A 57,671-nucleotide genomic window follows, 5' to 3' on the forward strand; every position below is an offset into this window, starting at 1 on the left:
GCTCTATTTAGTTGAACTATGCATTTGACCCATTTATTAATTTTTCAACTCTAACCCTACTTTTCCATTTCTTCACTTCTAATTCACGTTTATAAGCCAGTGATTTGGTTTCAAATTCTTCAAAATAAATTACAATCCAATCCTTTGCTTTACCAGTGAATCCAGAATGATTTGATAGATGCTTACGTAATCGTTCTTGTAAACTTTCGGATGTATGACCAACATAATATTGATTTAATAAATTTGAATAAAGAATATAGAAAAAACTCATATCATTTTTTGTCTAAATTTTAAACAAAAAAAGCCACTCTATTTGAGTGGCTTTTTTTTTTGTAGTGAACGCAGAAGGATTCGAACCTTCGACCGCCTGCTTAGAAGGCAGGTGCTCTATCCAGCTGAGCTATGCGTCCATTTATTTTCTTTACTAACCTTCTGATCGTCCCGATTGGAAATCGGAATGCTCTATCCAGCTGAGCTATGCGTCCATTTATTTTCTTTACTAAACCTTCTGATCGTCCCGATTGAAAATCGGGATGCTCTATCCAGCTGAGCTATGCGTCCATTCATTTTCTTTACTAAACCTTCTGATCGTCCCGATTGAAAATCGGGATGCTCTATCCAGCTGAGCTATGCATCCATTTATTTTACTGTAACTAGACCTCGTTAATTAAAACAAAAAAGCCACTCTATTTGAATGGCTTCTTATGTGAACGCAGAAGGATTCGAACCTTCGACCGCCTGCTTAGAAGGCAGGTGCTCTATCCAGCTGAGCTATGCGTCCATTTGTTTTAAAACTTTATGGCAAAGTTTTCGTCGGGGTGGCAGGATTCGAACCTGCGGCCTCCTGCTCCCAAAGCAGGCGCGATAACCGGGCTACGCTACACCCCGAGGCAAAATTATTAAGCGGAGAGACAGGGACTCGAACCCTGGCGACGGTTACCCGTCGACAGATTAGCAATCTGCTCCATTACCGCTCTGGCACCTCTCCAAGCTCAAGAAACGTGTTCTGTTTTGCGGTTGCAAATGTAAGACAACATTCCATATCTCACAACTATTTCAGCGCTTTTTTTCATCTTTTTTCAATCTTTTTTTTAAAACACTTAACAATCAAACAAATAGAATTAACAAAAAATTGATATTAAATTTAAAATCCAATCGAATTGCCCCAAAATTTGAATTTATTCAAATAAAGAGTAAATTTGCTTGATTAACTAATATTAACAGAAAATGAACAAAAGAGTTGTTATCGTTTCTGCCGTTAGAACACCTATCGGAAGTTTCATGGGAGGTTTATCTACCGTACCCGCACCAAAATTAGGTGCTGCCGCTATAAAAGGAGCACTTCAAAAAATTAACCTTGACCCAAAATTAGTTGATGAAGTTTTCATGGGTAATGTGGTACAAGCAGGAGTTGGACAAGCGCCAGCACGCCAAGCTGCACTTTTCGCAGGTCTATCTGAAGAAGTTGCTGCAACAACAGTAAACAAAGTTTGTGCTTCAGGAATGAAAGCTGTTATGTTTGCTGCTCAGGCAATCGCTTGTGGCGATGCTGAGATTGTAGTAGCCGGTGGAATGGAAAACATGAGTTTGATTCCGCACTACGTACAAATGCGTAACGGAACTAAATTTGGTCCTGCAACTATGCTTGACGGAATGCAAAAAGATGGTTTGACAGATGCTTACGATAATAACGCAATGGGAGTTTGCGCTGACTTATGTGCATCTGAATATAACATTAGCCGTGAAGAACAAGATAATTTTGCCATTCAATCGTATGAAAGAAGTGCAAAAGCATGGGATGCCGGAAAATTTGATAACGAAATTGTTCCTGTAGAAGTTCCACAAAGACGCGGTGAACCAATCATTGTTTCAAAAGACGAAGAATACACCAACGTTAAACTAGATAAAATTCCTTCATTAGCAGCTGTTTTCACCAAAGACGGAACTGTTACTGCCGCAAATGCTTCAACAATTAATGATGGAGCTGCAGCTTTAGTTTTAATGTCTGAAGAAAAAGCAATCTCATTAGGATTAAAACCCCTAGCCTACATAAAAAGCTATGCAGATGCGGCGCAAGAGCCAAAATGGTTTACTACGAGTCCTGCAAAAGCACTACCAAAAGCTTTAAACAAAGCAGGAATTGCGATTGGCGATGTTGATTATTTCGAATTCAACGAAGCATTCGCCGTTGTTGGATTAGCCAATTCAAAAATCCTTGGTCTAGATAACGATAAAGTAAACGTAAATGGTGGAGCAGTTTCATTAGGTCATCCGCTTGGATGCTCGGGAGCAAGAATCATCGTAACTTTGCTAAATGTTTTAGAACAAAATAATGCCAAAACCGGAGCTGCAGCAATTTGCAACGGTGGTGGTGGCGCATCAGCAATTGTTATCGAAAGAGCTTAAAAATATTACATTAGGAGTTATTTCATTTGTAAATAACTCCTAATTTACAACTTATAAATTACCCTAAATGTTCGGAATTTGCAATCTAGCCATAGTACCCGTTCGATCTGAGCCAAGTGACAGAAGTGAAATCGTTACACAACTTTTGTTTGGCGAACACATCGAGATTTTAGAACGCCAAAATCAATGGGCTCGAATAAAAATACAGTACGATGACTACGAAGGTTGGGTAGATTCTAAACAATATCAGATTATTTCTGAGGCAAACTATAATCTATTAAGCAAAGAAGCGATAATTCTTAATGCCGATTTAATCGATTATATCACCGCACCAGATAATTTATTATTACCTATTCCGCTTGGAGCTTCGTTATCATTTTTGAATAATAGCGAAATCAACATTTCAAATTTCGATTTTGAAGGAACAAAAACTAGTGGAATAAAACCTAAAAGCGCTTTAATTAATACCGCTTTTATGTACTTAAACGCACCTTATCTTTGGGGCGGAAAAACTCCTTTTGGTATCGATTGTTCTGGTTTCACTCAAATGGTTTACAAACTAAACGGTTACAAATTACATCGCGATGCCTCGCAACAAGCACGTGAAGGCGAACCTTTGAGTTTTATTGAAGAAAGTGAAGTTGGAGACTTAGCCTTTTTTGATAATGATGAAGGAAACATCACTCACGTTGGTATTATCATGGACAACAATTATATCATTCATGCAAGTGGAAAAGTCCGTATTGATCGCTTAGACCACTTAGGAATTTACAATCCTGAAACCAACAAGCATACTCATAAATTGCGCGTAATCAAGAAGATTATTTAAACACAAATTAAAAATCCTTTTAATCTGCGTAATCTGTGGCTAAAAAATTCGTGCAAATTCGTGCGCCATTATTACGCACTTATACGAATCACTTTTCTAAACTCTGAAGGGCTATTGCCTCTTTGTTTTTTAAAGAATTTATTAAAGTGACTTTCATCGGTAAAACCAAATTCATATGCAATTTCGTTAATACGCTTATCGCTGAATTGCAAACGGTGTTCAATCAATTTCGTTTTATAATTACTAATATATTGCTGCATCGTTTCATTGGCATGTTTCTTAAAATAACGTCCTAAATACGTATTCGAAATCCCAAAATAATCACTAATAGATTCTGCTTTTATCTTTTCAGGATAATAGATATTATTCTGAATATATTGCAAAATATCCATCGCTTTAGCCTCACAACCAATATTCACTTGTTCTGGTAAATACTTCGCAATATTTCTTGCCACAATAATAATCAAGGTGTTTACCAATTGCTGAATCAATTCTTGATTGTAAACATCTTTATCCTGATGTTCACGACAAATAGCCTCAATCATTACCTTAACCAAACATTTATCAGAATCATTTTTTAAAATACAACCTGGCTGATGATTTGCATTTTGCAGAATATATTCTAAACGCTGAATATTCTCATTCTGTAAACTTGAATTTTTCAAATAAATATCATTGAACCTCAAAAAGAAAAACTTCGTTTTAGTCTCAATTGTAAAATTATGACAATCTTCTGGCGTCAATAAAAACATATGCCCGGCATCATATTCAAAAATATTTTTGTTGATGCATTGCGAACCTGTTCCCTCTAAAATATAGACTAATTCGAAGAAATTATGACGATCCCCAACATCCGGATATTCATCCAGAGTTTCAAAAGAAACCATAAAAGGCTCGTATAAATTTTCTTTTTTCATAATGATTTCTATTAATTCGGCTACAAATTTACATAAAAAAGACAAATATATACAACTTAACACTCTTAAAAATGGTATAATTTTGTCAAAAAATTTTTAAGCAATAAAATATAAGATCATGGAATATAGAAAATTAGGCAATACTGAACTTGAATTATCAACTATTACATACGGTGCATTTGCAATTGGCGGAAACATGTGGGGCGGAAACGAAAAAGCAGATTCAATTGCTTCGATTCACGCTTCGATCGATCACGGCGTTACCACAATTGACACCGCTCCTTTCTACGGATTTGGCTTAAGCGAAGAAATGATTGGCGAAGCTTTAAAAACCCAAGATCGTTCAAAAGTACAGTTGCTAACTAAATTTGGTTTAGTTTGGGACGGAAGTAACAATGGAAAGGGAGATTTCTTTTTTGATGCTGATGACAACGGTAAAAAAGTTCCTGTCTATAAATATTCATCAAAAGAAAGTGTAATTAAAGAAATCGAAGAAAGCTTAAAACGTCTTAAAACTGATTATATCGACTTATTACAAATTCACTGGCCAGATTCTACAACGCCAATTAACGAAACAATGGAGGCCGTTGAAACTTTAATTCAACAAGGAAAAATTAGAGCTTTTGGAGTAAGTAATTATAGCATTCCACAAATTCAGGAAGCCCAAAAAACAATTCAAATAGCTTCAAATCAAGTCGCTTACAGTATGCTAAACCGTAAAATTGAAACCGATCTTATTCCATTTACAGCTGAAGAAAACATCGGAATCATTGCTTACAGCCCCATGGAACGCGGTTTGCTAACCGGAAAATATTTCACCGATAGCAAACTAAAAGAAAACGACCATAGAAACGGATATTTTGGTCAGTTTGATCTTCAAAAAGTAAAAACTTTGGTCGAAGAATTGAGTTCACTGGCAAACGCAAAACACATTTCGATTTCACAATTGGTTTTACGCTGGACCACTTTACAAAAAGGAATCGCAATTGTTTTAGCTGGAGCAAGAAATGCTGAACAAGCCATTTCAAACGCAAAAACAATGGATTTTGATTTATCAGTTTCTGAATTGGATTTTATCAATCAGGCAATTTCAAAATTAAAATAAGAATAATAATTTAGGTGTGCCCCTTTGGGTCGGGCTTTCGGCTATATCTTTTGTTTCGTTCCACTTCACAAAAGGATACCGCCTCTATCCCTCACACAAAATCACGAATACATAAGAACATTACAGTTATGAAAAAAATATTTATTATCAACGGAAGTCAAAACTTCGCACATTCGGGCGGAAAATTCAACGAAACCGTTACAGATTGGACTTTAGAATATCTAAAAAGTAAAAATTACGAAATTAAAACCACAGATATCAAACAAGATTTTGATCTCGAAGAAGAAGTCGAAAAATTTGCTTGGGCAGATGTAGTTGTTTACCACACACCAGTTTGGTGGTTTCAATTACCAAATCTTTTCAAAAAATATATCGACGACGTTTTTACTGCCGGACACAACAAAGGAATTTACAAAAGCGACGGAAGATCCAGAACAAATCCAGATATTAATTACGGAACTGGTGGACAATTGCACGGACGTAAATATATGTTAACCACAAGCTGGAATGCTCCTGCAACTGCTTTTACGCTTCCTGGAGAATTCTTTGAAGAAACATCTGTAGATGATGGCGCTATGTTTGGCTTTCATAAAATGAATAAATTTGTTGGAATGGAAAAACTAGACGGATTTCATTTTCATGATGTCGAAAAAGGTGCTACTGCAGAAAATATTAGTATCTTTAAATATGAATACACCAATCATTTAGAACAAATTTTTAAAAACCTATAATTATGATTTCAATTACAGCAATCCTAAAAAGTAAAAAAGAAAACATAGAACAAATACAATCACTGCTAAACCATTTGGTTACCGAAACCAGAAAAGAAGCTGCGTGCGCGCGTTACGATCTTCACAACTCCGAAAATGTATTTATTATTTGGGAAGAATGGAAAGATCAAGAAGGTTTAGACATTCATAATAACCAATCGCACTTAAAAGATTTTATTGCTAAAAGCGAATCTTTAGTAGCTGCACCAATTCAGGTTTATAAAACAGTACAGATATTGTAATTTTATTTTGCCAGCAATTCCACAAATTAATATTTCTATAAAAATAGATTAGTGTTAATTTATGGAATTGGCTGCAAACTTTTTTACTATTTTATCCCGCCAAAAGCACCGAAACACATGTTTTTATGCAATATTTCAACGCTTTTGAAACCAACTTTCTTCATTAAATCCAACTGATAATTCATCGATCTAGGTGTATCCTCTTTTGCAATATAATCAAACACTTTTTCACGATACTCTGCACCACCAATACTTTCTAGATACTCACCATATATTTGCCACGTATAATCGTTAAGTAAATCAGTATCCTGCGTAATCAAATCCGAAATCATAAAACATCCACCCGGTTTTAATAACTTAAATATTTTAGCAAAAGTCGTTTCCCAATCTTCATCGTCTCGCAAATGATGCAAAACTGCTCCAGCCAAAATAATATCAAAATGATTTTCCGGCAATTCAACTTCTCGAATATCTCCCTGCTTTACCTCTACTTTTCCATTTGTTTCTATCGAAACTCTCTCAAAAGCTCTATCTAACATTGGCAAGCTCAAATCGACCAAAGTACAATTCAAATTTGGTACTTTAGACAACATTTTTAAAGTATAATTTCCTGCACCACAACCAATATCCAAAACATTCTCAGCATTTGGAACAATTCTTTTCGACGCTTCCGTAATTAATTCCAAAGAAATTGTCGCATCAATAGTTGCTACTTGTCCAGTTTCTAAGTTTGAAAATCGTTCGACATCATTGTCAAACCTTTCTTTAATCTCTTTAATAGTTGATTTTTTCATAGTTTTTTGTTTTTATTTACCCACGGATCTTAACGTATTGAACGGGTTTGCACTGATTTTTTGCCACAGATTAAAATGATTCAAATGATTTTAAAACTACAGAAATCTATGAAAATCCTTTAATCTGTGGCATAACTTTTTAACTCACAAAAAAAAAACCGCTTAAACCAGTTTAAATCCGTAAAATCTGCGGCCATTTATTTTTTTCAAAACTAGCACTTTGATACATATCTCAAAAATACTTATTTTAGCAATTATTAATACTTAATAGGTATTTATGGAATTACGTCATCTAAAATATTTTTTGGCTGTAGCCGAAGAATTAAACTTTACAAAAGCAGCCGAAAAACTCTTTATATCTCAACCGCCTTTAAGCAGGCAAATTATAGAACTCGAAGAAGAAGTTCAGGCGCGCCTATTCAACAGAAATAATAAAAAAGTAGAATTAACCGAGGCAGGAAAATATTTTGAAAAAGAAATAAAAGAACTATTTCAGAATCTCGAACGAATTACTGTAAAAACTAAAAAAATTGCCGAGAATGTTTCCGGGGAATTCAGAATCGCATATATAAGTTCAATTTACTCAAGCGTCATTTCAGAATTAATTAAATATCTAAAAGAACAATTTCCATACGTTAATTTTAAACTCTTTGAAATTTCTACAACCAAACAAATAGTAGCCTTAGAGCAAGGAAAAATAGATTTGGGCATTATTCGATCGCCCATAAAATCGCCCAAAATAAAGGCGCAATTATGGTTTCAGGATGGGTTTTCAGTTGTTTACAACAAAAACGTAATTCAAATTAATTCTGAGAAAGAAATTCCGAATCTAAAAGACGAAACTTTTGTGTTTTTCAACAAAGACTATGCGCCGCATTATCATGAAGTTTTACTGGAACTTTGTGCTTTTTATGGCTTTACGCCAAAGGTCGTTCATGAATCCAACAACATTAACTCTATAGTACAATTGGTTAAAAACGGATTAGGAATCTCGATTGTTCCGTCGAACATTGCTCAAAACAATCAAGATCCTGAAATTGGTTTTATCGAATTAAAAAAAGTCAATTTGCAAACCGATGTTTCTTTAATCACCTCAAAAGAAGATGCTTCAGAAATTACTCGAGTTGCAGTCGAGTTTTTATTGAAGAAAAGTAGTTTACACTAAGATTGCATAATAATTTAATCTCGCAAAGTCGCAGAGTTTTTTCTGTAACTATTTGAATTACCCTCATAGTTTGTCATTTCGAGCAACGAGAAATCACACTATCCCGAAGTCTCGGGACACATGAAAGTCATCGATCTTTGTCGATTCACAAGTGCGATTTCTCGTTGCTCGAAATGACACAAAAGGAGAAAAAATCATTTTAATCCTATAATCTGTGGCAACAAAAAAACGTTACAATTTATCACACCAATAACAATCATAAAAAGATAACTTTTAAATACCTTAGCAAATTATAATTCTACCTAATAAAATCAATAAAAATGGCTGAGCAGTCTTCAATTCAATGCCCAAATTGCGGAACTAATATCGATGTAAATGACATATTAAAACATCAATTAGAAGATAGTATTCGTAAAGAATTTCAACAAAAAGCCAACGCTCAAACGAAAGAATTAGAACTTAAAAACGAACAATTCGAAAAGGCCAAAACGGAATTTGAAGCTAAAAAGAAACATGAAAACGAACTTTTTGCTGAACGTTTAGAACGTGAAAAAAAGGTAGCCGAAAAAGAAATTACCGAGAAATTAAAAACAAAACTCGACGAAGAAAATAAAGACCGTTTGCTTTTGATGGAAAAAGAGCTTTCGGAGAAATCAGAAAAACTTCGGGAATTGAATAAAATGGAAGGTGAAATTGCCAAACTTCAACGTGAAAAACTGGAGATGAAAGACGCCATTCAGGCTGAAGCCGAAAAACAACTCAATGCAACCTTGGTTCTTGAACGTGATAAAATTCGCAAACAAGAAGAAGAAAAAAACGAGTTAAAAATCAAAGAATACCAAAAACAATCAGACGATCAAAAGAAATTGATTGAAGAAATGAAACGCAAGCAAGAACAAGGTTCTATGCAATTGCAAGGTGAAGTAATGGAGTTAGCGATTGAAGAATGGCTGGCAAATAATTTTCCTCTAGACACTATTGACGAAATTAAAAAAGGTGCAAATGGTGCCGATTGTCTTCAGATTGTAAATACTCGCGAATTGCAGAATTGCGGTTCTATTTATTACGAAAGTAAACGTACCAAAGCTTTTCAGCCAGCTTGGATTGAAAAGTTCAAGAATGATATTAGAACTAAAAGAGCTAATATTGGAGTTTTAGTAACCGAAGTTATGCCGGCGGGAATGGACCGAATGGGAATGCGAGACGGAATATGGATTTGTACTTATGAAGAATTTAAAGGTTTAAGCGCTGTTTTACGTCAATCTTTAATTCAGGTAAGTCACGCAGTTCAGGCACAGGAAAACAAAGGCGATAAAATGTCGATGCTGTACGATTTTTTAACCAGCAACGAATTCCGTTTACAAATTGAAGGAATTGTAGAAGGTTTTACCCAAATGCAAGGTGATCTTGATGCCGAAAAAAGAGCAATGCAACGTATTTGGAAACAACGTGAAAAACAGATCGAAAAGGTCGTTCATAATACTTTAGGAATGTACGGTTCTATTCGTGGTATTGCCGGAAATGCTGTTCAAACCGTTAGAGCTTTAGAACTGGATTTTATAGAAGACGAGCAAGAGGATCCTAAAGAATTATTGGAATAATAATGTGGAGATGGTACGCGGATTAAACGGATTCGCTAGCGCGAAGACGCGGATGTGCACGGATTTTTTTTGTATTTTTTACAATCAAAACAAACGTAATATTTGTCATCCTGACGAAGGAAGGATCACACTCGAAACTCGACAAAGATTGACGAATTTCTTTGCGGAATTACTCATGTGATCCTTCCTTCGTCAGGATGACAAAATTGTACAAAAAAAGGCTTCGAAATTAATCGAAGCCTTTTATTTTGAATTAACCCTTTTTAAAGGACATTGTTAGTCCAAACTGATTGGTAAGGAATAATTTATTATTCTCAATAGAATAACCCGATGTCGTTCTTAACAACTGCAAAAACTCGGCTTCTTTTTTCGCATCGCACTTTTTAGTTTCTGACGTGATGTTTAAAAACTGAAGTAGACCTGCATCTTTTGAAAGCAAATTCCCTTTAATAGCATTACATCCTGTAGAACCTGAAAATGTCGACGATGCAATTGAAATAGTTGGAAAAGTAGAAAAATCCTTTTGCGTAAGTACCTTTCCGTTTAAATTCTCCAAAATCCAAGTTTGTTGTAATTTCTTCTCAATTGATTTTTCAACTGTACTATTTCCAGTACTTGTACTTTTCGTAGACTTGCAGCTGTAAGTCAGTGAAACAGCAATAAATAACATTAAAATCCTTTTCATGTAAAATATACTTTGTAAGTTTTAGCTTGCGAAATTATTTTACTTTTACAACTCAAAAAGGCTCTAAAGGTTATTTTTCAATCAAATTAAGACATTTATAAAACTAAATTTTTAATCTACTTTCTTAAAAACCAAAAGTTTTCCTGACGGATTGGAAAGTGTTAATCTATTATTACCAACAGTATATGTAGTTGTACTTTGAAGCGCTTTTGTAAACTCATCTTCTTTATTACCAGGAGCACAAGCCATAAGCGTTGAAATCATATTCGAGAATCTCAATAAATCTTTTTCATAAAAGATACTTCCGCTAATAGAATTACATCCTCCAAAACCCATAAATCTATTTTCTGCTGCATGAATTTCAATTCTTGGTAATTCTCTTTGAAAATCAGTAAGAGAAACTTTTTTTCCATTTAATTCTTCCAAAACCCAAATATCATGCAAACGGTAATCTGTAATATATTTTCCGCAACCGTTTAAAATTTTACCATTAATTTCGACTTTAACAGTATAAGGTGATTTTTCGCCTGACATAGAATCCTGACAGTCGAATTGTTGAATGGTAACTGTGGCAGACGTTTTCCCGTTGTTAAGTTTATACATCTTCACATTGGCATCCATAGCTCTAATAGGCTCTACAGATTTAAAACTAATTGATTCCATTCCTTCAATCAATGATGTAAAAACAGTTTTGTCCTTCCCTATTTTCAATCCCCAAAATGGTTCATTTCCAGTAGCTTTAAAATAAACTGTTAGATCTTCTTCATCTGAAGTTGTTTTAGAAGTTGTTTCTTCCATGTTCGAATTTTTAACTGCGACCGACTTGCAGCTTAACGTCACAGCCGCTAAGACACATAGTAAAAGTACTTTTTTCATATTGTATATTTTTTATTATGCTTTCCCTCTAGAAAAAACTGAGCCAAAAATTACGAAGCCTTATTTTTTATGATTTTTTTAGGTGGAATTTCTTATAAAATTAAGAAAAATAACACATTTACAAAAAAAATCTAAAATTAAAAAACACTTCGAACCCGCGCTACTTAAAAGATCAAGATAAAATACGTAGAAAAAAGCAAATCACTACTTAAAAAAATCACACCAATACGTATTTTAATAAGTACAAATACTTATATTTGCGTAATAATACTTAATTAAAGAAATCATGATTAGAGTAATAGTAGTTGGAAACGGCATGGTTGGTTATAAATTTTGCGAAAAATTCATTGTAAAATCAGGACAAGAAAAGTATCAGATTACAGTATTTGGCGAAGAGCCAAGGCGCGCTTACGACAGAGTTCACTTAAGTGAATACTTTGGAGGTAAAACCGCTGATGATTTATCATTATCAACTAGCGAATGGTACTTAGAAAACAATATTACTCTAAATACTTCTGAATTAATTACAGATATTAATCGGGAAGAAAAAACGATACATACGCACTTAGAACAAACTCATAAGTACGACTACTTAGTTCTTGCAACAGGCTCATCTGCATTTGTTCCTCCTATTGATGGAGTCGAAAAAGAAGGTGTCTTTGTTTACAGAACCATCGAAGACTTAGACGCCATAATGGCTTATGCCAAAAAAATAAAGCAAAAAGGCGCGACCGAAGCTGCTGTTTTAGGCGGAGGATTATTAGGTCTTGAAGCTGCAAAAGCAGTACGTGATTTAGGATTAAACCCTCATATTGTAGAATTTGCGCCACGCTTGATGCCGAGACAATTGGACAAAGGCGGAAGTGATATGCTACAATCTAAAATTGAGGAATTAAATATCGGAATTCATCTTAACAAAACCACTCAATATATTGATGGAAAAGATAGCATAATGGGAATGATGTTTGCCAATGAAGAATTGTTAAAAGTTGACATGTTGGTTATATCTGCCGGAATTAAACCACGCGACGAACTGGCTCGGGTTTCAGGACTAGAAGTTGGTGTTCGAGGTGGCGTTGTGGTAAACAATCAGATGCAAACATCAGATCCTTCTATTTTTGCGATTGGCGAAGTGGCACTTTATAACCAAAATATTTATGGTCTTGTTGCTCCCGGTTACGAAATGGCCGATGTTGCAGCTGAGCAAATCTTAAATGGAACTAAAACCATGAGAGAATCCATCGATATGTCGACACAATTAAAATTAATTGGTGTTGAAGTTGCGAGTTTTGGTGATCCTTTTATCGAAAACAATGATGTAACCGCCATTATTTACGAAAATAAATTAACAGGTATTTACAAAAGAATTAATGTTACCAAAGACTCTAAAACTTTGTTGGGGGGAATTTTGGTTGGAGATTCCAGCGATTACAATTCGCTTTTTCAGATTTACAGTAATGCAATGGCTTTACCTAAAAATCCTGAAGATCTTATTTTAGGTTCGAGAGATGGCTCTGAAGGCTCTAGTTTAGGAAGCGTTTTAGACTTACCAGATACTGCCATAATTTGTTCTTGCGAAAACGTAACTAAGGGCTCTATTTGTTGCTCACTTCTGGACGAAACTTGTTCAAACTTCTCTGATGTTGTAAAACATACCAAAGCTACTTCTGGTTGCGGAGGTTGTAAACCAATGGTTGCAGATTTGGTAAAAGCTACTCAAAAATCACTAGGAAAAGAAGTTAAAGATGTTATATGCGAGCATTTTCAATATACCAGACAAGAGTTATACGATTTAGTAAAAATCAATAAATACGAGAATTTCTATGAAGTTGTCGATCATCACGGAAAAGGAGATGGTTGCGAAGTTTGCAAACCAGTTGTCGCTTCTATTTTCTCTAGTATCTACAATGACACTGCAAATAAACACGTTACTACACAAGATACAAACGACAGATTTTTAGCCAATATTCAGCGCAACGGAACTTATTCTGTAGTTCCAAGAGTTGCCGGAGGCGAAATTACTGCCGAGAAACTTATCGTAATTGGTGAAGTTGCCAAACAATTCGATTTATATACCAAAATTACGGGTGCACAACGCGTCGATTTATTTGGAGCACACTTAAGTGATTTACCAAAAATCTGGAAAATACTAATCGATAATGGTTTTGAAAGTGGTCACGCTTACGGAAAATCGCTTCGTGCTGTAAAAAGCTGTGTTGGAAATGCATGGTGCCGTTACGGAATGGATGATAGCGCGGGATTTGCAATCGAATTGGAAAACAGATACAAAGGAATTCGTTCTCCACATAAACTAAAAGGCGGTGTTTCGGCCTGTATTCGTGAATGCGCGGAAGCTCGCGGAAAAGATTTTGGATTAATTGCTGTCGAAGGCGGTTGGAATTTATACATAGCAGGAAATGGGGGCGCAAACCCAAAACACGCCGTTTTATTAGCTGAAAAAATTGATAAAGAAACCGTCATTAAATACCTAGATCGCTTTTTAATGTATTACATCCGTACAGCAGGTCCGCTAATTAGAACAGCTACTTGGTTAGATAAACTAGATGGAGGTTTAGAGTATCTAAAAGAAGTAATTATCGAAGACAGTTTAGGAATCTGCGAAACATTAGAAGTTGAAATGCAAGGCCTAGTTAACACTTTTGAATGTGAATGGAAACAAGTATTAGAAAAACCAAGATTATTAAAACGTTTCAACCATTTTGTAAACTCTGAAGACAAAGACGACAATGTTGTTTTTGTTCCGTTAAGAGATCAAAAAATGCCAAAAGCCTGGACTTAAAATATTTTTTTTTAAACACATAGAATCATAGATTTTGAAAAATCAAAAGGGCATTTCACTTGTATTAACAAACATAGATAGCTGTGTACTAGAAACGAGTTTCTTTTATTAATCTTTTTGTACAGAATAAAAACCTATATCTCTATGCGTTTAAATCAATGAGTTCCAAAAAAAGAAAAAGAAAATATCACAAAAACGTTTGCTGTCCTCTTACCCTCTTTTTTACTGCGCCGTCAAGTCTATTGATTGTAAAAAGAGGGATAAGAAACAGGAATTAAAATAAAATCAAAATGGAAGAAATTTTAAATCAATACAAAACCGTACATCCAAACGATGCTACAATTTGGTTCAAAGCTGGTCAAGTAACAGATTTTCCAACAAACCGCGGCGGATGCATCAAATACAAAAACAAACAAATAGCCATTTTTAATTTTGCACGTCGAAACGAATGGTACGCGTGTCAAAATGCATGTCCACATAAAATGGAAATGGTATTAGCAAGAGGAATGACAGGATCTACAGATGATATTCCGAAAATTGCGTGTCCAATGCACAAAAAAACATTCTCATTAGTTGATGGTTCAAATCTAAACGGAGAAGAATACAAAATTGCAACCTACCCCATTAAAGTCATTGAAAATGAGGTTTTTGTTGGTTTTTTAGAATAATCTGACATAATCTTGTCATTTCGACGGAGGAGAAATCACACAAGAAACTCCTCTCAGTTAGACGCCAATCTTTGTCGACTTACGAGTGTGATTTCTCGTTCCTCGAAATGACAAAAATAGCGTAATAGTGATTTGACTTCCGAAAAAAAGCTTAATACAAAATAAAAAGTAATTGTTCATCGCCACGAATTTCGCAAATTACACTAATTTAATTCGCGCAAATTCGTGAAATTAGCGGCGAAAAAAACTTAATTCCGTATATTTGAATTCTATTATTTGACTACACAAAATGACTACACCTTTTCAAAAAGCCAGTGAATGGATTGATGCCGAAAATGCTCAGGATCCAAATATCGAAATCGACCAAAACGTAGAATATCCTAAAGAATTATTATATTCAAACAGGATGTATAAAAAACTGATGCAATTTCAACCAGATGCTTCAGAAGAAGTTCAAATTGCCTCAAAAGCACAGCATATTTGTCGATGGAAAGTCGCTCGCGAATCTTACCCAATGGATCGTGTTGGTTATTTAAAATGGAGAGAAGATCTTAAAAAATTTCACGCCAAAACTGCTGCCGAAATTTTAGAAAAAGCAGGTTATAACCAGGAATTTATTACGAGAGTTTCTTTTTTAATCGAAAAGAAATTACTTAAAAAAGATGCCGAAACGCAATTACTTGAAGATGTAATTTGTCTTGTATTTCTAGAATATTATCTAGATCCATTCGTACACAAACACGATGAAGAAAAACTTAAAAACATCATCAAAAAAACCTGGGACAAAATGTCTGAAAAAGGACATCAGGAAGCTTTAAAAATTAATTACTCTGAAGAAAACTTAAATTTGATAAAAGCTTCTTTGGGGTTATAATCAGATCATCTGAAATGAGCTGAAAAAAGTTCAATTTCCCCATATAAAGACAAAAAGTATCTTCGAATGAAAAAAAGCAATCAGGAAGCAGCAGATAAAATCACCTTCAAAAATTTACGCCGTTGGTATTTTTTTGCACTCTGGACTATTGCATTAACCATTATTTTAAGTCAGATTCTCGTTCAATACAACTTAAAACAACAATTAAGCGATTCTAAAATCATCAATATTTCTGGTAAACAAAGGATGTTGAGTCAGAAAATTATCAAAGAAGTATTGATTTTAAACTATGTTGTTGACAATGCCAAAAAGCAAGAAATTGCACATTTAAAGACCGTTTTATCACTTTGGAAAAACAATCAAAATGCATTAGAAAACGGCAGCGATACATTGGCATTTCCAAAAGAAAAAAGCGAAACCTTATCTAAATTATATCGTGAAATTAAGCCTAGTTTCAACAATATTGCCGAAGCTACAAATACATTTCTCTCAAATTTAGAGCAACAAAATAGCTTCGAAAACAATCAGAAACTTGTACAAACAATTCTCAAAAACGAAAGTATTTTTCTTTCGAAAATGAATCAAATTGTAAGTCAGTACGATATCGAAGCGCACGAAAAAGTAACAGAACAACGCAAAATAGAATATTGGATTTTTGCTTTTACCCTATTTGTTCTTTTGATGGAATTTTTCTTTATTTTTAAACCAACGAATAAAAAAATAGAGAATCTCATTGCCAAACTTTTAGCATCTGAAAAGAAAGCACTAAAACTTGCTTACGACACTGAAATTATTAGTGAAATCAAGGAAAACTCTGTAAAAGAATTAAAATCGCTCAATCATGCCATGGAAAATACGTTGCTTTACTGCCGTATAGCCCCAGATGGTTCGATTATACATGTTGGCGAAAAATTTGCCAAACTTTTAAATTACACCAAGTTTTCATCCAATAAAAAATTCTCAGAAGTTTTAACTACCGATGAAAAAGAACAAATAAATATTGATCGTATCATTTTTGAGAAACAACGCAGCGGCTGGCAAGGCGAAATTAAAATTAGCAACAAGGAAAATCAGACAATTTGGTTAGATTTATCGATGGTTCCTGTAATGATCAAAAAAGATGAACTAGAACTATTAATTGTATGTTTTAACATTACTGAACGCAAAAAAGCACAACGCGAAGTCGAGCGTTTGAATCTGGAAAACAGTAACGAAAAAATCAATCAGCAAAAAATCATTTCGAGTAAAATTGTCGAAAATCAGGAAAACGAACAAAACCGAATTGCCAAAGAAATTCACGACGGAATTGGCCAGATGCTTACAGGTTTAAAGTTTAGTCTGGAAAGTATCAATCTGGAAGACAAAGAAAAATCAGCTCAAAAAATAGAATATTTAAAAAAACTTTCACTCGATATTATCAAAGGAGTTCGAACGGCAACTTTCAACTTAATGCCACCGGAATTAAGCGATCACGGCATAGTTTCTTCGCTTGCAAAACTTACTCAGGAACTTTCGAAACTAACCGGAAAAGAAATCCTATTTTACAATAAAACCGATTTTGACCAGCGTTTAGATTCGTTAATCGAAATCAACATTTATCGCCTAACGCAAGAAGCTATCAACAATGCTATAAAATACGCCGAATCGTCGCATATAATTGTACAACTTTCCCACAGCGAGACTTTGTTGAGCGTTATTATAGACGACAACGGAAAAGGCTTTGATATCAATGCGGTAGACAAAAAACGAAACAGCGAATCTGGAATGGGATTATTGTTTATGAAAGAAAGAATTCAATACATCAACGGACGCGTCTTCATCAAATCAATTCCCGGAGAAGGAACCAGGATTACTTTTAATATCCCTATTTAATTAGAAAATTTGGCAATTAGAAAATTAGAAAATTTTATAGACGCAAACCTTTGCTAAAGTTTTGAAATTTGGCAAAGGTTTGCGCAATCTTATCTGATCTCGAAACTCGTAATTAAGCTAAACCCGACAGGTTTTAAAAACCTGTCGGGTTTATAAAATGTAAAATCACCAATCTTTGTCAATATATTTTTGTGATCTCTCCTTCGTCGAGATGACAAAATAGAGCAAAAAAAATAACCGATTAACAACCTTCCTTTTACATTGTCAAATTATCCAATTTTCAAATTGCCACATTTTCTAATTTTCAAATTCAAAAATTACGTATATTAGCATCTTCTTTATAGATGAATATACGTAAAAATTCAGAATCAAAATTAAGTAAACCATGAGTAATAACATTCGAGTAGTTCTGGCAGATGACCATGTTTTTGTAAGAGATGGAATAAAATCATTACTGGAAAACGAAGCCAACATTGAAGTTGTAGGGGAAGCCATTGATGGTGCCGATGCTCTTGAAGTCGTTGCAACCAGCAAACCAGATTTACTTATAGTAGATATTCGCATGCCAAACTTAACGGGTATTGAAGTAGTAGAAAAACTTAGAAATGAAAATAATGCTGTAAAAATCATTATGCTTTCAATGCACGAATCTGAAGAATATGTATTAAAATCAATAAAAGCAGGAGCCGATGGTTATTTACTAAAAGGTTCAAGCAAAGAAGAATTTTTAAAAGCATTACACACTGTTGCCGCAGGTGGAAAATATTTTAGCGGAGACATATCTTCTATCTTAATAAGCCAATTAACAAATTCATCAGCATCAATAGAACCTAAGCAAAACTTAGGCGAAGAAATGATGATTACCAAAAGAGAAAAAGAAATCCTGACACTTTTGTTATCAGGAAAAGGAAATAAAGAAATTGCCGAAGCGCTTGAAATTAGTAAACGAACTGCCGAAGTGCACCGTTTTAACTTAATGAAAAAGCTAAAAGTAAAGAACCTTATGGAACTTTCGAATAAAGCTACGGAATATTCGTTACTATAAACAAATTACGTATTAATACGTAATTATTTTTCAAAAACTGCGTTTTAGCAGGTTTTAACTAAGTTATAGTACTTATTTTTATCAAAAATTATAAGTACTATGAAAACTACAAATTCATTATCGCAATCACACAAGATTTTATTTTTGAACACACTGGCATTTACCGTGTGTTTTGCCTGTTGGACATTAAACGGAGTTCTCGTAACCTTTTTGGTCGATAACGGAATTTTTCATTGGAGTGTCGTTCAGGTTGGTTGGCTTCTTGGAATCCCAATTTTAACGGGTTCAATCATGCGTCTACCAATTGGTATACTTACTGACAAATTTGGAGGAAAATATGTTTTCTCACTCCTACTTCTACTCTGCTCGATTCCGCTATTTTTATTGCCATTCGCTAATAGCTTTATTACGTTTGCCTTATTAAGTTTTTTATTCGGAATGGTAGGAACAAGTTTTGCAGTTGGCATTGGATATACTTCGATTTGGTATCCAAAAGAATGGCAAGGACGTGCTCTGGGAATTTTCGGAATGGGAAATGCAGGAGCTGCAATCACCACATTTTTAGCACCTTCATTATTAAACCATTTCTCTGTAGATGACCCTCAAAATGGATGGAAAATTCTTCCTGTTATTTATGCAATCGCATTGGTTATTATTGGAGTTGCCTTTTTAATTTTTGCTAAAAACAAAAAATTAGAAAATAATACCAAAACTGTTTCTCAAATGCTTCAATCTCTAAAATCAGCGCGTGTATGGCGTTTTGGAGCGTATTACTTTTTAGTATTTGGATGTTTTGTTGCGTACTCGCAATGGTTATTACCAAACTTTATGAACGTTTATCAAACCAGCTTGGTTATGGGCGGTTTATTTGCCACACTTTTCAGTTTGCCATCCGGAGTAATCAGAGCATTTGGAGGTTATTTATCAGATAAATACGGTGCCCGAAAAGTTATGTATTGGGTTTTGAGTTCATCTGTGGTTTTGAGTGCTTTATTAATGATTCCTAAAATGGAAATTACAACAACCGGACCAGGCGTTTTAGCTACTAAAAAGGGAACAATAACTGAAGTTTCAAACGAAAAAGTAAAAATTGGAGATACTGATTTTCCAGTTGCTCAGAAAAAAGAAACCGAATCTGAAAATGCGATTTTCCCAACCAAAACATCGTGGCAACAAGTTGTAGTAGAGCAAAATCAAACTGTAAAGAAAAAAGAACTTCTTGCTAAAGGAATTACTGTAATTAAATTTGATGCGAACATGTGGGTGTTCTTGATTCTAGTAATTTTAATTGGTATTTCATGGGGAATTGGTAAAGCAGCTGTATACAAACACATTCCTGAATATTTCCCGACAGAAGTGGGCGTCGTAGGCGGAATGGTTGGTATGATTGGCGGCTTAGGAGGTTTCTTTGGACCAATAATCTTTGGCTACTTATTAACTGCAACAGGAATTTGGTCAAGCTCATGGATCTTCATTTTACTGCTTTCGGCAATTTGTCTAATTTGGATGCATTATACAATTACCAAAATCATGAACGAAAAACAGCCAATTCTAGCAAAAGTAATTGACAGACAATAATTTATTTATCTTTAACTAATTATTAAATATGATTTTTATCATTAAAAAAGAAATCCTTTTCTTATAATTTTGTTTCAGTTTTAAACAATATAAGTTATGAAAAACCTAAAAATAATTCTTTTATTACTACTAGTAGCAATAAGTTATGATATTCAAGCACAGGAATTGGACGTTAATTTACAATTAAGACCTCGTTTTGAATATCGTAACGGATATAAAACTCTTATACCCGAAGGAACAGAAGCTACTTCTCAAATCTCACAACGTTCAAGATTAAACTTTAATTACAAACAGGATCAATTAACTGTTAAATTAACTTTTCAAAATGTAAGAACATGGGGAGATGTACCAACAACAGCAACTGCAGATAAAAATGGTGTAGCCGTTTTCGAAGCTTGGGCAAAATATGATATATCCGAAAAATGGAGCGCAAGAGCAGGTCGACAAGTACTTTCTTATGACAATCAGCGTATTATGGGAGAAATCGACTGGTTACAGCAAGGACAAAGCCATGACGCGTTAATGGTTTCATTTCATCCAAAAAACCATCAGCTAGATATGGGATTTGCCTATAACTCTGATGCCGAAAATACGTTTCAAACTCCTTATACTGTAGCCAATTATAAAGCGATGCAATATGCTTGGTATCACACTAATGCAGACAAATTAGGCGTAAGCTTACTATTTTTGAATACAGGTTATGAATATGCTAATCTCACAAAAAAACTATTGGTAGATTACAAGCAAACTTTTGGTACTTACCTGACTTACAAAAACAATAAAATTGATGGTAATTTAAGTTTCTACGGGCAAACCGGAAAAAGTGCAGACAAACAAGTTAGCGCCTGGGATGGAGCTGTAAACTTAGCATACAGCATAACGGAATCTTTTAAAGCTGGTATTGGTTACGAATATCTTTCAGGAAAAGATATGAATGATAAAAGCACAGTTATCAAATCATTCAACCCTATTTTTGGTACCAACCACGCTTTCAACGGTTATATGGATTATTTTTATGTTGGCGGAGGTCATCAAAACAGTGTTGGTTTACAAGATGCTAATTTAAAATTCACTTACAATGTAAAAAAATGGCAATTTGCATTAATGCCACACGTATTCTTATCTGCTGCTGATGTAGTTGTAGCAGACAAAAAAATGGATTCGTACTTGGGAACTGAGGTCGATTTTACAGCCGGATTCAATTTTAAAAAAGACATCACACTTACAGGAGGTTACTCTCAAATGTTTGGCACTACAACATTAGAAGTTTTAAAAGCTCCAGGATATGCCGGACACACCAACAACTGGGCATGGTTAATGATTTCTGTAAATCCAAGAATTTTTACTTGGAAAAAATAAGAGATTTTTCAAAATATAAATTTACAAAAAGCCCTTTTCAAAATAGAAAAAGGGCTTTTTTTTGTCTTTTAAAGAAACTCATCTTAAATTTTAATTAATTATATTTGACTTAGTTATCTAAAAAAATCCTTATTTATGATTACTTTTTAATCTTAGTAAAAATTAAGAAAAGATCAATACTGTTCCCTAATGAAATATAAAAGCATAATAATTTTATTTGTTTCAATAATTCTATTTTTTCTTTTTGGATTACTTTATGATATACAATATAGATCGCTAACACGAATACTGATTTTCAGAATTTAGTAATTATGACTTGAGATATTATGGAGGAAAAGAAATTAGATTTTTTGTTCTCGATTTAGGTTTTATATTAACAGTTGTTCCAACTGGACTATATATTATTTCAAAATCACAAAAACAGAAAAGAATCTCCCTTTACTCTATTTTAATTTTTTCAGGGCTTTTAGTTTCATTTTATCTTTTCTACTGCTTTCTAGAATCTCAAATCATAAAATATACTACGCCAGTCAATATTAAAAACATATATTATTTTCATCATCAAAATGTAAACTATCTACTTATTGCTTTATTTAGTATAATTTCATCTCAAATTTTAAATTACTTTATTCTTGTAAAATATTTAAAAACAGACCTGAACAAACAAAAAAATCTTTATGAAACAACTTTTTAAATTATCTCTATTCACATTCATTATAGCACAATCAAGCTTTTCTCAAAAATACAATGCTAACTTAATTTCAAAAGATTCAGAGATAAATTTTGCAAAATCACTAAAAAGAGGAATTAAAAGCGATAATGTAATTTACTTTGTTGAAAAGGATTTACAAACAATATCTGCGTACAAAAAAAACAAACTTAAATGGCAAACTAATGTAATTTCTATTTGCGGTAAGCCAAAAGTAGGAGAACCTCAAATAAGATATATAGGACTCAATAAAAACAAGCTTCTTGTTGTTATTGGCAAGCATAATTTTGCAGAAGTTGACATCAAAAATGGCAAAACAAAACTTGTCGGTTCAGATTAAAAAAAGTAATATTTAATCGCAATTAAATAGAAAAATACCATGAAAATCATAGCTTGGAATTGCAACATGGCATTCAGAAAAAAAGCAGAATTTATTCTTCCTTTCAATCCTGATATTGCAGTAATTTCTGAGTGTGAAAGTCCTGAAAAACTTAAATTCTCAAGCGAAGCAAAAATACCAACAGATATTCTTTGGTACGGATCAAATCCAAATAAAGGACTTGGCGTTTTCTCTTATACCAATTATAGATTTCAGTTAATGGATTGCTATAATCCTGAATTTAAAAATATTTTACCAATTGCTGTAACTGGTGGAAAAATTGATTTTACGCTATTTGCAGTTTGGGCAAATAACCCTGCCGATAAAGATGGCGCATATGTAACACAAGTTTGGAAAGCGATTAATTATTATGAAGATTTAATCACAGAAAACAAAACCATTTTAATTGGCGATTTTAACAGTAATACCATTTGGGATAAACCTAGACGTGAAGGAAATCATACAGCGGTTGTCCATAAATTAGCCGAAAAGAATATTTTTAGTACCTATCATAAATATTACAATCAAACACAGGGAAAAGAAGAACATCCCACTTTGTATATGTATCGGCACGAAAACAAACCTTACCATCTTGATTATTGTTTTGCATCAAATGATTTTATTGGCGCTCTCGAAAGTGTTCAAATTGGAACTTATCAGGATTGGACAATACACAGTGATCACAAACCCTTAATAATTAAATTCAATATATAAAACTATGACCAACTGGACTCAAAGATGGGACGACCGCTACAAAAGCGAAGAATTTGCGTATGGAGAAGATCCCAACAATTACTTAAAAGAACAAATTGAAAAGCTAAACACAGGAACAATCCTTTTTCCAGCTGAAGGCGAAGGACGAAATGCCGTTTTTGCAGCCAAATTAGGTTGGAAAGTTGCCGCCTTTGATATTAGCGAAGAAGGTAAAAACAAAGCCCTAAAACTTTCCGAAGCCAATAATGTAACGATCGATTACAAAGTTGGAGTATTAGAAACATTAAACTATAAAGCTGAGCAATTTGATGCAATAGCATTAATTTATGCACATTTTCCGGCAGAAATAAAATCATCAATTCACAAAACACTCGAAACTTATTTGCGCAAAGGCGGTATTCTTGTTTTTGAAGCTTTCAGCAAAAAACACTTAGAATATCTTGCTATAAACGATAAAGTTGGCGGTCCGAAAGACATTGAGTCTTTATTCTCTATTGAAGAAATTCAAGCTGATTTCCCTAACTATGAAATCATCGAATTAGAAGAAAAAGAAATTGAACTGAACGAGGGTTTATTCCATAACGGAAAAGGTTCAGTAATTCGATTTGTTGGCAGAAAAAAATAATTGTACATAAAACGTGAGGTCGAGGCGCTATTCTAAACGCCTCGACAAAATTTTCCGAATAAAAAAACAAGTAACAAACTAAAAAACAATCACTTAAAAACTTAACTCTAATTAAAACTAAAACAATTATTTGTATTTTCGTATAAAAAAAGACTATCTACAAGTAGCAACCTAACCAATTACAAGGTTGTGTTTCTCATTTTGCATTGCCCCTATTTTGAAATTAATCGTAATAAATTTTAAACAATTTTATAATGGCAAAATCAAAAACAATTGTACTAGTACACGGAATGTTCGTAAATAACAGTAGTTGGTCTGAATGGAAAAATTATCTGAAGCAAAAAGGTTACACCGTTTATGCTCCACCAAATCCCGGACATGATGGCAATCCCGCCGAACTCAGAACCAATATTCATCCTAAACTTGTAGAAACCGGTTTTATAGACGTCGTCACAAATATTGCAACACTTATAGATACCTTACCCGAAAAACCACTAGTAATTGGACACTCTATGGCTGGCTTAGCCGTTCAAAAACTAATAGATTTAGGCAAAGCCGATGCAGCAGTAAGTATTAATGGCGCACCTCCAAAAAATGTTCTTCCTCCTTTTTCAACCGTGAAAATTGTTTGGCCTGCGGTAAACTTTTTTTCAAGTAAAGGCTATTATTTAGGCTCGCGAGATTGGTACAATCGGGCATTTTTTAATACGCTGTCAAAAGCAGAACAGGACAAAGCATACGATTTGATTGCAGTACCTGAAAGTAGAAAAATAGGGCGTGAAACATTGCTAAAATCATTTTCGAATGCTGAATTTAAAAAACCACACCAACCAATTTTATTTATTGGAGGGGGACAAGACAAGATATTTCCACCAGAATTAACAAAAAAAATTGCATCCCAATATAAAGACTCCAATAGCAAAGTTGATTTAAAAATTTTCGAGCAAAAAAGCCATTTTGTTTGTGGCGAAAAGGGCTGGGAAGAAATAGCAGATTATATCTTAAAGTGGTATACAGATCTTTAAAAAACATAAAAGAGAGACGTACATCTTAAAGACACATTTTTTGTGCGTCTCTGCATTATTACCAAGCCATAAGTAGTAATACTTAAATTAAAAATATTTGTGTTCCATAATTTCTGTTCGCAATTCTGGAATAGCCAAAATACCAATCCTCTTTCCAACCGTTTCAATTAGTCCTTCTTTTTTAAGACTTGAAAGTATTCTAATCGCTTGTTCTTCGGTAGTTCCGGCAAAATCAGCAATCTCTTTTCGCGAAAGCTCAATATCAATTAAACCATTTATTTGTCCAAATTTACGGTGGATATACAGTAACAAATCAATCACCCGTTCACGAACATTCATGTGCGCAATTTTGCGAATATTGTTTTCACTTTTGTTCAGTTCATCGGCATAAAACAACATTAAAGCATACGTAAATTCGGGAACTTTTTGCAGTATTTCTAACATCGTTTCATTACTAAAATTGCATAAAACAGTATCTTCAAGAGCATAAGCACCAATTAAATAACGTTTTGAAGTTCCAAACCCTCGAAAACCAATGGTATCGCCGTTTGTAGTAAGACGCACAATTTGTTCACGACCATTTATTCCCGTTTTAACCGTTTTTACCTTTCCGCTGCAAACAAAATAAAGCCCTTGCAAGGGAGAATCTTCGGTGATAAACTGATTCGTTTTTTTACAAACAAAACTATTCTTCTTTAAAATAAACTGCCCCATTTGCTCCAAATGCAAATGTTTCTTAATAAAGCAATTTTCGTTGGGACAAGTATAACAAACCGTTTGCTCTTCTTTCATGAGTTCTAATTTTATCCAATTGAAAACTAATTTGTTGATCCTCTTTTAATTTTATCAAAAATAAAAAAATAAATTCAAAAAATAAGTATTTTTACGTATAAATACTTATTTTTGTTTTGAAATAAATAAGTGAATTATTTAGATTCTCTTCAGATTTAATTTAGTAGTATTCAAAAACAGTCGCCATGCAAAATACCAAAATCAAAACTACCTGTTCCTATTGTGGCGTTGGCTGCGGGATAATCGTTACCAACGATGCCAAAAACGGTGTGATGGTAACGGGCGACATAGATCATCCGGTAAACAAAGGAATGCTCTGTTCTAAAGGAATGAATTTGCATTATGTCGTTAATGACACTTCAGACCGGATTTTATATCCGGAAATGCGAGGCAGCAAATCCTATCCGCTGGAACGTGTAAGTTGGGACACCGCCCTTGATCGTGCCGCAGCTGTTTTTACTTCGATTATAAAAAAACACGGACCAGATAGTGTTGGATTTTATATCTCTGGACAATGTTTAACGGAGGAATATTACTTAGTAAACAAACTTGTAAAAGGTTTTTTGAAAACTAATAATATCGATACCAATTCCAGACTTTGCATGAGTTCTGCAGTTGTAGGTTATAAAAAAACATTTGGAGAAGATTCTGTACCTATTGCTTATGAAGATATCGAATTAGCCGATACTTTCTTGATTACAGGCGCAAATCCTGCTTGGTGTCATCCAATTTTATTTAGAAGAATCGAAAAACACAAAGAGAATAACCCCAAAATAAAAATCATTTGTATTGATCCAAGACGAACGGATACGGCTGCTTTTGCCGATTTACATCTACAAATTATTCCAGGATCTGACATTATATTATATCATGCAATTGCCAAACGCATTATAGAAAAGGGTTACGTCGATCACGATTTTGTAAAAAATCATGCCGAAAACTTCAAACAATATAAGGACTTAGTTTTAAGTACTTCTTTTGAAAAAGCGTCTAAACTATGTGGAATATCAGTAAACGATATTAAACTTGCTGCTGATATTATAGGAAAAGCTAAAGGATTTATTTCGCTTTGGGCAATGGGACTTAATCAAAGTGCCGTTGGCGTTGATAAAAATACTGCTTTATTAAATTTATCTCTATTAACGGGACAAATTGGAAAACCCGGTTCCGGACCATTTTCTTTAACGGGACAACCCAACGCAATGGGCGGACGTGAAGTGGGCGGAATGGCAACTTTATTGGCCGCACATAAAGACATTGCAAATCCTGAACATCGCAAGGAAGTAGCCAATTTTTGGGGCGTTGACGAAATCTCAGACAAACCCGGTTTAACGGCAACTGAAATGTTTGAAGCACTGGAATCTGGAAAAATGAAAGCTGTTTGGATTATTTGCACCAATCCGATGGTGAGTTTGCCCGATTCACGACGTATCGAAAAAGCTTTGCAAAATGCCAAGTTTGTAGTCGTTCAGGATATTTCGCATAATGCTGATACGTCAAAATATGCCGATTTATTATTACCCGCCGCAGGTTGGTTAGAAAAAGAAGGCACAATGACCAACTCTGAGCGACGCATTTCTTATTTACCAAAAGGAATTAATCCGCCTGGAGAAGCACTTCCAGATATCGAAATCTTAATTCGTTTTGCTAAAAAAATGAATTTCTACGGATTTGATTTTAATAGCGCCGAAGAAATTTATAAAGAACATTGCGCACTTACCAAAAACACGAACATTGATATATCATTTTTAAACTATCATCGTTTAAAAACAGAAGGTACTTTTCAATGGCCAGTTCCAGATTACGGACATCCGGGAACTCCTCGCCTTTTTACCGATAAAAAATTCTACACGCCATCGCAAAAAGCAATTTTTAATATTCCCACTTTTATTGAAAATACATCAGAACAACCAAGTCCTAAATATCCATTTATTCTTACCACAGGACGAGTTCGCGATCAATGGCATACGATGACTAAAACAGGAAAAGTTTCCAGATTGATGACGCATACGCCTAGTCCTGTTTTAGAGATTAATCCTATTGATGCTTTTAAAAACGATATAAAAAATGGTGATATTATTGTTGTTTCCAGTAAAAATGGAGAAGTTCGTGTAAAAGCTAAAGTAACAGATTCAATCAAAGAAAAAGTAGTTTTTCTACCCATGCATTGGGGGAAACAACTCGAAAATGATTTGAACCGCACTAATAATTTGACCAATACAGTTGTCGATCCGGTTTCAAAAGAACCTGATTTTAAATATACAACAGTCAATATTTCTAAATATATAAAACCTTTCCAGAAAATTGCCATAGTGGGTGCCGGAGCAGCTTCTTTCAGATTCATACAAAACTATCGCGAATTCAATCAAACCGATGAAATTATTGTTTTCTCGAACGAAGTAAATCCGTTTTACAATCGCGTTTTACTTCCGGAATATATGACTGGCGAATTTACTTGGGAACAATTGTTAAAAGTAAAAGATGGCGAAGCTTTCAACAAACTAAATATTACTATGAAAGCCGGCGTTGCAATTGACAAAATCGATGCTGGCCAAAAAACAATTACAGATAGTCTAGGTGAAACACATACTTTCGATTCTTTGATTCTGGCAACCGGAAGTCGTCCGTTTGTGCCAGAAAATGCTCAACTACATCTTCCGGGTCGTTTTACCGTACGAAGAAAAGAAGATGCAGATCGTTTAAAAAAACATCTTGACAGCACTAATTTACCGCCCGAAGAGCAACATGTTGTAATTATTGGCGGTGGTTTATTAGGTTTAGAATTGGCAGCAGCTTTAAAACATAAAAAAGTAAAAACAACTATAATTCAGCGTGCATCTCGTTTGATGGAACGTCAATTGGACCGAATTTCAAGTAAATTGTTGGCCGAAGAAGTTCAGCTTCGTGATATTCAAATTTATTTTGACAATGAAGTCAGTACGGTTTTTGAAACGGATAATGAAAACGAAATCGAAATTGCTTTAAAAAGTGGCCGAATTATTACTGCAAATGCCATTGTTTATACTATTGGAACAATTCCGAATATCGAAATTGCAAGAGAAACTGGTCTTGCCTGCGGTCGTGGCGTAAAAGTAAATCAGTATTTACAATCATCAAATCCGGATATTTATGCCATTGGAGAAATTGCCGAATTCAACAATAAATTATTCGGAATCACATCGGCAGCCGAAGAACAAGCAGATATTCTAGCTAACTTTTTGGCGGGCGATATTAGCAGTTTTTACAAAGGTTCGATCTTAATGAACATTCTAAAACTAGAAGATATTAACCTTTGCAGTATTGGAGATTTAACCATTCCAGAAAATGACGATTCATACGAAGAAATTATTTTTGCCGATTTGAAAAAACGCTATTACAAGAAGTGTATCGTAAAAGACGATTTGCTTGTTGGCGCAATTTTAATGGGAGATAAAAATGAATTTGCCGAATTTAAAACGATGATCGAAAGCAAAATCGAATTATCTGACAAACGAAATACATTGCTTCGCGGAAGCTCAAATGCCAAACCTGTTTTAGGAAAATTAGTTTGTTCCTGTAGCCAGGTAGGAGCCGGAAATATAGAAGAAACCATAAAAGGTGGTGTCACTAATTTTACAGATTTATGCAAAAATACAGGCGCAGGATTGGGCTGCGGAAGCTGTAAAACCGAAGTAAAAGAGATATTGGCGAAATGTAAATAGTATTCAGTCGCAGTTTACAGTCGCAGTCGCAGTTAACAGTATTCAGTTGACAGTAAGACTAATAAAGTAAACCAAAATTAAAAACTGAGACCGGAAACTAAGACTGAGACTGGAAACCGAGACTGCCACCGAAAACGGAGACTGAAAACTGAGACTGAAAACTGAGACTGAAAACCGAAAACTAAGAAAATATGGAACTAACAAGACTAATAGTAAAAGGAGGAGTTATTTCGCCTGGAGAATTGCGAGAAGTAGTCAATATGGCAATGGATCAGGGTTTAGATTCGATTTCATTTGGTTCAAGACAAGACATTATTTTTCCTAACGGATTTAAATCTTTAGATAAAGAAAAACTGGGCAAACATCATTTTGTTTTTCCAGATCAAAAAAGTGGCAATAATATTGTTTCTTCTTATGTTTCCACAGATATTTTTAGAAATACCAATTGGCTTACGGGTAATAAATTTCTATACATTTTAGAGCAATTTAAAGAACAGCCAAAACTCAAAGTAAACATAACCGATCCTAAACAACAATTGGTTCCCTTATTTACAGGACATCTCAATTTTATAGCTTCAGAGCACGAAGATTACTGGTTTTTATACATTCGTTTACCAAAATGGGAGCGAATGGAAATGTATCCAATCCTGATTTATAGTTGGGATATTGCAACTTTCTACTATGAAATCGAAAAAATTGCAGCCGAAGAATCAATGGGAATTGATATGCTTTTTAGCTTGGTTAGTGATGCATTAGAAACCAATAACAGAACAATTGATAAACCTTTGAATATTCCTTTTTATCCTTTTCCATATTATGAAGGTATGAATAGAATGGGAATTGATCAGTATTGGCTTGGTTTGTATTGGAGAAATAATTTGTACAATCTCGATTTTCTAAAAGAAATGTGCGACTTGTGTTTTGATTGCAAAATTGGAAAAATATGCATTACGCCATGGAAATCCTTTATTATAAAAGGAATTCCAAAAGATCGAAAACTGGAATGGGAGAAATTCCTGGGCAAAAGAGGAATCAACGTTCGTCATTCTTTACTTGAATTAAACTGGCATTTACCTGTTGCAATGGAATGGGCATTAAACCTTAAAACTTTCTTGGTTCGTACGCTCGATCAATTTGACATTAGTACTTATGGCTTAACTTTTGGAATATCCGAATATAATCGTGATGGTCATTATTTCACTTCGATTGTTGTCGAAAAAAATGAGTTGCCACCAGCTTTAGAGTCCATTAAAATTCGAGATACTTACAATGTATTGTTTGCTAAAAATTTTGATCCAAATACAAGAGAATATCTCGTGCATTCGCAAGATATTGACAAACTCGAATTGCCTACGATTTTAATTGAATTGAGCCGAAAATATTTTGACGAACTAGGAAATTCAGTTCCTGAAACAAATGAAAATTTACAGAAAAAAGAAAAACCAAAATTAGATATTTACCAATGTCAGGAATGTTTAACATTATACAATTCTGAATACGGAGATGAAACCCAAGGAATTCCAAAAGGTATTCTATTTACAGATTTAGGCGAAGATTATTGCTGTTCTTTATGCGAAGCACCAAAAAATACTTTCAGGATTTTAGAGATCATAAAAAACTAAGTAAACCATTATATTCATCATAATATCTATTAAGTCTTACGAAACGTAGTTTACTAAAAACAAATTATTATTGAAGTAATCCTTTTATAGTATTGTTTTTAATACTGTATTTCCTCTATTTTCTCAAGTAGAATTGTTAAGAGATTTTGTTTTTTTTTATTCAATAAAACAACAATAAACTAATATTCAGTATTTTATAATTTAAAATTATAGAAAAACTTAACATTGGGGCATTTGTTTATTGATTATATTTACTTAACCGTAAATTAACAATTTAGATACATTGTTAACAATATACTCATCTAAAAGCAAATTTATTATATGGAAAACAAAGCCACAGATACGAATCCTGAGAAAATCGATTCTCCAAAACCAGAAATTACGCAACCTGTTACCGAGAGTGCAAAACCTGCAAATACTCCAGTAAAAGCACCCGTTCGTAAAACAACACAAGTTAAAACTACTACCGCTGCAAAACCGGCTGCATCAACAGCTGCAAAGCCTACTACACCAAAAGCACCAGCAAAACCTGTTACAAAAGCAGCTACAACTGCTGCTCCAAAAGTTCCGGCAAAAACAACAATTGCGTCGAAACCAGCAGCAAAAAGTACGCCTGTAAAAAAAGTAGCTACGCCAACTATAAAACCTGAAATTGCAAAGGAAATTTTAGAACCAAAAGACGAAAAGACAACTGAAATAAAATTAAAAGAAGAATCAACAAAAGGCAAATCTGCCGATAAAAAGAAGAAAAAAGTGAAAGACAAAGACAAAGAAAAAGAGCAAGCCAAAAAGAAATTAGCTAAGAAAAAAGAAAAAGCTAAAAACGACAAAAAGAAAGAAAAAGCTAAAAAAGCTAAACAGAAAGCCAAAGCAAAGAAAAAAGAAAAAGCTAAAAAGGCAAAAGAGAAAGCTAAAGCTAAAAAAATAGCCAAGAAAAAAGCAAAGTCTCAGAAAAAATCTAAGGCTAAAAAGAAAAAATAATATTTAAGAAAGGTTTGACTTCAAAAAGTTGAACCTTTTTTTTTGCCTCTAAATTTATCATCTAGTTTGTCATTTCGACGAAGGAGAAATCTCCACGAGAAGCTCGACAAAGATTTGATTCTCATTACGGAGTTACTTGCGGAGATTTCTCCTTCGTCGAAATGACAAACTGTATGGCCAAAAAGTATTAGAAACAACATTCCAATTAAAATAAATTTATCTACATATGAAAATAATCATCAGAAGCGCCAAAATTATCGATTCAAAAAGTCCGTTTCATAACCAGACCGTTGATCTTTTAATTGCAGATGGTATTATAGAAAAAATAGGAACTTCGATTCTTGATATCGAGGATACAACCGAAGTTAAATTTGATAATTTACATCTTTCTCAAGGTTGGTTTGACAGTAGTGTTTCTCTTGGAGAACCAGGTTATGAAGACAGAGAAACAATTGCAAATGGTTTGAATGTTGCGGCAAAAAGCGGTTTTACAGCAATTGCCTTACAACCAAACTCTTTCCCTATTATCGACAATCAATCTCAGGTAAATTTTGTAAAAAACAAAGCAAATGGTTTTGCAACAGAACTTTTCCCTATTGGCGCTTTAACAAAAGCCAGCGAAGGAAAAGATATGGCCGAATTATTTGACATGAAAAATACAGGTGCAGTAGCTTTTGGAGATTATAACAAAAGCATTGACAACGCCAATCTATTAAAAATAGCTTTGCAATATGTACAGGATTTTGATGGATTAGTAATTACTTATGCACAAGATGCCAACCTAAAAGGAAATGGAGTCGTAAACGAAGGAATTGTTTCAACAAGATTAGGCTTAAAAGGAATCCCAACTTTGGCAGAAGAATTACAAATTTCCAGAAACTTATTTTTATTAGAATATACAGGAGGAAAATTACACATTCCAACCATTTCTACAGCAAAATCGATGGCATTAATTAAAGAAGCTAAAGCAAAAGGTTTACAAGTAACGTGTAGTGCATCTGTACATCATTTGGTTTTAACCGATGAAAAACTGGAAGGTTTTGACACTCGATTTAAAGTTACACCTCCATTAAGAACAGAAACAGACAGAACCGCTCTTATCAATGCCGTTTTAGACGGAACGATTGACATGATTACTTCAGATCATAACCCAATTGATATTGAGTTTAAGAAAATGGAATTTGATACTGCTAAAAACGGAACAATTGGTCTAGAAAGTGCCTTTGGAGCTTTATTAACTGTTTTGCCTCTTGAAATTGTAATTGATAAACTAACTTTAGGAAAAGCTGTTTTTGGAATTGAAAACAACACAATTGCCGAAGGTTCTAAAGCAAACTTTACATTCTTTACTCCAGAAGGAAAATCGACTTTTACAAAGCAAAATATACTTTCGAAATCTAAGAATTCTGCCTTTTTAGGTACAGAATTAAAAGGTTCTGTTTATGGAATCTTGAATCAAAATAAACTTGTTATCACAAAATAATTACAATGAATAATTCAATCGAAGAGGGAAAATCAATCGCTATAACCAGTTATATTTTGATAATTGGCGTTTTAATTGCGATGTCGATGAACTCCGAAAATAAAAATAGTTTTGCTTCTTTTCATATCCGTCAGGCTTTAGGATTGTCTTTGACATTTATTTCTTTTGGGACTATTATTAGCAATTTTGATAGCTTTATGATCACTTTCCCAATGTGGATTTGTATTTCAGTCTTATGGACTTACGGGATTTTTAGCGCTATTCAAGGGCAAACAAGACCAATTCCGTTAGTTGGAAATCTATTTCAAAAATGGTTTAAATCTATCGGGTAAGTAAAAAACCAAAAATTAAATTCCAAATTCCAAAAAAAAATCCGTTGAAATCTGCGTTATCGCTTTAGCGAATCTGTTTTATCAGCGTATAAATTTGAACACAGATGACGCGGATTTGCAAGCAAAAACACGGACAAAAACAGATTTCTTTGTCAATAACTTTGTAAAAGTTTAAAACTTCGGCAAAGTTTAAAATTTACAATTCACAACTTACAATTCACAATTAAAAATGAATCTATCCTTAGAATATAAAATACAAGAACCAAAAGTAATTTTAGATAAAAACCCTGTTTTAATTTTATTGCACGGATACGGCAGCAACGAAGCTGATTTGTTTTCGTTTGCTACAGAACTTCCTGATAATTATTACATTATTTCGGCTAGAGCGCCTTACGATTTACAATATGGTGCTTATGCTTGGTACGCCATTAATTTTGATGCTGATCAGAATAAATTTTCAGACAACGAGCAAGCAAAAACTTCACGTGATCTAATCGCCACTTTTGTTGATGAATTAATTGCAAATTATCCAATTGATGCTAATAATGTAACTTTAATTGGCTTTAGCCAAGGTTCGATTTTAAGCTATTCGGTTGCCTTATCTTATCCTGAAAAAATTAAGCGAGTTGTCGCAATGAGTGGTTATTTTAATGAAGAAATCATCAAAGAAGGCTACGAGAAAAATGACTTTAAAAATTTAAAAATATTTGCTTCTCACGGAACTGTAGATCAGGTAATCCCAATTGATTGGGCTAGAAAAACACCAGCAATTTTAGAGAAATTAAACATTCCGATTACTTACAAAGAATATCCTGTTGGGCACGGTGTTGCACCACAGAACTTCTTTGATTTTAAGAATTGGCTTGCGGAGTAGTATTCAGTTTTCAGTCGCAGTTTTCAGTCTAAGTCATAAAAGCTGAAAACTGCGACTAAAAACTTTAAACTTTATTCTCCTGTATAAATAATCTTTCCTGCTTTTTTCAATACATATCCTTTCCACGGAATCAATTGCAAATCTCCTTTTACCCAAGAATCGCCTTCAGATTTTCTTTCTAAAATGATTGATTCTTTTTGAGTATCCAGAAAAAGCTCTGCTTTGTTTCCATCAAAAATAACATACGCAGCTGTTGTATAAGTTTTCCCACTTTCTTCAGCATGAGTCAATTTTGTACCTTCAAAAATTCGAATACATTCCTTTTTAAGAGTTGACCACGTATATCCTGCTGAGGCTTTACAACCATGAGCATCAGCATCACTTCCAACAACAGTTTCTTTTTGTGGTTCTTTTGGAGTAGTCTTTGCATTTTCCTGAGAAATCTTTTTTGCACAAGAAAATGAGCTCGCAATAATCAAAAACAAAAACATCTTTTTCATAATTCTATTTATTTAAAGGTCAAAAAAAATAGGATTATAAAATCCTATTTTTGATACAACCAAGTTTGATTTACTTCAAAGGTAATATTATCGTCGTTATCAACAAAATATTTTAACAAGACTTCTCCCCATAAATCTCCATTGCTATAATCAGCAATAATCCATCTATGATTTAGCAATTTTACTTTATTAATGATAAATTTCTTTCCATCTATTTTATCTTGTCCTGTATAAGGATTTCCGTTAGGATTCGAGTTTAAGTCTAATAATTTCTCTGTAACAACCGGAATTAATTTTTCGAACAAAATTACTTTTCCTCCAGAAGCGCTGTTATCAAAATAGTTTTGTGCATTTTCGTTATGTTCTAAAGAAAAATAATCTGCATCGGTCAATTGTGTTTTCACTAAATTGATGCTATCTCTTAGCTTCTTTGTTGTTTTCTCGTATCTTTCTTCACCAAATTTTACTTCTCGGCTATAAAACATATAAGTAAAAACATTCATTAATATCGCAAGGATAAAAAGGTAAAGCATTAAGGATTTTTTCATTTTTGAGGTATAATTAAATTGTAATTTCTAAGTTATCGTAAGCCAAAAAGACATTTTTAGGCAATTGTTTCTGTACTTCTTCATGAAAGCCTAAAACATGACTAATATGCGTTAAATAAGCTTTTTCTGGTTTTACCAGATCAATAAAATCAAGTGCTTCCTGCAAATTGAAGTGTGTATCGTGCGGTTCAACTCGCAAAGCATTTACCACTAAAACCTTAAGACCTTTTAGTTTTTTGACTTCGGCTTCGTTAATAGTCTTAACATCGGTTAGGTAAGCAAAATCATCTATCCGATAACCAAAAACCTGCAAATCACCATGCATAACATTTACTGGAATAGCGGTTTTGTCGCCAATGGCAAATGGTTCGTTATTGATTACTTCGATAGTTTTAACGCTTGGCGCTCCAGGATATTTGTTTACGGTTTCGAAAACGTAGTCAAAGCGACGTTTTAGATTATCTATAACACGCTGATGTGCATAAACCGGAATTTCACCCTGACGAAAATTGTACGGACGTATATCATCTAAACCAGCCGTATGATCAGCATGTTCGTGTGTAAACAGTATAGCATCGAGCTTGCGACATCCGCACGAAAGCATTTGTTGCCTAAAATCAGGCCCACAATCTATTACGTATGAGTGTTCGTTCCATGTTATCCAAATGGATACGCGGAGCCTTTTGTCCTTAGCATCAGTGCTTTTACAAACGGGATGATCGACTCCGATGATCGGAATGCCTTGAGATGTACCAGTACCTAAAAAATAGACCTTCAATTGAACTTAATTTTTTTACAAAAATAGGATTATTTCTCTTTCATTAGAAGCCTAATTTGCTAACTTTGTAACAAATCTATTTAAAATAAAATGGGTACAGAAATAAAACTCAAAGGTGACAAGGTCATCGAACAGATTCCTTCTATAAAAGACAAAGCGCTACGCATTAATTTAAACGAGAATATTTACGGAACTTTTGCTGAAATTGGCGCTGGACAAGAGACAGTAAGGCATTTTTTCAGATCCGGAGGTTCATCGGGAACAATTGCAAAAGCAATGTCTGCCTATGACAAAGATTTTAGTGATGCGGTTTATGGAGTCGAAAATGATGGTCGCTATGTAACCGAAGAGAGATTAAAAAAGATGTTAACTCTTGAAGGTCAAATTATCGAAGAACGTTTAAGCAGAGAAAAACATCCTACCAAACTCTTCTTTAGCTACGCCAACACCGTTGCAACTATCGATTTTGCAAAACAATTTAAAGGTCACGGTTGGGTTGGAATTAGATACCAAATTGAACCTGACGAAGCTTACAACGAAATTATTCTTCATATTCGTTTTAAAGAAACTGACGCTCGACTACAACAAGAAACACTTGGTATTTTAGGAGTAAACTTAATTTACGGTGCTTTTTACAAATACAATGATCCAAAACGATTACTTCGTTATTTATACGATCACTTAGACAAAGACCAACTCGAAATTGACACTATTAACTTCTCAGGACCTCGTTTTGCAGATGTTGATAATCGTTTGATGAGTTTACAATTGGTTAAAAATGGTATGACTGATGCCGTAATGTTTAACCCTGAAGGGAAAAACATACTACCGGCTGCTATTTTATACAAAAAGAATCTTCTTGCTTTAAGAGGAAGTTTTCGTCCGGTTACGAAAGTAAACATGGATATGTATGAGAAATCACTAAAAATGTTTCTTGAAGAGAACAAAGTTGAAAAAGACAACACTTTGGTTGTTTTTGAAATTACGCTATCGAATTTACGTTCTGATGGAGAAATTGATGAACGCGATTTTATGGACAGAGCCGAATTGCTTTGTTCGCTAGGTCAAACGGTTATGATTTCGAATTTTCAGGAATATTACAAAGTGGTTGAATACTTTGCTAATTATACCAAAGCCAGAATGGGATTGGCAATGGGCGTAAACAACTTAGTGGATATTTTTGACGAGAAATACTACCGACATTTAAGTGGAGGAATTCTTGAGGCTTTTGGAAAATTATTCTATAGAGATATGAAAGTTTTCTTGTATCCGATGTTAGATGACAATGGCGTTTTAATGGATTCTAATAACTTAAAAGTTCATCCGAGAATGAAAGAATTGTACAAATTCTTTAAATTTAATGGAAAAGTAGTTGACATCGCCGATTATGATCCGCATAATTTAGAGGTTTTCTCTCGTGAGGTTTTAAAAATGATCAATCAAGGAAAGCCGGGATGGGAACCAATGCTTCCGTCTGGTATTGCCGAAATTATAAAAGAACATCATCTTTTTGGGTATCATCCGCAAAAAGAGTTAGAACAGAATAACTAAAAGAAAGTCCCTTAATTGGGACTTTTTTGTTTTAGGTGTGAATTGACTAAAAATTTTACCGCAAAGTGCGCAAAGAATATTTTTAGATTATGTGTAGAAAACACAAAGTTCACAAAGCTTGTATTGATTAAGCCTTGCGAACTTTGCCCATTTTAAATGCATCTATAAAAAACCTTTGCGCACTTTGCGGTAAAATTACACCTAAAGCTTACCGCAATTCAAACTATTTCAAAATTTGCGCTGCGTGTTCTTTGGTTTTTACTTTTTCGATTACTTCTTCAATGATTCCTTTTTCATCGATTACAAAAGTCGTTCTGTGGATTCCGTCGTATTCTTTTCCCATGAATTTCTTTGGTCCCCAAACTCCAAATGCATTGATTACAGATTTATCTTCATCGGCTAATAACGGAAAAGGAAATTCGTATTTGTCTTTGAATTTTAATTGCGCTTTTTGACTGTCGGCACTAACACCCAGAAGCTCATAATTATTGGCTTTAAAACGCTCAAAATTATCTCTTAAATCACAAGCCTCTGCCGTGCAACCTGGTGTACTTGCTTTTGGATAAAAGAAAACTACTAATTTTTTTCCTGCATAATCGGCCAATTTATGCGTTTTTCCGTCTTGATCTATTCCTGAAAAATTTGGTGCTTTATCACCGGCTTTTAGTATTGTCATATTTTTAATTTTAGATTTTAGATTGTTGATTTTAGATTCTTCGATTAAAGAGTAAAGAACCAAGAATATAGATTTTGGGTTTAGATTATTGAACTTCCTTTAAAACTTATAACTTATAACTCAAAACTCTTAACTTTTAACTTTTAACTTATAATTGATTATTTTTACGGGATTAAAAATACGGAAATGAATAAAGAAGCTCGCGTTGAATTTGTTATAAATACGTTAAAAGAACTCTACCCTACTATACCTGTTCCTCTTGATCATAAAGATCCTTATACTTTATTAATTGCTGTTTTACTATCGGCTCAATGCACAGACGTTCGTGTAAACCAGATTACACCATTGCTTTTTGCTAAGGCTGATAATCCGTATGATATGATCAAAATGTCGGTGGAGGAAATTAAGGAAATTATTCGTCCTTGTGGCTTATCGCCAATGAAATCGAAAGGAATTCATGGTTTGTCGCATATTTTGATTGACAAACATGACGGAAAAGTTCCGCAGAGCTTTGAAGCACTGGAAGAATTACCTGCTGTTGGGCATAAAACAGCAAGTGTTGTAATGTCGCAAGCTTTTGGTGTTCCTGCTTTTCCGGTTGACACACATATTCATCGTTTGATGTATAGATGGAATCTTTCGAATGGAAAAAATGTAACGCAAACTGAAAAAGATGCTAAAAGATTGTTTCCGAGAGAAATATGGAACGATTTGCATTTGCAAATTATTTGGTACGGACGTGAATATTCGCCTGCTCGAGGTTGGGATTTAGATAAAGATATTATTACCAGAACGGTTGGTAAAAAATCGGTAATAGAAGAAGCTACTAAAAAGAAAATCTAGTAGCTTCTGGTTTTATTTTACATGCTGTTTTTTAGCGCGTTGTATTCGTTTGTCATATCTAATGTTCGATAAACTCCTAAAAGGGACTTTTTTACATCAGTATTTTGGGGTTCAATAGTCAATGCTTTTTTAAGATACGGAATCGCACTTTTTACAATCTCGTTTTTTTGAGCATTTAATTTGTCATATTCTTTCATTTCTTTTGCGCTATTACCCAATAAATCCATTTGATTTACGAGTTCTTTTCTTAGCTGCATTTTGACATATGCAAGATTAATATAACAATCCATGCAATTTGGATTTATTTGAAGATCACTTTCATAATACTTGCAGGCGTTTGCATAGTCGCTTCTTTCCATATAACAAAAAGCTAAAGACACTAAAACTTCTTCCTTTTTAGAAGGTGGCGAGACATTTCTGGGTTTTTCATAAAAACCTGCCTGAACATTTGATTCTCTGGCACTCTTTGAGATAAAAACTTCTTCAGCTTTTGTTTTTTTATTCGTGGCGTAGTATATAATTCCTTTACCGGTATAATTTATTTTTCTAAGCTCGTCGTAATACTTAATTCCATTAATAAAGTCTTTACCCGCTAAAGAAGCAGCCGCAGCATTAAGTAAGTTTAAGGTATCTTTTTTATCTATTAAATATACTTCATAACTCTTACCTGCGCTCTCTTTGAATTTTCCTGCTTTGTAATCGCCATAAGCCCCATCTATTAGTGTAGACTTCATTTCTTTTAATGCTAAATTTGCTTTAAAAGCATATTTATAATTTCGGGAATCGTTTTCATACAAAAGAATATCCTGATAGGCACTTGAGGCCAAGGCAAAATTAGTTACCGCATCTATATTTTTGGTTGCTAATTCTTTATAAACATTTCCTTTTGTAAAATAGAAATCTGATTTTACTTCATCTGGAGCATTTACAATGAGGTATTCAATTTTTTTTAAGATTGTCAACGACTCTTGAATTTTTCCTTTACTGTAAAGAGATTGGGCTTCTTTTATTTCTTCTTTTTGAGCAAATGCTCCGATATTTATCAATAGCAATAATGACAATACCATTAGTTTGTTCTTCATTTTCTGTTAAGTTTGGTTGTTGGATAGATTTTAGGGTTTTCTAAATTGGATTTCATCAAAAAGATGCAGACTAAATATTCTAAAAAAAACTTAGCCAAATCCTAGAACATTCTCAATGCTCTTTATAAAGCTTTAAGATTTACAACAAACAAAACAATTTGAGGGTAGTTTTTCTTCATTAATTAACTGGTTATTGGTTAGACATTAAATTTTGGCTTTTTTTACTTTACTATTTTTATTTATTGAAAGATTTTTAATACATAAATCTCTTCTTTACAACTAGTTCATTGAATAAAATTTTACTTTTTAACTAAAATAAAACTAAATATAAAATAAATATCTGAAATTCAATTAAAATTCTAAATTTTAACAAAATCACAATTCGCTTAAAAAATGCAAATTTTCATAACCAATTCCGAATAACCAATGTAACAACAGCTTTTGTTGCGGTATTGCACGTGGTAAAATTGGCACAAAAAAAACTCACTAGATGTATTTACATACAAATAGTGAGCTTTCAACCAAAACGACCATTTGGTTTTTCTTTCGAACAAACATCCGACCAAAGTAGCGGGGTGTTTAATTAGCTATAATCTCAAAATTTTTGTTTTTAATTTTCACAACTGTTAAAGCTTGTGAGTAACTTAATAAAAAAGAAACTACTTCTTTTTTAGGCTTCAAATTTTGTGCAGCTAATGCTCTTTTAGAGTAAATTTTCCCCATAATACTATAAAAATGTTTTATAATAGTATAACGAACTTTATTTCTAAATAGTATTTAGTTGGTCAAAATAATTTGATGTTTGTCGATTATTTTCCTCAAATTCATTAAAGCATAACGCATTCTGCCTAATGCAGTATTAATACTAACGCCAGTAAGTTCCGATATTTCTTTAAAACTCATATCTTGATACATACGCATTACCAATACTTCTTTTTGATCATCCGGAAGTTCTTCGATAATCTTTTTCAAATCGACCTCGACCTGATCAAAAATCATTTTATTCTCGATGGTTAAAGAATCATCAGACATGATAGAAAAAATCGAAAACTCTTCGGTTTCTCTATACATTGGCATTTTTTTGGTTTTACGAAAGTGGTCTACAATTAGGTTGTGCGATATACGCATAACCCAAGGCAAAAATTTACCTTCTTCATTGTATGAATTGCTTTTAAGGGTTTTAATAACCTTTATAAAAGTGTCTTGAAAAATATCGTTTGAAATATCTCTATCAGCGATCTTCGAATATATAAATCCATATATCTTCGACTCGTGCCTTTTTATTAATGTCGAAAGGGCAACTTCGTTACCATCGACATATTTTTTTACTAATAGAGCGTCTGGAATATGCAGATCAGCCATAATACTACTTTTTTAGTTTCTATAATTTGGAGTAAATTTTCTAAAAAGTAATTTTATTGTATAGGCGTATCTTTTTTTGGTTATGTTAATATTGCGACCAAATTTAACAAATTAATATTTTAAAAAGCAAATAAATACAATAATAATTAACAATAAATTGTTAATTATTGCAGCGTAAAATTGGCTAAATCCCCAAAACATTAAAAAAAACTAAAAAAAGCAATTTTTATTGTTAAAAAATAAGACATAAATAACTTACAATTAAATAATTATGTCATTTGCATCTTATTAAAATAATATTGGACATTCTTTACCACTTTTAAGAAATTTAATCTTTCTGATAGTAAATGTGAACTCTCACATGTTTTCTATAAATCAAATAATCTAAAGCTAAAAACCATCCTAACAGTGCAATTCTGTTAAAATTTGGAACAATCTCATTAACAAAACTCACGTCAAAATTGATTACTTTTGTAGAAATTGACTTTTTTTATGCAAATTGATCTTTCTACACTCGACCCAAAACATAATATTATAATTAAAGGAGCACAAGTACATAATTTAAAAAATGTAGATGTGGTCATTCCTCGAAATAAACTTGTAGTAATTACGGGGCTTTCAGGCTCTGGTAAATCAAGTTTGGCATTTGATACTTTATACGCAGAGGGACAACGTCGTTATGTTGAGAGTTTATCATCATATGCGCGTCAGTTTTTAGGACGTTTAGATAAACCTAAAGTTGAATACATTAAAGGTATCGCGCCTGCAATTGCAATTGAGCAAAAGGTGAATACTACTAATGCGCGTTCGACCGTTGGAACTTCTACAGAAATCTACGATTACATTAAACTTTTGTTTGCAAGAATTGGCCGCACCTATTCGCCAATTTCAGGACAAGAGGTTAAAAAAAATACGGTTACTGATGTTGTTACCGATGTGAAAGGACTCGAATTAGATAGTAAATGGCTACTGCTCGCTCCTATTCATCTTGAAGAAGGAAGACAACTTGAAGACAAACTAAAGGTACTACTTCAACAAGGTTTTGCCCGTATTTTGGTAAATAACGAAATGGTTCGTCTGGATGATTTTACACCAACAGATCTTCATCAGCTAGATAATAAAGACATTTTATTGATTGTTGACAGAATCGTTGTTAAGGATGAAGAAGAATTTTATAATCGTTTGGCAGATGCTGTTCAAACAGCGTTTTTTGAAGGAAAAGGAATTTGCTATTTACAGGAGTTAAACTCTGATAAAAGGTTTACTTATTCGAATAATTTTGAACTTGACGGAATTACTTTTCTAGAACCAAATGTTCATTTATTTAGCTTTAATAATCCTTATGGCGCTTGCCCGGTTTGCGAAGGTTATGGAAATATTATTGGTATTGATGCTGATTTAGTTGTTCCAAATACTTCTCTATCGGTTTTTGAAAGTGCTATTTATCCTTGGAGAGGTGATAGCATGAGTTGGTTTAAAGACGAATTGGTAAAACATGCTTATAAATTTGATTTCCCAATTCACAAACCTTTTTTTCAGCTTACAGAAGAACAGAAGGATTTATTGTGGAAAGGAAATCAGTATTTTCAAGGTTTAAATGATTTCTTTAAGGAATTAGAAGAAAAAAATTATAAGATTCAAAATCGTGTAATGCTATCTCGCTACCGCGGAAAAACAAAATGCCACGCTTGTCGCGGAAAACGTTTACGCGAAGAAGCTTCTTACGTAAAAATTAATGGTAAAACGGTTTCAGATTTAGTCGATTTACCAATCAAACATTTGGTTACTTTTTTTCAAAACATCGAGTTAAATGTTTACGAACAGCAAATCGCAAAACGCTTGATGATCGAGATCAACAATCGTTTATCATTTTTGACTGAAGTTGGTTTGGATTACCTTACTTTAAATAGAAATTCTGCAACACTTTCAGGAGGAGAGTCTCAACGTATTAATCTTGCAACTTCATTAGGAAGTAGTTTGGTTGGATCAATGTATATTCTTGATGAGCCAAGTATTGGTTTACATCCTAAAGATTCTGAGAGATTAATTAAAGTTTTGCTTTCGCTTCGTGATTTAGGAAATACGGTAATTGTGGTGGAGCACGATGAAGATATTATGAAAGCTGCCGACATGATTATTGATATTGGCCCTGAGGCAGGAACTTTTGGAGGAGAATTAGTCGCTCAAGGAACTTATGAGGAAATTCTAAAATCTGAATCACTTACTGCAAAATACTTAAATGGAGATTTAGAGATTTCGGTTCCTAAAAAGAGACGAAAATTTAAAAACCATATTGATATTGTTGGAGCAAGAGAAAACAACTTAAAAAATATTAATGTTACTTTTCCATTAGATGTACTAACAGTTATTACTGGAGTTTCCGGAAGTGGAAAAAGTACTTTAATAAAAAAGATATTATTTCCAGCGATGCAAAAAAAGCTGGATAATGCTGCTGAAAAAGCGGGACAATTTAGCGAGATTAAAGGTTCTTTTTCGCAAATTAAACATATTGAATATGTAGATCAAAATCCTATTGGTAGAAGTTCAAGATCAAATCCGGTTACTTATATCAAAGCTTATGATGATATTCGTGATTTGTATGCCAAAGAAAAATTATCAAAAATAAGAGGTTATCAGGCCAAACATTTTTCTTTTAACGTTGATGGCGGCCGATGCGAAACTTGTAAAGGAGAAGGCTCGATAAATGTTGAAATGGTCTTTATGGCCGATGTTTCTTTGCCTTGTGAAACGTGTGGCGGAAAACGATTTAAAAAGGAAATTCTCGAAATTAATTTTGACGACAAGAATATCAACGATATTCTAACTATGACTATCGACGATGCTATTGCCTTTTTCGATAAAAATAAGCAAACTAAAATCACTCAAAAACTACAACCTTTACAAGATGTTGGTTTAGGATATGTACAATTAGGTCAATCTTCTTCTACTCTTTCAGGTGGTGAAGCACAACGTATTAAACTGGCTTCCTTTTTAGTAAAAGGTGCTACAAAAGATAAAGCTTTGTTTGTTTTTGATGAACCAACAACTGGTTTACACTTTCATGACATTAAAAAACTTTTAGCTTCGTTTGACGCTTTAATAGATAAAGGTCACTCTATAATTGTTATTGAACACAATCTTGATCTTATAAAATGTGCCGACTGGATTATTGATCTTGGTCCAGAAGGTGGTGAAAATGGCGGACATTTACTAGCTGTAGGAACTCCTGAAGATATTGTTAAAGTAAAAGAATCTGTAACAGGGGTTTATTTGAAAGACAAAATTTAGAAAAATACTGAGAATACTAAGTCGCTAAGGTTTAAGATAAAGAAAGGCATAAATTAGATTTAATTTATGCCTTTTTTTGTTTTAAAATTGATTTTAAGCTACCAAACATCTTTCTTCAAATGGACATCCATCTTCATCAATGGCAACTAATACTTTTTTCTGTTTTGAAGCTTCGATCGTTAAATAAAGCCAGGCAAACGACCATAATCCAAGAGTTAAACAAAAAATGATAAAATTTAAACCGTGATTAACTACTTTTCCTCCTTTAGAAAGAACTGCAAATAGTAATTCATCGTTTCGTTCTTCTAACGTAAATCCGTTTTGAACTTTATTTGATATCATGTTAGAAAATACTTGTAAGCTTTGTTCTTGACTGAGTTGACTGCTTTTCATAATTATCATTAAAAATTAATCCAAATACTACTACAATTCCTTTTCAGACTTTAACTTTCTGAGAAGTATTCCAATCTAAATAAACACTACAATAAGCACTTTTATTGTATATATAAGTTTTTTCTTCTTATAAAATAAAAGTCTTAACAATTTCTGAGCTAAAATTAATTTTAATAAAATTAACTACAAAACAATCAACTGTTAAATTTTAACATTAATTACAGAATATCAACAACTTACTCTTTATTTTTAATAGTAAAAGATGGCGCTTCATAATCATCTTTTAAATAATTGGGAGGAATTGTGGTGGTATTTCCATCACGAAGCGCATTATAATGTGGAGACATAATCTCGATCCCTGCGGCATTAAATGAATCCTGAATATTTTGATGCAAAGACGAATATATTAAGGGCTGCTTTGTGGGTTCTTTTGTGTACACGTTTATTTGGTAAGAAACATAAAAATCATCCAGACTTGTTTGCAAAACAAAAGGAGAAGGCGTTTTTTCAACCATATCGGTTTTCAATGCAGCTTCTATTAGGGCTTCATGAATATCTTTCCACGGAACATCATATCCAATCGTAACTGTTGTATGGATTAGCAAACCATTATTTATAACTTTTGTGTTGGAAGAATAATTAGTAGACGTACTGGATAAAACTGTTGAATTTGGTATGGTAATATCTTCAAATTTTGGTGTTCTAATTCGGGTAACCAAAGCTGTTTTTTCGATTACTTCTCCACTAACGTCACCAATTTTTATAAAGTCTCCAATCTTAAAAGGACGCATATAGGTAATTACCAATCCTGCTACCATATTGGCGATAGCATTTGATGACCCTAAAGAAAACAGAATACCCACAAAAACTGATACTCCTTTAAAAATGGAAGAATCTGAACCCGGTAAATAAGGAAAAATTACGACAACCATAAAGGCCAAAAGTAAAAACCTAATAATATTAAAAGTTGGCATTGCCCAATCGCTGTAAAAACCCTCTATTTTAATATTTTCCTTTTTAATTTCATCAAAAAAGAAACGGATCACTTTTATGGTATATTTAAAAATAACTATAATAACGATTATGGTAACAAAGCTTGGTAAGAAACGAACAAAGCCCATAACAGCCAATTTTGCCGGAGAAAGAATCCAATGTAATAATGTTGTCGTGTAAGCTTCTGTTGCCGGAAAAATACTAAACAATAAAGGCAATGAAAGATACACGATCAAGATCAATGTAAGACCTTTTACAAAGCTGAACAATTTCATTAATATAAATTGTTGCTTTTGTGGCGAAAGAATGGTAATGTTATTATAAATGAAACCTTTAAAATATTTATCACTCTTTTTTAGGATATGATATTTTATTCGGTTAAAAACTTTACCAACAAAATATAAAACAACTCCAATAATTAAAATTAGTAATGCCGTATATCCAAGTCTTTTGGGAAGCATTGAATAATTTTCATTTTGATAAATGATAGCTCTTTTTATTAAATTTAAATTTCGATTTGCAATAAAGCTTGCCGTTTGATTTTCGGCCTTTGCATCAATATCTAAAATAGACATGATCACAAAATCATTCTTGTAAATAATATCCTGAGAAATATCTGAGGGAATAACAGCAATAGAATCTTTCTCGAAAAAAGAATCCTCGTAAAGTTTTCTAATTTTTTCGGTAATCGCATTCGCTCTACTTTCGGCAGAAAAAGAACCCACTTTATTATAAACATAAAAAAGTGTATCCTTAAAAGGAGTTACGGGATATCGCTTTTGTTTTACTTCTGGAACAATAGTTTTTGACGTAAGCAAACTATCCTTTTGTGGATTTGCAAACGAAGAAAACGCTACAATGAAAAATGCTAAAAAATAAAGTAATTTCCTTTTCATATTCTATTAGAAATAAATTAACTATCCTTTCTAACAAATATAAAAACAAAATAGCTTCGAAATTAAATTAGTTTCGTTTTCTCAAAAAAATCGTACTAAATTTTAATTCCAACTTTTTGCAAAAGATTATCGATCAATTTATTGATATCAGAAGAAATTTTAAACTTATAGTTTAGATACACGTATAAAATGGTTACTAAAATAGATTTCAAAGCAATACTAATCAACTGATAAAAAGGAAACTCCCAAAAATAAAACAATAAAAACAAAGCAAAAGTCACTAATATCGAATATACCGTTTGTTTTGTAAAAGGATATAAATGGAGTTTTTTTACCACAAAAAGTAACTTGGCCAAACTATATAAAGTAATCGACAATAAAGTAGCAAATGCAGAACCAAAAATTCCAAAAATTGGAATAAAAATCATGTTTAAAACAATCGTAAGAACAACAAGCATTAATCCTAAATACAATACCATACGGTAATATTTAGTATTAAAAATAATGGCATTATTGTTTCCTAAAATCAAATCAAAATATTTTGATAAACCAATCATGAATACAACTGAAACTCCTCCGCTATATTCTTTTGGTACCAATTCATAAAGCTGATTAATATTAACAAAAATACATAGCATTACAAATCCGCCTACAATTTGTAAATTAATAGACGTCTTTTTATAAAGCACATTTAACTCATCAAACTTATTGTCATGCATCAATTTTGCAGTAATCGGATAAACAATTTGATGCATCGCACGACTGGGTACAGAAATTACTAAAGCAATATAAGTAGCTACAGAATAGAAGGCAATATTCTCAATCTTCATATACTGATTTAACATCATTTTATCACCATCTAAAAGTAAATTAGCAACGCTGCCGGATAAAATAATGTAAAATGTATATATTAATATATCTTTTGTATTTGTTGGTATTGTAAACTGAAAAGTTGGTTTCTGGATACTAAATGCATACAGCATGGTTATCAAGAATGCCAAAAAATATAAACCTGCAGTTGCGTATACAAAACCTTCTACGCTAAGCCAATTATAGTAAACACCTATTAATAGAAATAATGAAAACAATCTTAAACCTACTTCTTTTACAAAGTTTCCAAAAACGGAATGCATGTTTACTCGCAACCAGGCATAAAAAATTTCAAAATATGCCATGCACAATCCTATAAATGGAATTAACCATATATAACTTTTTACAATCGCATTCTTTTTTGATACAAAGAATAAAATCTCATCATAGAAAAAAAGACCAATCAGTAAAATAGGAATTATTAAAAGTAGAGGGAATAAAACAGTAAAGGATAAAAAACGAGATTTTTCTTCTTCTGTTTTATATTGCGAATAAAATTTAACTAATGTATTTTGCATTCCAATCGCAAATAAAGGCATAATTACATTAGCACAAGATGTAACATAATTCGTTAAACCATAAAAAGTTGCACCTAAAAAAACCGGATATAAATAAAGTGTATTAATGGCTCCAATTCCGAAACCTATATAAGTGATAATAGTATTTTTGAAAGACTGATTTAAGACAATACCCATTTTTTGATTGCAGAATTTAGATTGTAGAGTTTAGATTTTTGATTTGACTCTCTACTCTCTTATGATATTTGAAATTGTTATTGCTTTTTGAAATCGACATTTTAGCGAATTAATTGTGCTAATTGTTTGGTAAGGTTTTTTCTTGAATATTGCTGTAACCCAACACCATTTGCTTGTAATTTTCCTTCCAAAAATTGATTATAAAAGTCCAAAATTACACTTTTTAACTTCGCTTTTTCAGAATAATCAAAAAATACTCCTGTATTGGTTTCTTTTATAATATCTGCAAAATCTGAACCTTGTGGTCCAATGGCAATAATTGGACGATTAGACACCATATATTCAAACAATTTACCTGGAATAATACTTTTTGTATCTTCAGAGTTAATCTCGATTAAAAGTAAAACCTGTGATTTTTTTTGATGTGCAATTGCTTCATGATGCGAAACATATCCAAGAAGATTCAAATAGTCATTCAAATTAAAATCAGCAATAGCATCTAAAACTTCCTGACTTACCGCTCCAATTAATTTGATTTCCAAATTTGATTTAAAGTCCGGTATTTCCTGAAGCAACTCCACTAGAGATTCCCATAAAAAACGGGGATTCCTATCGGATAAAAAAGATCCAATATGTGCCAAAGTAAATTTGGTATCTAAAGTTTGCTTTTCGACATTTTCGATATCATAGCCGTTTGTAATTACCGCGATAGGTTTATTAGTAATGGCTTCAAATTCCGTTTTAGTAGTTTTGCTTGTTACTATTATAGTATCAGCAGTATTTAAAACTTTATGCTCTAAACTTTTGTGTTTTTTGGCTGCGTAATTAGACAAACGCAAAGCTTTATGATAACCAATCGTAGTCCATGGGTCACGAAAATCTGCGAACCATTTTACGTTTAGTTTTTCTTTTAATTCTAACCCAATTAAATGTAAACTATGCGGTGGACCCGAAGTTACAATGGTATCGATATTATTTTCTTTGATGTATTTTTCAAGATAAGCTACAGAAGGTTTTACCCAAAAAACACGTGCATCCGGAATAAATAAATTTCCACGTACCCAAAGAAAGGTTTTATCCAAAAAGGTTTGCTTTTTCTTGTGCGGAAAAATACCTGAACTAATTTTCTTGGTTTTGTTCTTCGAAAAAATTGAAGCCAATTGATAAGGCTCCCATATTTTATTTTTTAAAACAATTACTTTATCTGAGATCTGACTTACCAAACCTTCATCAATTATTGGATAAGTTGGATTTTCTGGAACATAAACGATAGGCTGAACATCAAATTCTGGCAAATACTTTACAAATTTTAACCAACGTTGAACACCTGGTCCTCCTGCCGGTGGAAAATAATAGGTAATGATTAAGAGTTTTTTTTGTTCCATCAGGTTTATTCTATTTCACAGAGACACACAAAGCTTTCACTAAGTTTCACAAAGCTTTTAATTATTTGGAGTATCTCCGTGATTTTTTCGTGAATCTTTGCGGTAGAATTTTTCAAAATAAATCCCACCAATCAAAATCAATAACATTCCAATTGAACTTATTAAAGCAATTGTACTTCCGGTTTTTACAACCTGAGGTTCAAATTTAAACTCAATTGTATGTTTTCCTCCCGGAATTTCCATCGCTCTTAAAACATAATTAACAGGGAAATGATCTGTTAACTTACCGTCGATATAAGCATTCCATCCATTTTTATAATAAATCTCAGAAAAAACAGCTAAACCATCTTTCGCACTTTCAGATTTGTATTTAATGTAATTTGGCTTGTATTGAACTACTTTAATAGTTCCTGTAGTATCCCATTGTTTCTTTAAGCGTGCGTTTCTAAATTTAGCTTCATTATCGTGCACATTAAAAACAGCTACTTTTTTAGTATCAATATGATCTAAAGCTTTCATTACATCGTCTGGCTTATTGACTAGTTTTACAGTACTAACAAACCATGCATTTCCGTTTGTATTTGGATTTATTGTTGGGAATTCTTTTCCTTCTTTATCTGATTGGATGATGTATTTAACATTCAACATATCCAAAACTTCCATGTTGTTTTTTGCAATTTGGTAATCAAACAGCTGTTGTATTCTTCTAGGTTTTGCAGCATGATAACCTCCCAATGAATGGTGGAAATAAGAAGCACGTGCACTTGACATGTTTCCATTTACTTCAAAAACTCTATAATGCGTTGTATCCTTTAAGATTTGAGCATCTGAAGGTGTTTCTTGAAATGGAGCTGCAATTTGTACCGGGCTCACAAAATCTTTTGCCGATACATATTTTTTATCTACAAAAAACAAGTCGAAAATCATTACAATACCAACGATAATCAAAGTAGTATTTTGAGCTAATTTATTTTTAATATACAACCATAATATTGCAAAAGTTACTACGATCAAAAACCCTGAACGCAATAAATCAGCAGAATACAAACTCATTCTGTCTTCTTTTAAAGCCTCAACAAAATCAGGTCCATAACTTTCTAAGAAATAATTGTCATTACTTCCTGTAAAATGAAACATACTTTTGGCAAAAACAAGAATTACAATTATTCCTAAACCAAAAACACCAGTTTGCACCAATGCTTTTTGTTGTAATTTAGGTTCTTCTTTTGCTTTAAAAAACGATTGTAATCCCATAATAGCCAGAACAGGAAAACACAATTCAAGGATAACCTGAATAGATGAAACCGCTCTAAACTTATCGTACATTGGAACGTAATCGATAAAAAAGTCTGTTAGCAGAGAAAAGTTTTTTCCCCATGAAAGCACTAACGAAACTAATGCTCCAGAAAGGAATACATATTTTATTTTTCTATCATCAATAAACAATGCCAAAACCGCCAAAAAGAAAACCACAACTCCAATATAAGCTGGTGCAGCAACAATAGGCTGATCTCCCCAATACGTTGGCATTCCTGATACAAAATCATTTGCCTGCTCAGATGGAACTCCTTGTTCTATCATAAACGAATACATACGACTGTCAGTCCCAACATTTTCGTGATTTGAACCTCCAAAAAGTCGCGGTGCAATTAAATTAAAACTCTCTGCAATTCCGTAACTATACTCTGTAATATATTCGCGGCTTAAAGCATTCTCGTTTGTCTTTTTAGATCCGTCAGGATTATAAGTCAATTCGCTATTACTTCTGGTACTAAATTTAGCATACTCGCTTGTTGCCATTAAATTTGTAGCATTGGCACCAATTGCAAAAATTCCGGCTACTGCCAAAACTCCAATACCACTTAAAAGCGGCTTATATTCTTTTTCTTTTATAAAATTAAAAGCAAAATAACCTGAAAGTATCAATAAGAAAATCAATAAATAATAGGTCATTTGAAAGTGATTTGCGTTAACCTCTAACGCAACCGCAAACATGGTGAGTAAACCTCCCCAAATGTACTTTTTTTGAAAAACCATTATAAATCCGGCTATAACAAGCGGCATATAAGCAATAGCATGCGCTTTTGCATTATGACCAACGCCAAGAATGATAATTAAATAGGTAGAAAAACCAAAGGCAATTGCCCCAATAAAAGCTTTTAAAGGATCTGTTTTTAAGACCAATAACAATCCATAAAAACCTAAGAAGTATAAAAACAAGTAATCTGCAGGACGAGGTAAAAATCGTAAAGCATCATCTAATTTACCCACATAATCGTTAGGATAATTTGCTCCTAATTGATACGTTGGCATTCCACCAAAAGCTGAATTTGTCCAATAAGGTTCAGAATGTTCTGTTGCTCTAAAATCATTTTGCTCCTTTGCCATTCCGGTATATTGAGCAATATCTGATTGGAATATTTGTTTTCCTTGTAAAACTGGATAAAAATAAACTAACGAAACGATAATAAAGCCCAGTATAACAAGGGCATGCGGATAGAACTTATTTACTATTTTCAATTTAGGCTGGTTTGGGTTAAATGATGAATCCTACAAATCTAGGACGCAAACTTAATCTATTTCTTCGTAATCAACATAATCGCCCACCTTTTTGGTTTCGCGAGGCTTTTTGGCATTAGCAGTATCAATAATTATTTCGTCATTGTTTGAGCGTGTTTTTTGCCATGTACTATCCTGACTATATTGTTGTTGTCTCTGAAAATTCTCCCCTGCTTTTTCAACCGCTTTCTTTACCAACACTGGTAAAAATATTTTAGCCAAAAACTTAAAAATATAATAAAACGCAATAATCCACATTATCGTTTTAAACAAATTTGTAAAAGATGCTTCTTGCATGATCATATAATTTTTTTCCAAAATTAATAAATCCATCGTTTAAAATTAAAATATGAATCTTAAATAAATAATAAAATATATTACATTTGAAATGCGTTATTACTTTTTAATCCAAAAACATGTTTATGTTAAAAAATAAAAACTTATTTCTTACAGCTCTTTTTTTTATACCTCAGCTTTTTTTCGCTCAATATACTGATATCATCAACTCAAATCGTCCAGGCGAAACGATGTCGGCATATGCAGTAGGAAAATCAGTAATACAGGCCGAAATTGGCGTTTACGGTATCAAAGAGAAGCACGATTTATTAGATTATGAAGGAAGCGGTTTTGGTACAGATATAACTTTGCGTTATGGTGCTTTTCTGGAAAAACTGGAATTGATCGTTGATTTACAATATCAAATGGAAAATTTTGACACTCCTTATACCAGTTATAAAAAGAATAATTTTAGACAAACTGTATTAGGAGCTAAATATTTAATTTACGATCCTTATCAAAATTATAAAAAAGAAGTAAATATTTACAGCTACAAAGCCAATCGTAGTTTTAATTGGCACGAATTAATTCCTGCAGTTTCACTTTTTGCCGGAGCCAATTTTGTTGGCGCAGACAATCCTTATGCTTTTGGTTCCCACTCACAATACACATCATTAGAATCGAGCATCTCTCCAAAAGTAGTGTTGATTACTCAAAATTTATTTGGAGGTGGAAAATGGGTTTTTGTTACCAATATCATTGCCGATTATATCACTACTGATTATCCGAGTTATGGCTATGTTTTAACCTTAACTCACGGCTTCAACGACAAATGGTCTGGTTTTGTCGAAAATCAGGGTTACAAAAGCGATTTGTATAGCGATGCTATTGTTCGTGGTGGAGCGGCTTATTTAATCAATTCAAATTTACAGGTTGATGCTTCTGTAAGTACTAATTTTAAAAACACACCTTCAGTTTTATATGGAGGAGTTGGAGTTTCTTGGCGTTATGACGGAAGATATAAAGAGAAACAAATGGAGTTTAAAAGCAGTGAAAAAGCAAAAAAGAACAAGGATAATGAGCTAGAACCTGATTATCAAGCAAAAGAAAGAAAGCGTAAAGCTAAATACGAATAAGAATTTAATAACAAACCTCTCTTATTTAAAGGGATATATTTACATAAAGAATCTTAATGATTACAATTAAAGAAGCCATAACAAAAAAGGAATTAACTGATTATATTAAATTTCCATTTTCACTTTATAAAGACAATCCATATTGGGTACCGCCCATTATTGCAGATGAATTAGAGTCTTTTGATAAAACTAAAAATCCTGCTTTTGATAATGCCGAAGCTTATTTTTATCTGGCTTACAAAGACAATGAAATTGTTGGTAGAATAACGGCAATCATCAATTGGTCTGAGGTGAATAATCAGCATAAAAGAAAAGTTCGTTTTGGATGGTTTGATGTTATTGATGACATTGAAGTAACAAAAGCTTTACTTGAAAAAGTGTACGAACTTGGCAGAAAACACAACTTAGAACATACTGAAGGACCAATGGGATTCTCTAATCTGGATAAAGTTGGGGTTCTTACCGAAGGTTACGATCAAATGGGAACTATGATTACATGGTACAACAATCCTTACTATGTAACTCATTTCGAACAATTAGGCTTCCAAGTAGAAAAAGAATATATCGAAAGTATTTTTCCATTTTCTAATGTAAAACCTGAATTTTTCTTAAAAGCTCAGGAATTAATTAAGAAGAGATACGGTCTGCGCTCATTGACTTTTACGAAAACAAAAGACATTATGCCACACGTAGACAAAATGTTCGATTTGTTTAATGATTCATATGCAAGTCTTGCTTCGTTTGTTGCCATTACAGATGTTCAAAAAGAATATTTTAAAAAGAAATATATCAGTTTTATCAATCCGGAATATATCAAATTTGTAGTTGATAAAGACGATAATTTAGTGGCATTTAGCATTGTAATGCCTAGTTTTTCTGAGGCTTTGCAAAAAGCAAAAGGAAAATTGTTCCCATTCGGTTTTATTCATTTGTTGAGAGCGCGCAAAAAAAGTAAAGACGTTGTTTTTTACCTTATTGGAGTTCATCCAGATTATCAAAACAAAGGCGTTACGGCTATTATTTTTGATGAATATTACAAAACTTTCTCCGAAAAAGGAATTCAAAATTGTATTAGAACGCCTGAATTAGCAGAGAATACCGCAATTCATTTACTTTGGAAAAACTTTGACCCAAAAGTTCACTGTCAGAGAAAAACGTATTTAAAATACCTTTAAAAAAGTAATCAGTTTTCAGTTGCGGTTAGCAGCGTAAAATATTATGATACATATGTCTACCATTAAAATTTGTGATGAATGTAAAAGTGAATTTTACAAAGATTCGTCTTTAATGGAAAGCTTATGTCCTGAATGCACACATCTTTTGTACGGATATGAAAATTGTGAGCATGAATTTTCTAATCAGCGTTGTGTAAAATGTTATTGGAATGGAAATTCAAGCAGTTTTTTAAATCAAAATAAGTAAATTTTAAAGTTTTTTACTTCTATAAAAAAATCCATTCGTTAAAGCGAATGGATTTTTTGTTTATAATCGGTAATCTTTATTCAACTTTACAATCGACTTTTGTTAAAATATTTTTCTGGTCAAATTTTAATTTCTTTTTATCTTTAAAAGTTACTTTTCCGTTAGTTTCTGCCACATCTCCAAAACCCTCTATAAAAGCTCCGTCTTTTTGTAAAAAAGCAACTTCTCGAATAGACGAAACTCCTTCAGACATAAAAGTATAATCGGCTATTAAGGTGTCTCCTTTCATATTCCCAATCAAAGTTCCTTCATTTTTATCTTTTCCTGCTATATTATAACTTAATTTTCCGTTTACTTCCTGATGAGAGTTAACATTAAAACTAAGCTCGACTAAGCTATTATTTGCAGTCGAAATATAACATTGATCTCCGGCAGGTTCGACAGCTTCAACTTCTTTTGGTGGATTTGGTGCAATTTCGGGTACCGGTTCTGTCTTTTTACAGGAAACTAAAACAACTAAAACAATTACTGCTAATGCGAATACTTTTTTCATACTTTTTATTTTTATTGTGTTTTATAATTATAAATTTAGCATAAATAAAAAAAATCCACTCGCATAACGAGTGGATTTCTTTTATATAATTCCCATCTACAGAAATCTATTTCAAACTATTAAGCATCTAAGTCTACTTTCGTTCTGCTTGCAATTTCTTTATATGTTCCATTTTCTAGTTTTTCACGAATAGCCTCAAATGCGATCAATGTTTCGTCGATATCAGCTAATGTGTGTGAAGTTGTTGGAATCATTCTCAATAAAATGATACCTTTTGGAATTACAGGATAAATAACGATTGACAAGAAAATACCGTAGTTTTCTCTTAAATCATTTACCATTACCATAGCTTCAGGAACACTTCCTTCTAAATATACTGGCGTAACACAAGTATTTGTATCTCCAATATTAAAGTTTCTAGAACGTAATCCGTTTTGTAAAGCATTTACGTTTTCCCATAGTTTATCTTTTAATCCTGGGTTGTTACGCAATAATTCTAAACGTTTCAAAGATCCAATTGTTTGAATCATTGGTAATGCTTTTGCAAACATTTGAGAACGTAAATTATATTTTAAGTAATCAATAACATCTTGATCTGCAGCAACAAATGCTCCAATGTTAGCCATTGATTTTGCAAAAGTTGAGAAGTAAACATCAATATCGTCTTGTACTCCCTGCTCCTCACCTGCTCCGGCTCCTGTTTTACCAAGTGTACCAAAACCATGCGCATCATCTACCAATAAACGGAAGTTATATTTTTGTTTTAAAGCAACAATTTCTTTTAATTTTCCTTGTTGACCTCTCATTCCAAAAACACCTTCTGTAATAAAAAGAATTCCACCACCAGTTTCCTGTGCCATTTTAGTAGCACGCTGAAGGTTTTTTTCCATACTTTCAAGATCATTGTGCTTGTAAGTAAAACGCTTACCCATGTGCAAACGAACTCCATCAATAATACAAGCGTGCGAATCTACATCGTATACAATAATATCGTTTTTAGTAACCAAAGCATCAATAATTGACACCATTCCTTGGTAACCAA

General features: G+C 33.1%; 50 protein-coding genes and 4 tRNA genes (1 of these 54 running past the window's edge). 29 read left to right on the top strand and 25 right to left on the bottom strand.

What is annotated here, in order from left to right:
- Window positions 1-16: 16 nt before the first annotated feature.
- The 5 genes from IW18_RS17175 to IW18_RS17195 form a co-directional block, all read right to left on the bottom strand.
- Window positions 17-271 carry a GIY-YIG nuclease family protein gene (locus IW18_RS17175; RefSeq protein WP_041519194.1) on the bottom strand — a complete coding sequence of 85 codons (255 nt, stop codon included), beginning with the start codon at window positions 269-271 and terminating at the stop codon, window positions 17-19.
- A 65-nt stretch (window positions 272-336) separates the two neighbouring features.
- Window positions 337-410: transfer RNA gene (locus tag IW18_RS17180), tRNA-Arg, on the bottom strand.
- A gap of 297 nt (window positions 411-707) precedes the next feature.
- A tRNA-Arg gene (locus tag IW18_RS17185) sits at window positions 708-781 on the bottom strand.
- 32 nt (window positions 782-813) lie between these two features.
- Window positions 814-888, bottom strand: a tRNA-Pro gene (locus tag IW18_RS17190).
- Between the two features lie 16 nt (window positions 889-904).
- Window positions 905-988, bottom strand: a tRNA-Ser gene (locus tag IW18_RS17195).
- Between the two features lie 239 nt (window positions 989-1,227).
- Here IW18_RS17195 and IW18_RS17200 point away from each other — a divergent pair.
- Together IW18_RS17200 and IW18_RS17205 are read left to right on the top strand one after the other, a co-directional pair.
- Entirely contained in the window at window positions 1,228-2,406 is a 1,179-nt protein-coding gene (locus IW18_RS17200) for an acetyl-CoA C-acyltransferase (RefSeq protein ID WP_041519196.1), read from the top strand.
- A gap of 67 nt (window positions 2,407-2,473) precedes the next feature.
- Complete coding sequence (locus IW18_RS17205) at window positions 2,474-3,235, top strand: C40 family peptidase (RefSeq protein WP_041519197.1); 762 nt, start codon at window positions 2,474-2,476, stop codon at window positions 3,233-3,235.
- Window positions 3,236-3,306: 71 nt separating this feature from the next.
- On the opposite strand, the gene IW18_RS17210 is transcribed toward IW18_RS17205, so the two are convergent.
- Window positions 3,307-4,152 (bottom strand): AraC family transcriptional regulator, encoded by an 846-nt coding sequence (locus IW18_RS17210; protein ID WP_041519199.1) that lies wholly within the window; start codon window positions 4,150-4,152, stop codon window positions 3,307-3,309.
- A gap of 118 nt (window positions 4,153-4,270) precedes the next feature.
- Here IW18_RS17210 and IW18_RS17215 point away from each other — a divergent pair, with 118 nt between their 5' ends.
- The 3 genes from IW18_RS17215 to IW18_RS17225 all read left to right on the top strand — a co-directional run bounded on the left by IW18_RS17215 (window position 4,271) and on the right by IW18_RS17225 (window position 6,269).
- The gene (locus IW18_RS17215) at window positions 4,271-5,257 is read left to right on the top strand and encodes an aldo/keto reductase (protein ID WP_041519201.1); all 987 of its coding nucleotides are present in this window, start codon (window positions 4,271-4,273) and stop codon (window positions 5,255-5,257) included.
- A gap of 128 nt (window positions 5,258-5,385) precedes the next feature.
- The gene (locus IW18_RS17220) at window positions 5,386-5,988 is read left to right on the top strand and encodes an NAD(P)H-dependent oxidoreductase (RefSeq protein ID WP_041519203.1); all 603 of its coding nucleotides are present in this window, start codon (window positions 5,386-5,388) and stop codon (window positions 5,986-5,988) included.
- A 2-nt stretch (window positions 5,989-5,990) separates the two neighbouring features.
- Window positions 5,991-6,269: a putative quinol monooxygenase gene (locus IW18_RS17225; RefSeq protein WP_052480212.1), complete on the top strand. Its 279-nt coding sequence runs from the start codon at window positions 5,991-5,993 to the stop codon at window positions 6,267-6,269.
- A gap of 86 nt (window positions 6,270-6,355) precedes the next feature.
- Here IW18_RS17225 and IW18_RS17230 read toward each other — a convergent pair whose 3' ends face one another.
- On the bottom strand, window positions 6,356-7,063 hold the full coding sequence (locus IW18_RS17230; RefSeq protein ID WP_041519205.1) for a class I SAM-dependent methyltransferase: 708 nt from the start codon (window positions 7,061-7,063) through the stop codon (window positions 6,356-6,358).
- 277 nt (window positions 7,064-7,340) lie between these two features.
- Here IW18_RS17230 and IW18_RS17235 point away from each other — a divergent pair, with 277 nt between their 5' ends.
- Together IW18_RS17235 and IW18_RS17240 are read left to right on the top strand one after the other, a co-directional pair.
- Window positions 7,341-8,228, top strand: a complete 888-nt coding sequence (locus IW18_RS17235; protein ID WP_041519207.1) for a LysR family transcriptional regulator — start codon at window positions 7,341-7,343, stop codon at window positions 8,226-8,228.
- A gap of 320 nt (window positions 8,229-8,548) precedes the next feature.
- Window positions 8,549-9,829 (top strand): DUF2130 domain-containing protein, encoded by a 1,281-nt coding sequence (locus IW18_RS17240; RefSeq protein ID WP_041519208.1) that lies wholly within the window; start codon window positions 8,549-8,551, stop codon window positions 9,827-9,829.
- A 253-nt stretch (window positions 9,830-10,082) separates the two neighbouring features.
- Here the strand turns inward: IW18_RS17240 and IW18_RS17245 are convergent, their stop codons facing one another.
- Both IW18_RS17245 and IW18_RS17250 read right to left on the bottom strand, forming a co-directional pair.
- Window positions 10,083-10,514 (bottom strand): META domain-containing protein, encoded by a 432-nt coding sequence (locus tag IW18_RS17245; RefSeq protein ID WP_084607978.1) that lies wholly within the window; start codon window positions 10,512-10,514, stop codon window positions 10,083-10,085.
- A gap of 111 nt (window positions 10,515-10,625) precedes the next feature.
- Complete coding sequence (locus IW18_RS17250) at window positions 10,626-11,390, bottom strand: META domain-containing protein (RefSeq protein ID WP_041519210.1); 765 nt, start codon at window positions 11,388-11,390, stop codon at window positions 10,626-10,628.
- Between the two features lie 286 nt (window positions 11,391-11,676).
- On the opposite strand from IW18_RS17250, the gene nirB reads away from it, so the two are divergent.
- The 11 genes from nirB (at window position 11,677) to IW18_RS17310 (ending at window position 25,038) form a co-directional block, all read left to right on the top strand.
- Window positions 11,677-14,190, top strand: a complete 2,514-nt coding sequence (nirB, locus tag IW18_RS17255) for a nitrite reductase large subunit NirB (RefSeq protein ID WP_041519212.1) — start codon at window positions 11,677-11,679, stop codon at window positions 14,188-14,190.
- 290 nt (window positions 14,191-14,480) lie between these two features.
- Complete coding sequence (nirD, locus tag IW18_RS17260; protein ID WP_041519214.1) at window positions 14,481-14,858, top strand: nitrite reductase small subunit NirD; 378 nt, start codon at window positions 14,481-14,483, stop codon at window positions 14,856-14,858.
- Window positions 14,859-15,147: 289 nt separating this feature from the next.
- The gene (locus tag IW18_RS17265) at window positions 15,148-15,732 is read left to right on the top strand and encodes a DUF4202 domain-containing protein (RefSeq protein WP_041519216.1); all 585 of its coding nucleotides are present in this window, start codon (window positions 15,148-15,150) and stop codon (window positions 15,730-15,732) included.
- A gap of 66 nt (window positions 15,733-15,798) precedes the next feature.
- Window positions 15,799-17,604 carry a sensor histidine kinase gene (locus IW18_RS17270; protein ID WP_041519217.1) on the top strand — a complete coding sequence of 602 codons (1,806 nt, stop codon included), beginning with the start codon at window positions 15,799-15,801 and terminating at the stop codon, window positions 17,602-17,604.
- A 385-nt stretch (window positions 17,605-17,989) separates the two neighbouring features.
- Entirely contained in the window at window positions 17,990-18,649 is a 660-nt protein-coding gene (locus IW18_RS17275) for a response regulator transcription factor (RefSeq protein ID WP_041519219.1), read from the top strand.
- 99 nt (window positions 18,650-18,748) lie between these two features.
- Complete coding sequence (locus IW18_RS17280; protein ID WP_041519221.1) at window positions 18,749-20,227, top strand: MFS transporter; 1,479 nt, start codon at window positions 18,749-18,751, stop codon at window positions 20,225-20,227.
- A 96-nt stretch (window positions 20,228-20,323) separates the two neighbouring features.
- Window positions 20,324-21,586: an alginate export family protein gene (locus IW18_RS17285; RefSeq protein WP_041519223.1), complete on the top strand. Its 1,263-nt coding sequence runs from the start codon at window positions 20,324-20,326 to the stop codon at window positions 21,584-21,586.
- 677 nt (window positions 21,587-22,263) lie between these two features.
- Window positions 22,264-22,635, top strand: a complete 372-nt coding sequence (locus IW18_RS17295) for a hypothetical protein (protein ID WP_041519226.1) — start codon at window positions 22,264-22,266, stop codon at window positions 22,633-22,635.
- A 39-nt stretch (window positions 22,636-22,674) separates the two neighbouring features.
- Entirely contained in the window at window positions 22,675-23,388 is a 714-nt protein-coding gene (locus IW18_RS17300) for an exonuclease/endonuclease/phosphatase family protein (RefSeq protein ID WP_041519227.1), read from the top strand.
- Between the two features lie 4 nt (window positions 23,389-23,392).
- Window positions 23,393-24,013: a class I SAM-dependent methyltransferase gene (locus IW18_RS17305; protein WP_041519229.1), complete on the top strand. Its 621-nt coding sequence runs from the start codon at window positions 23,393-23,395 to the stop codon at window positions 24,011-24,013.
- A 254-nt stretch (window positions 24,014-24,267) separates the two neighbouring features.
- A complete protein-coding gene (locus IW18_RS17310; protein ID WP_041519231.1) occupies window positions 24,268-25,038 on the top strand; it encodes an alpha/beta hydrolase in 771 nt (256 codons plus the stop codon).
- An 87-nt stretch (window positions 25,039-25,125) separates the two neighbouring features.
- Here the strand turns inward: IW18_RS17310 and IW18_RS17315 are convergent, their stop codons facing one another.
- Window positions 25,126-25,830 (bottom strand): Crp/Fnr family transcriptional regulator, encoded by a 705-nt coding sequence (locus IW18_RS17315; RefSeq protein ID WP_041519233.1) that lies wholly within the window; start codon window positions 25,828-25,830, stop codon window positions 25,126-25,128.
- 185 nt (window positions 25,831-26,015) lie between these two features.
- Here IW18_RS17315 and IW18_RS17320 point away from each other — a divergent pair, with 185 nt between their 5' ends.
- The 6 genes from IW18_RS17320 (at window position 26,016) to IW18_RS17345 (ending at window position 34,823) form a co-directional block, all read left to right on the top strand.
- On the top strand, window positions 26,016-29,531 hold the full coding sequence (locus tag IW18_RS17320) for a nitrate reductase (protein ID WP_041519234.1): 3,516 nt from the start codon (window positions 26,016-26,018) through the stop codon (window positions 29,529-29,531).
- Window positions 29,532-29,722: 191 nt separating this feature from the next.
- Window positions 29,723-31,153, top strand: a complete 1,431-nt coding sequence (locus IW18_RS17325; RefSeq protein ID WP_041519235.1) for a rubredoxin — start codon at window positions 29,723-29,725, stop codon at window positions 31,151-31,153.
- 321 nt (window positions 31,154-31,474) lie between these two features.
- A complete protein-coding gene (locus IW18_RS17330; RefSeq protein ID WP_041519236.1) occupies window positions 31,475-32,134 on the top strand; it encodes a hypothetical protein in 660 nt (219 codons plus the stop codon).
- A gap of 226 nt (window positions 32,135-32,360) precedes the next feature.
- Window positions 32,361-33,617 carry a dihydroorotase gene (locus tag IW18_RS17335; RefSeq protein ID WP_041519237.1) on the top strand — a complete coding sequence of 419 codons (1,257 nt, stop codon included), beginning with the start codon at window positions 32,361-32,363 and terminating at the stop codon, window positions 33,615-33,617.
- Between the two features lie 5 nt (window positions 33,618-33,622).
- Window positions 33,623-33,949: a membrane protein gene (locus IW18_RS17340; RefSeq protein ID WP_041519239.1), complete on the top strand. Its 327-nt coding sequence runs from the start codon at window positions 33,623-33,625 to the stop codon at window positions 33,947-33,949.
- Window positions 33,950-34,178: 229 nt separating this feature from the next.
- Window positions 34,179-34,823 carry an alpha/beta hydrolase gene (locus tag IW18_RS17345; RefSeq protein WP_041519240.1) on the top strand — a complete coding sequence of 215 codons (645 nt, stop codon included), beginning with the start codon at window positions 34,179-34,181 and terminating at the stop codon, window positions 34,821-34,823.
- Window positions 34,824-34,894: 71 nt separating this feature from the next.
- On the opposite strand, the gene IW18_RS17350 is transcribed toward IW18_RS17345, so the two are convergent.
- Genes IW18_RS17350 through IW18_RS17360 form a run of 3 tightly spaced genes read right to left on the bottom strand, consistent with a single transcriptional unit; the run spans window position 34,895 to window position 36,649 of the window.
- A complete protein-coding gene (locus IW18_RS17350) occupies window positions 34,895-35,323 on the bottom strand; it encodes a hypothetical protein (RefSeq protein ID WP_240475575.1) in 429 nt (142 codons plus the stop codon).
- Between the two features lie 44 nt (window positions 35,324-35,367).
- Window positions 35,368-35,871 (bottom strand): hypothetical protein, encoded by a 504-nt coding sequence (locus IW18_RS17355; RefSeq protein ID WP_041519242.1) that lies wholly within the window; start codon window positions 35,869-35,871, stop codon window positions 35,368-35,370.
- A 13-nt stretch (window positions 35,872-35,884) separates the two neighbouring features.
- The gene (locus IW18_RS17360) at window positions 35,885-36,649 is read right to left on the bottom strand and encodes an MBL fold metallo-hydrolase (RefSeq protein WP_041519243.1); all 765 of its coding nucleotides are present in this window, start codon (window positions 36,647-36,649) and stop codon (window positions 35,885-35,887) included.
- 90 nt (window positions 36,650-36,739) lie between these two features.
- Between IW18_RS17360 and IW18_RS17365 the strand changes: the two genes are divergently transcribed.
- Window positions 36,740-38,200, top strand: coding sequence for a TonB-dependent receptor (locus IW18_RS17365; protein WP_041519245.1), 1,461 nt, complete (start codon window positions 36,740-36,742; stop codon window positions 38,198-38,200).
- Between the two features lie 223 nt (window positions 38,201-38,423).
- On the opposite strand, the gene bcp is transcribed toward IW18_RS17365, so the two are convergent.
- The gene (gene bcp / locus IW18_RS17370) at window positions 38,424-38,876 is read right to left on the bottom strand and encodes a thioredoxin-dependent thiol peroxidase (protein WP_041519471.1); all 453 of its coding nucleotides are present in this window, start codon (window positions 38,874-38,876) and stop codon (window positions 38,424-38,426) included.
- Window positions 38,877-39,062: 186 nt separating this feature from the next.
- Between bcp and IW18_RS17375 the strand changes: the two genes are divergently transcribed.
- Window positions 39,063-39,719 carry an endonuclease III domain-containing protein gene (locus tag IW18_RS17375; RefSeq protein ID WP_041519247.1) on the top strand — a complete coding sequence of 219 codons (657 nt, stop codon included), beginning with the start codon at window positions 39,063-39,065 and terminating at the stop codon, window positions 39,717-39,719.
- 17 nt (window positions 39,720-39,736) lie between these two features.
- Here the strand turns inward: IW18_RS17375 and IW18_RS17380 are convergent, their stop codons facing one another.
- The 3 genes from IW18_RS17380 to IW18_RS17385 all read right to left on the bottom strand — a co-directional run bounded on the left by IW18_RS17380 (window position 39,737) and on the right by IW18_RS17385 (window position 42,163).
- Window positions 39,737-40,801 carry a tetratricopeptide repeat protein gene (locus IW18_RS17380; RefSeq protein WP_041519249.1) on the bottom strand — a complete coding sequence of 355 codons (1,065 nt, stop codon included), beginning with the start codon at window positions 40,799-40,801 and terminating at the stop codon, window positions 39,737-39,739.
- A 579-nt stretch (window positions 40,802-41,380) separates the two neighbouring features.
- Window positions 41,381-41,524 carry a hypothetical protein gene (locus IW18_RS23235; protein WP_165587341.1) on the bottom strand — a complete coding sequence of 48 codons (144 nt, stop codon included), beginning with the start codon at window positions 41,522-41,524 and terminating at the stop codon, window positions 41,381-41,383.
- A 54-nt stretch (window positions 41,525-41,578) separates the two neighbouring features.
- Entirely contained in the window at window positions 41,579-42,163 is a 585-nt protein-coding gene (locus tag IW18_RS17385) for an RNA polymerase sigma factor (protein WP_041519251.1), read from the bottom strand.
- A gap of 492 nt (window positions 42,164-42,655) precedes the next feature.
- On the opposite strand from IW18_RS17385, the gene uvrA reads away from it, so the two are divergent.
- Window positions 42,656-45,451, top strand: a complete 2,796-nt coding sequence (uvrA, locus tag IW18_RS17390) for an excinuclease ABC subunit UvrA (protein WP_041519252.1) — start codon at window positions 42,656-42,658, stop codon at window positions 45,449-45,451.
- A gap of 93 nt (window positions 45,452-45,544) precedes the next feature.
- Here the strand turns inward: uvrA and IW18_RS17395 are convergent, their stop codons facing one another.
- The 6 genes from IW18_RS17395 to IW18_RS17420 all read right to left on the bottom strand — a co-directional run bounded on the left by IW18_RS17395 (window position 45,545) and on the right by IW18_RS17420 (window position 53,575).
- A complete protein-coding gene (locus IW18_RS17395; RefSeq protein ID WP_240475576.1) occupies window positions 45,545-45,793 on the bottom strand; it encodes a hypothetical protein in 249 nt (82 codons plus the stop codon).
- Window positions 45,794-46,080: 287 nt separating this feature from the next.
- Window positions 46,081-47,733 carry a mechanosensitive ion channel family protein gene (locus IW18_RS17400; protein ID WP_041519256.1) on the bottom strand — a complete coding sequence of 551 codons (1,653 nt, stop codon included), beginning with the start codon at window positions 47,731-47,733 and terminating at the stop codon, window positions 46,081-46,083.
- Between the two features lie 95 nt (window positions 47,734-47,828).
- Window positions 47,829-49,298 carry an oligosaccharide flippase family protein gene (locus IW18_RS17405; RefSeq protein WP_041519258.1) on the bottom strand — a complete coding sequence of 490 codons (1,470 nt, stop codon included), beginning with the start codon at window positions 49,296-49,298 and terminating at the stop codon, window positions 47,829-47,831.
- Window positions 49,299-49,399: 101 nt separating this feature from the next.
- Window positions 49,400-50,683 (bottom strand): glycosyltransferase family 4 protein, encoded by a 1,284-nt coding sequence (locus IW18_RS17410; RefSeq protein WP_041519260.1) that lies wholly within the window; start codon window positions 50,681-50,683, stop codon window positions 49,400-49,402.
- A gap of 57 nt (window positions 50,684-50,740) precedes the next feature.
- Window positions 50,741-53,203: a YfhO family protein gene (locus IW18_RS17415; RefSeq protein ID WP_041519261.1), complete on the bottom strand. Its 2,463-nt coding sequence runs from the start codon at window positions 53,201-53,203 to the stop codon at window positions 50,741-50,743.
- 51 nt (window positions 53,204-53,254) lie between these two features.
- Window positions 53,255-53,575, bottom strand: a complete 321-nt coding sequence (locus IW18_RS17420) for a DUF4834 family protein (RefSeq protein WP_084607979.1) — start codon at window positions 53,573-53,575, stop codon at window positions 53,255-53,257.
- A gap of 89 nt (window positions 53,576-53,664) precedes the next feature.
- Here IW18_RS17420 and IW18_RS17425 point away from each other — a divergent pair, with 89 nt between their 5' ends.
- A complete protein-coding gene (locus IW18_RS17425) occupies window positions 53,665-54,654 on the top strand; it encodes a transporter (protein ID WP_041519263.1) in 990 nt (329 codons plus the stop codon).
- A 56-nt stretch (window positions 54,655-54,710) separates the two neighbouring features.
- A complete protein-coding gene (locus IW18_RS17430) occupies window positions 54,711-55,829 on the top strand; it encodes a GTP cyclohydrolase (protein WP_041519264.1) in 1,119 nt (372 codons plus the stop codon).
- A 323-nt stretch (window positions 55,830-56,152) separates the two neighbouring features.
- On the opposite strand, the gene IW18_RS17435 is transcribed toward IW18_RS17430, so the two are convergent.
- Both IW18_RS17435 and IW18_RS17440 read right to left on the bottom strand, forming a co-directional pair.
- Entirely contained in the window at window positions 56,153-56,629 is a 477-nt protein-coding gene (locus tag IW18_RS17435) for a hypothetical protein (protein ID WP_041519265.1), read from the bottom strand.
- Window positions 56,630-56,748: 119 nt separating this feature from the next.
- Window positions 56,749-57,671, bottom strand: the 3' portion of a protein-coding gene (locus tag IW18_RS17440; RefSeq protein ID WP_041519267.1) for an aminotransferase class I/II-fold pyridoxal phosphate-dependent enzyme. 340 nt of this gene lie beyond the right edge of the window; the window shows 923 of its 1,263 coding nt (coding positions 341-1,263); its start codon lies off the right edge, out of view — the gene reads right to left on this strand; it ends in the stop codon at window positions 56,749-56,751.

Source organism: Flavobacterium hibernum (genome assembly GCF_000832125.1).
Classification (GTDB): domain Bacteria; phylum Bacteroidota; class Bacteroidia; order Flavobacteriales; family Flavobacteriaceae; genus Flavobacterium; species Flavobacterium hibernum.

Bases quoted from the DNA above. Each gene is read 5' to 3' on its own strand.
- IW18_RS17175 (WP_041519194.1), bottom strand. From the start codon at position 271: ATGAGTTTTTTCTATATTCTTTATTCAAATTTATTAAATCAATATTAT.
- IW18_RS17200 (WP_041519196.1), top strand. From the start codon at position 1,228: ATGAACAAAAGAGTTGTTATCGTTTCTGCCGTTAGAACACCTATCGGA.
- IW18_RS17205 (WP_041519197.1), top strand. From the start codon at position 2,474: ATGTTCGGAATTTGCAATCTAGCCATAGTACCCGTTCGATCTGAGCCA.
- IW18_RS17210 (WP_041519199.1), bottom strand. From the start codon at position 4,152: ATGAAAAAAGAAAATTTATACGAGCCTTTTATGGTTTCTTTTGAAACT.
- IW18_RS17215 (WP_041519201.1), top strand. From the start codon at position 4,271: ATGGAATATAGAAAATTAGGCAATACTGAACTTGAATTATCAACTATT.
- IW18_RS17220 (WP_041519203.1), top strand. From the start codon at position 5,386: ATGAAAAAAATATTTATTATCAACGGAAGTCAAAACTTCGCACATTCG.
- IW18_RS17225 (WP_052480212.1), top strand. From the start codon at position 5,991: ATGATTTCAATTACAGCAATCCTAAAAAGTAAAAAAGAAAACATAGAA.
- IW18_RS17230 (WP_041519205.1), bottom strand. From the start codon at position 7,063: ATGAAAAAATCAACTATTAAAGAGATTAAAGAAAGGTTTGACAATGAT.
- IW18_RS17235 (WP_041519207.1), top strand. From the start codon at position 7,341: ATGGAATTACGTCATCTAAAATATTTTTTGGCTGTAGCCGAAGAATTA.
- IW18_RS17240 (WP_041519208.1), top strand. From the start codon at position 8,549: ATGGCTGAGCAGTCTTCAATTCAATGCCCAAATTGCGGAACTAATATC.
- IW18_RS17245 (WP_084607978.1), bottom strand. From the start codon at position 10,514: ATGAAAAGGATTTTAATGTTATTTATTGCTGTTTCACTGACTTACAGC.
- IW18_RS17250 (WP_041519210.1), bottom strand. From the start codon at position 11,390: ATGAAAAAAGTACTTTTACTATGTGTCTTAGCGGCTGTGACGTTAAGC.
- nirB (WP_041519212.1), top strand. From the start codon at position 11,677: ATGATTAGAGTAATAGTAGTTGGAAACGGCATGGTTGGTTATAAATTT.
- nirD (WP_041519214.1), top strand. From the start codon at position 14,481: ATGGAAGAAATTTTAAATCAATACAAAACCGTACATCCAAACGATGCT.
- IW18_RS17265 (WP_041519216.1), top strand. From the start codon at position 15,148: ATGACTACACCTTTTCAAAAAGCCAGTGAATGGATTGATGCCGAAAAT.
- IW18_RS17270 (WP_041519217.1), top strand. From the start codon at position 15,799: ATGAAAAAAAGCAATCAGGAAGCAGCAGATAAAATCACCTTCAAAAAT.
- IW18_RS17275 (WP_041519219.1), top strand. From the start codon at position 17,990: ATGAGTAATAACATTCGAGTAGTTCTGGCAGATGACCATGTTTTTGTA.
- IW18_RS17280 (WP_041519221.1), top strand. From the start codon at position 18,749: ATGAAAACTACAAATTCATTATCGCAATCACACAAGATTTTATTTTTG.
- IW18_RS17285 (WP_041519223.1), top strand. From the start codon at position 20,324: ATGAAAAACCTAAAAATAATTCTTTTATTACTACTAGTAGCAATAAGT.
- IW18_RS17295 (WP_041519226.1), top strand. From the start codon at position 22,264: ATGAAACAACTTTTTAAATTATCTCTATTCACATTCATTATAGCACAA.
- IW18_RS17300 (WP_041519227.1), top strand. From the start codon at position 22,675: ATGAAAATCATAGCTTGGAATTGCAACATGGCATTCAGAAAAAAAGCA.
- IW18_RS17305 (WP_041519229.1), top strand. From the start codon at position 23,393: ATGACCAACTGGACTCAAAGATGGGACGACCGCTACAAAAGCGAAGAA.
- IW18_RS17310 (WP_041519231.1), top strand. From the start codon at position 24,268: ATGGCAAAATCAAAAACAATTGTACTAGTACACGGAATGTTCGTAAAT.
- IW18_RS17315 (WP_041519233.1), bottom strand. From the start codon at position 25,830: ATGAAAGAAGAGCAAACGGTTTGTTATACTTGTCCCAACGAAAATTGC.
- IW18_RS17320 (WP_041519234.1), top strand. From the start codon at position 26,016: ATGCAAAATACCAAAATCAAAACTACCTGTTCCTATTGTGGCGTTGGC.
- IW18_RS17325 (WP_041519235.1), top strand. From the start codon at position 29,723: ATGGAACTAACAAGACTAATAGTAAAAGGAGGAGTTATTTCGCCTGGA.
- IW18_RS17330 (WP_041519236.1), top strand. From the start codon at position 31,475: ATGGAAAACAAAGCCACAGATACGAATCCTGAGAAAATCGATTCTCCA.
- IW18_RS17335 (WP_041519237.1), top strand. From the start codon at position 32,361: ATGAAAATAATCATCAGAAGCGCCAAAATTATCGATTCAAAAAGTCCG.
- IW18_RS17340 (WP_041519239.1), top strand. From the start codon at position 33,623: ATGAATAATTCAATCGAAGAGGGAAAATCAATCGCTATAACCAGTTAT.
- IW18_RS17345 (WP_041519240.1), top strand. From the start codon at position 34,179: ATGAATCTATCCTTAGAATATAAAATACAAGAACCAAAAGTAATTTTA.
- IW18_RS17350 (WP_240475575.1), bottom strand. From the start codon at position 35,323: ATGAAAAAGATGTTTTTGTTTTTGATTATTGCGAGCTCATTTTCTTGT.
- IW18_RS17355 (WP_041519242.1), bottom strand. From the start codon at position 35,871: ATGAAAAAATCCTTAATGCTTTACCTTTTTATCCTTGCGATATTAATG.
- IW18_RS17365 (WP_041519245.1), top strand. From the start codon at position 36,740: ATGGGTACAGAAATAAAACTCAAAGGTGACAAGGTCATCGAACAGATT.
- bcp (WP_041519471.1), bottom strand. From the start codon at position 38,876: ATGACAATACTAAAAGCCGGTGATAAAGCACCAAATTTTTCAGGAATA.
- IW18_RS17375 (WP_041519247.1), top strand. From the start codon at position 39,063: ATGAATAAAGAAGCTCGCGTTGAATTTGTTATAAATACGTTAAAAGAA.
- IW18_RS17380 (WP_041519249.1), bottom strand. From the start codon at position 40,801: ATGAAGAACAAACTAATGGTATTGTCATTATTGCTATTGATAAATATC.
- IW18_RS23235 (WP_165587341.1), bottom strand. From the start codon at position 41,524: ATGGGGAAAATTTACTCTAAAAGAGCATTAGCTGCACAAAATTTGAAG.
- IW18_RS17385 (WP_041519251.1), bottom strand. From the start codon at position 42,163: ATGGCTGATCTGCATATTCCAGACGCTCTATTAGTAAAAAAATATGTC.
- uvrA (WP_041519252.1), top strand. From the start codon at position 42,656: ATGCAAATTGATCTTTCTACACTCGACCCAAAACATAATATTATAATT.
- IW18_RS17395 (WP_240475576.1), bottom strand. From the start codon at position 45,793: ATGATATCAAATAAAGTTCAAAACGGATTTACGTTAGAAGAACGAAAC.
- IW18_RS17400 (WP_041519256.1), bottom strand. From the start codon at position 47,733: ATGAAAAGGAAATTACTTTATTTTTTAGCATTTTTCATTGTAGCGTTT.
- IW18_RS17405 (WP_041519258.1), bottom strand. From the start codon at position 49,298: ATGGGTATTGTCTTAAATCAGTCTTTCAAAAATACTATTATCACTTAT.
- IW18_RS17410 (WP_041519260.1), bottom strand. From the start codon at position 50,683: ATGGAACAAAAAAAACTCTTAATCATTACCTATTATTTTCCACCGGCA.
- IW18_RS17420 (WP_084607979.1), bottom strand. From the start codon at position 53,575: ATGGATTTATTAATTTTGGAAAAAAATTATATGATCATGCAAGAAGCA.
- IW18_RS17425 (WP_041519263.1), top strand. From the start codon at position 53,665: ATGTTAAAAAATAAAAACTTATTTCTTACAGCTCTTTTTTTTATACCT.
- IW18_RS17430 (WP_041519264.1), top strand. From the start codon at position 54,711: ATGATTACAATTAAAGAAGCCATAACAAAAAAGGAATTAACTGATTAT.
- IW18_RS17435 (WP_041519265.1), bottom strand. From the start codon at position 56,629: ATGAAAAAAGTATTCGCATTAGCAGTAATTGTTTTAGTTGTTTTAGTT.